The sequence below is a fragment of the Yersinia sp. SCPM-O-B-9106 (C-191) genome, from assembly GCF_026183365.1.
GTDB classification, from domain to species: Bacteria; Pseudomonadota; Gammaproteobacteria; order Enterobacterales; family Enterobacteriaceae; genus Yersinia; species Yersinia rochesterensis.
Genome location: NZ_CP110791.1, coordinates 3,456,424 through 3,514,094, shown reverse-complemented (window position 1 = coordinate 3,514,094; position 57,671 = coordinate 3,456,424). Strand labels below are relative to the sequence as shown.

The following is a 57,671-nucleotide window of genomic DNA, read 5'->3' as shown; positions in this document are numbered from 1 at the left end:
TCATTCGTTTAATAACTCAATGAGTGAAGATATTCTTTTAATATGATCATCAGCAATTGTTATAGCCCCAAAAGATAAGAATGGTTTTAATACTTCATGAAGTATTGCTTTTCTCTCTATAAATGGTTTGTGATATATCTGTATTTCTCGATTTTTTGCCATATTCTCCAGAGAGTAAAATTCTTTTATCGGTGGAAAATCATAAGATATCAGATCAAATATTTTTGAAAAGCTAATAGATGCTCCTACAGGAATGTTATCAATTTTTTCAATTAACCGGCTTACGAAAAAAACATGCCAAGAGTTAAACATCCATAAATATGAATAGGTTGTTTTTTTTAGTATATTTGGAATTGATGGGCCTTTTCCATTCTCTGCTGAAGTGAAGAGATTTTTATGTGTCATCCACTTTCGCCACTTCCAAAAATCTTTTTTAAAAAGAGAATCTCTAGATTGAAAGTGATTTTCAGCTAACGTATTTAGTTGGAGATAAATATTTAGTAGTTCTTGCTTGGAATCTGCATTTTTTTACATTCCTCAACGAATTCCTCATATTTAAGACGTTCTTTTTTTTCTAATGGCGGATACCTAAGCCATTCCCATAATGGGGTATCTTTATCTTCAGGGTACGACCTTATAATAATATTGGCATCGGAAAAGCTTGAGATGTCTGGTTTTTTATTTGAGATGGAATAGACTATCCAGATGTTGTATTTTTTGTGTTTATATTTATATACTCCTTCTAGTATATTTATATACTCCTTCTAGTATATAAATATCTTCTTCCTTTTTTATAAATTCAACACTATCTATGATTATGGTTTTTTGTTCTAATAAAATTAAATCCTTGAAGTGTTCATCATTATCATAAATATAACTCACTGGTTTTTTTATTTCTGGCAACAATAATTCTTTTGTTTTTATCTGCTTTAAAATTGTAGATTCTGTATTTTTTATTCTTCTTTGTTTTTTTAATTCAGCTTCTAAGATGAGTTCATTATCATGTTTAATAATTAAATCTTCTTTGCATTGATAATAAATCCACTCAACAGGGATAACATCGGTGGCTAAACGGTCAAGCCATTCCTCTGTATCAAAATGATCATAGTTATTAAATATATATTCTAGAGTATTAACTTTATTTTCTTTGTAGAAGTTGATTTTCTCCCCTTCACATTTATGTGTTACGCAAATCTCTATAATAAATTTACCAACATTTGTATCGATTAATATATCAGCAATATACTTATCAATTTGGACTTCCATTTGCGCTGACAATATAGTTGCTGCACTGCTTGGTATCTTAAAATTCTTGTCTTTATATTGAAACTCTACTTCAGGAATTAAGAATTTTTTTAGCGAAAGAAAATAATACTGTGCGGCTAAGTGAAGCTGGGTCATTAAACAAGAACGACTTTCGGCCATATTTTTATGGGCGAAGTGATGTTGTTGTATTTTTCCCCGATTTTTAGCAATGAGTTCATCATTACATTCTTTGCAGATGCAGTTGCACTTTATCCCGTTCGGGACTTCATCAATATGTACAATTTTAGCCGTATCCTTTTCAACAGCATATGCTAAAAGCAAAATTTAGCCTCCAGTATCCATTGGAAATTACAAACACTTTTAAACTAAATTTCATTTATTTTCAAGTGGTTAAATGATTGAGATGACTATATGCCGAGAGTGAGATTTAAATTTTGAGAGTTAATGCAACTTGATAACAAAAAAACGATTAACTATCATACAATTGTTAAATTGTTGTCTATGACAACAGCCAAAGCGACCATAACCTGAAAGGACGCGCTTTAGAGCGGTAATCCTCTTGAACTTTTAAAAGCGAATAGAGCAGTTTACGGCGATGAAGGTAAGTTTATCCAATATACCATAATTGGCTATATCTCTGAGGATCCATTAGCTAAGAGATATGCATCTATGCCGATATTTTATCTATATCAATCATTATTTCAGTAGGGCTGAATTATGGAATTCTTCGATATTACCTGTGAGAATATTGGGAAATATGACTGAGTAATGTACAGCGAATTATGTATGGTTTTGATATTAATAATAGGAGTTAAGAACCAATACTGTTGTCTGTGTATTAGAGAGTTTTATCGCTAATAATTGTTAAATCGATATTTTGATTTTACCTACCCATAAGGGATTTACTTCCCTATGGGGGTAAGTCCCTTTTTTATTTAGAGGACTTACCATGAAAATATCATCTCAAAAGGAAAAGATCTTTAGCGAAGGTAAGGCTGCAGAGCCAGCGGATTTGTTCACGGTCGTGACGAATAAAATTATCACAGCACTGGAGAAAGGTACCTCTCCCTGGAGAAAACCGTGGCAAACGTGCAATAAGGAACTGGCCCAAAATCATGGCCTGCCAGTTAATGCGATTACTGGAAGGGCTTACAGTGGGATTAATGTGATGCTGCTATGGATTGATACCTATAACAAAGGTTTTAATTCACATCAGTGGCTGACATTTAAGCAGGCTATTGATATCGGTGGTCATGTTCGTAAAGGGGAAAAATCAACACTAGTCACATTATTTAAGCCATATGAGAAGCCGGCTACTGATTCTCATGGGCAACCGGTATTCGACGCCAATGGCGAAATAATTATGTCGCGACGAAGCTTTATCACCAGCTTTCATTTATTCAATACCGAACAGTGTGATGGGCTTTCGGAGCAGCAACCTCACACAATTCCAATGATTTCTGATAGTGAATGTATGGCGCGAATAGAGCAAGTCGTGGCTTGTGGAGGGGTAAAAGTAACCCATAGTTACCAAGACAGGGCGTTCTATAGTTCAAGGGTTGATCGGATAACGATGCCGGAACGTATCCAGTTTAATAAAGTATCTGACTATTACAGTACTTTGTTGCATGAGCTTGTACATTCTACGGGCCATGCTTCTCGACTCGCCAGAGACGGGATCATATCTATGTCTAGGAGGTTCGGTAATCCGATTTATGCATTTGAGGAGCTAGTCGCAGAAATTGGTTCAGCGTTTTTGTGTGCTGAATTAGGCATCCAAGGTGAGGTACAGCATGACAGCTATATTGCATCCTGGTTAAAGGTACTGAAAGAGGATAACAGAGCCATCTTTCGTGCGGGTCGTTATGCGCGCGAGGCATTTGAATATTTGATCTTACGAGAGCAGACACTGGCCACAGTGTAATCCAATATAAGGGAAATAAGCTATGGGCAGTACTATTATTCATGAATATCAACAGATTGCTGAGTATCTGCTAGTAACACATTTTGGCCTGACATTATATGATACCGACTTATACGATGAAGCTATGATATCGCAATTGCTCGAATGCAATATTCCTGTTTACGAAGCGATTAACCAACTCGTAGAGAAGTACCATTTGACTAGAATAGATCAGAATTACTGGTCTACTAGTGCGCCATTACTGACATATGAAAATCATATAGTTGCTGTGTTTACAACGGTACCCAACAATTTCCAAATATTTAGCATAATTGAGGGATGAGCATTTCTTATTCAAGTAACTCACTCACCAGGGCTCCTTTCCCTGGTGAGATATTTTCTATTATCACCATTGTTATACTTTCGATTGTTAAAGATAACAATATCAGAAATCAGATTGCCGAATAAGTTGTATAGAGAGATTTAATGGCTTCTTCTGTTATATCAATTTTTTTAATATAAATTTTAGAACCAAAACCCTGACTTGAATGTACGACCATCACAACTTCGTACAGAGTACCTATTCCATTTGTATTTAATTCTATCCATTCACCAATTCTGGGATGAATTCTATAGTTTTTTTGACCTAGTCTATTTATAGATTGATTTGATATATCAATAGTAGTCAGTAAATGCATAAATCCCCTTATAATTTATTTTATAAATACACTTATTAGTTACATTGTATAAACTTAGAACTTCACTATTAATTGCGATCATTCTCTGATATTAATCATCGCAGTATGTTTATAACCTGCATTTCTCGCTACGATATGAACGTAACTAAATGACATCACTACCGTTCATTGATTTTATCATTTTAATGAAGCAACTAACGCAATGTAATTTGTTTAATTAACGTTCGGAATGTATTGGATTTTGAGTTTGAAATTATCACAAGGTGGTTGTTAATTGGCTTTTATTATATTTGGATGAGTGTTAATTACCTTTCTGATTTTTATTTTAATATTCAGTGTAATTATTTTTTCTAACACACCTGGAATGCTTTTGGGGGCGTTTTGTCACGTTCATATGGAAATAATATTAACAAAAAGGATGAATAATGAAATCATTTATATATAAAATTATTGCTACTTCTTTACTTACATCGTGTGTCACAGCATATTCCCCGCATCTTTCTGCAGATACCTCCATTGATAACTGTCTTGTTGGCTGTCCTACTGGCGGTGGTGATCAGACGCTTATCCGTAACGTGTATACACTCAACAATAACAGTAGTACCAAGTTTGCGAATTGGGTTGCATATAAAGTCACTAATGATAGTTACGCTAGCGGACGTAGCCGCAACTGGGCGCGAGATCCTGGTTTACCAGCATCAGATACGCTGGTTCCAGCAGCATATAATGGAGCTTATGGGCAATTAGATGTAGATCGCGGGCATCAAGCACCGCTGAGTTCTTTGGCAGGGCATGATGACTGGAGTGCACTGAATTATCTGTCTAATATTACTCCCCAAAAATCGGCTTTGAACCGGGGGGCTTGGGCACGGCTTGAGGCGCAGGAACGCCTACTAGCGAATCGCCCCGAAGTGGTGGCAGTTTATACGGTTACTGGCCCTTTATTTGAATATGATATAGCAACGCTGCCTGCAGCTGAGTCTATTCAGATCCCGAGCGGATATTGGAAAGTTATTTTTATCGGTACCAGCCCTGATGACGGACAATATGCTGCATTTTTGATGGATCAAGATATCGCTAGGTCAGCTAAATTTTGTGATTATCAAGTGACAGTTAATGACATCGAAGAAAAAACAACGCCAAAATTGAATATCTGGTCAGATTTGCCTGCCGACGTTGCAAATGCGATTAAGTCACAGAAAGGAACACTAACAAAGGAGATGGGGTGTAAATAGCTAGTTTCTTCAATGATACTAAACTGGAGAAGCATTCATATTGAAATTGTTTTTCAGATGGACAGAAAAAACTAAAATTGCCCTCTCTACGACATGGAGTAAGGGCAATACTGCTTTGGGATACCATCAGCCAAAAGATGCGGTAGAGTTATTAAAAACTACGGAGCGGCAGTTGTGGCTACAAACATTATGGAAATATTCCTCGTTACCCAAAGAGCTGCATCAACAATATTACTTACAGCCGCTAGAGCGTTGTGTGACGCTTATGCAGAAGTTTCCAGCTACTGAGAAGGGACATCATTCTTATTTGGGGGGAATGATAGATCACATGTTGGCTACGGTCGCATACTCTGTGCGACTGTCTAAGGGTTATCTATTGCCTATCGGAGCACCACCGGAGGACCAGGCATCACAAGGTGCGGCTTGGGAAGCGGTGATTGTATATGCTGCTTTGTTCTACTCACTTGAGGGAGTATGTCATCTCGAGATTGAGTTAAAGAGTGGTAAACGTTGGATGCCTGTCAAAAATGCGCCTAATAAACCCTACCGTTTTCGTTTTGCTTCCGAACCTTCATTGTTCGAAATACAAAATTATTGTGCCATGCTGGCATATCAAATCTTGCCGTATCAGGCAATAGAATGGTTGAGCGAGTGGCCAGAAGTATTGCATACATTGGTTACATATATAGCTGGATCTCGGCCAGCGACAGGCGTTATCCATACTCTAGTATCGGAAGCAATGAGAATATCTAGCGGTCAGTTCGTTGGAGAGATAGATACATTACCACCAGAACAGCAGGAACCGAAAAATATAGGTATCAGCACAGAAGAGTCTGATTCACTCACTGATGGTATTGGCGAGCATTTTTGGCAATGGTTAGTTGATGGCTGCCATTCAGGCTCATTGGCAATTAATACGCCAGAATCTCGCATCCATTTCATTGCTGGATTTGTTTTCCTACAATCCCCTGGTGTTTTTTATCAATATAAATCTGAAAACCCCTCAAAAACGATAGAGAAACCAAGTCTACAAAAGGCCTTTGAACGATTAGGCCGACATCGACGAGATAAAGGAACTCTTTATTGCTGCTATCTTTATAAAGAAAGAGCAGGGGAGGGGGAGTTTAAAAAGATGAGTGGTTATCTCATCGCGGCAACCAAACTCTTTCATCATGGGGCAATCCCACAAGATAACCCTAGACTAGTAATAAAACCTCACACAATAAAATAACTAGCCTTTATTTGTATTAGCTCAAACTCGACCTGACACTATTACATCACAGAGCTATACCTAATCTGACAGGCTTCTCTGTGCCAGGGGCGGACGTTGCTAACCTAAAGTTATGCACTTTAATGTGAGCGGTTCAAAGTCAAAAAATGCCGTTTTGCCAAAATATATGCCGGATTCTATAAGAAACATGTCTGCTATCTCTTTCGATAAAAAACAACCTTATTCATTTTATTTTTAATCTTTTTTGGCGTTCCCTCTCTAATAACCCCCTTAGTTTTTTACCTTCTTTCATATTTTGGGGTGGGATTGGACTGTTATGAAGCTGATATATTCTCGCGCGAACAATAAGTTGTGACATCCTAGGGGAAATTTCGAAATCGCTAATATGTTGTTTAAGTCTTTTTAGTGCCGCCCGTCCACGATCAGTTTTTAAATTTCTTTGAACCATCCATAAGAATACGTCAACTGCCTGCAAGGCAGGGTGCGATTCAGAACTCCTAAGATTAAACGTCCCTAAATTAAATTGAGCTTCTTCAAACAAAACCGGGCCACCAAATTCATCTTCGACATGAACTAATTTATGGAATATTCGATGATATTCACGCATTGTTCCACGAAATTCATCGCTTCTGTCATGTATTAGTTCTTCTACAGAAGATGAGTGTGCCTTACAGAATGTATGAGTTGCAGACATAAGGCTGGAAAACGCAACCATATTGGGAGTCTGGACCTTGTAAGCACTTTTACCTTGAGTACAAATCATCGTAAATTCATCAGGGTGGCTGATGGCATATTGTAATCCTCCCCGCATAACTTCATTCATTCTTGGGTCGGATATACGATCAATACGTGTAAGTAGCCTCTCCGCCATTTGCAGCATTACAGGCATTGAGTCACTAAGATACGCATCCCAAAATTCAATGCTTTCTTCTTTAGTCAAAAGATTAGTTACTGCCAAACACAGAGAATGTCTGAATAAATCACTGTTGTACCATAAAACAGGCACTCCGGGATTATCAAAACTATCAAAGAAAAGGTCTACAAACTTAGTTGGAGCCAGATAGGGTTTATCAATCATGCATATAGAAAATTGCCATGATATATTTCCCATGGCATCAATTAAGTCTTCACAGATAGCAGTAACAACATGTTCTTGGTGTTGGTTAGAATGAATTCGAGGAGTATTTAATTTTTCACAATGACGATTTACCACACCCGCAATAATAGGGTCAATATCACCAAGAGAAATAATTGCCCCCTGATAATATTTTTTTGCACTTTCGTCGAAGATATTTTTTCCAGAATGGCCTGATTCATCCGCATAAACATAAACTCCCATTACCTTTCTCCTTGTCATATTCTTACATTAATTTAACAATTTTCTGACTGACTTAATACCTGTAGTTTATGGCGTTTTCGAGTTTGTTGTCAGTCCATAATAATAAGCCAGTCTCGATCTTAGTCAATTATGTCTGCTCCTCGCTCACAACCGGCAGTCAGACTTGATTGTGTTCTTTCCGAGAAAACTGTCAGGTCGAGTTTGAATTAATACACTTTATTTTTATCTTTTAGTCTACGTTCTATTTCTGTTTTCATTGATGTCACTATAAATTGCGCTGTACTCTCATCAGCCTTCTTAACTGACTTCATTGCTTCAACAATGTCATGGGGTACGCGAGCATTTAGTGATTGAGATTTCGCATTCTTTGAACCCGTAGACATAACTAGTTTCCTATTTATTTAATATGTATTTTTTTTAAGAAAAAGAAAGCATAACAATATATTGACGTGCCATACACCTAGGAATAAGGTGTATGGCACCTTGTTGTATTCAAGGTACCAAGCTTAGCGAAGCCCAGTAGTGCTACAACACTTACCGGGCCTCTAACCATCACGTTAAAAGGACTAACGCTATGGCTGCACCAAAGTGTACTTATATCTTTGTAGCGATCAACCGTATTCAGATGAAAACAACCCCTGTTATGTTACGTGTAACGGCAACGGATGAGCAATCAGCACGTCAACGCTTTGTTTCTGATTATGTTTTATGTTTTGCTGGCCGTCTACCCGTATATAGGGGGCATCATGGAACTATATGAGCTTATCATGCCACCCACTCCCACTTGTATCGATGTTGAATGCCAATGTAGGGCTTTAGCTTACGCTGCCTATCACATTGACCATCCAGAAGTTCAACAGCTTCTCTTATTTACTCTTATTGAAAAACAGCACCAATTAACAGCAATGTTAGATGCTGAATATAAAGAGGCTAAGGGAAATAATATTGTTAATATGAATATATTGGGATTATAAAGCTTATTTATTAATGGTTGCCTTATGTCTATCTATATATTGTTATTTAACGTTATGATAGCCATGGGTAACCCATTAATATTGCTTGAACAAGGAAGTTAAGAGTGAGCCATATAACATTTGAATTACTCCTGGAAAAATATTTTTTCAGTAAATCTCTTCGCCCTACTACAGAATGGAGTTATCAGAAAGTTGTAAACTCGTTTGAACAATACACATCCAAACTTCCTCATGAAATTAGTGATCAAATTGTATTGGAATGGCGTCGATATGTATTGAACGATTTGAGACTGGAACCACGAACCTGGAATAATAAGGTAGCTCATCTTCGCGCATTATTTAATTTTGGCATGAAGAAAAAGCTATTAAAACATGAGGAAAATCCATTTAATGGCTCTGTGGTAAGAGCGGGGATTAAGAAAAAGAAAATTCTGACATTAGGGCAAATGAATAGCCTCTATCTATTGATGAAGCAATACTGTGAAAGAGAAAGGGATTTACCAGCGTCACATTGTTTTAATGTTCGTCATCACGCGTTTTATCCTTCATGGTTCTGGCTTACGCTATTAGATGTTTTACGTTATACCGGTGTGCGGCAAAACCAACTGCTGCATCTAAGATTATGTGACATCAATTTAGATGAACGCAGTATTGAGCTGAGGATCGCGGGTTCTAAGAATCATAAAGAGCACCATGTACCAATAGTATCCGCGTTGTTCCCACAGTTGGAACTACTGGTTAACAGAGCGCTAGATGCTGGTGCAGAACCACAAGATCAATTATTCAATGTTGGTCGATTTGATTTACGTCGTCGCGATAAATACCCGCTAGAAATGGATCAATATCCATTACGGGCATTTTTCCGGCGTCTGTCCAAAGAATGTCGCTTTACTGTAAGCCCACATCGTTTCAGGCACACTATTGCCACGCATATGATGAAATCCCCCGACAGAAACCTTCAGGCCGTCAAAAAGCTACTGGGGCATGTCAGCATCCAATCGACTCTTGAGTACATCGATGAGAATGTTGATAGCTTACGGGATATTTTGGAAAAAGAGTTGATGTAACGGCTTGAGGCAAGGGCTCAGTGAGCCTTGCTGATTTGACACTAGAGGAAACTCTGTGTAACCATAACGCATAACAAAGCCCACTTAATTTAACAAGTGAGCTAATTGATTGCTAACTACTTTTACAATTCAGATGGCGAAATTACGAGCGTATCGTATTCCTACCCAATCACCTGCTTGTTAAGACTGATGTTTAGTCACAATAACAAACAAGCTTAAATATGGTGCCCGGACTCGGAATCGAACCAAGGACACGGGGATTTTCAATCCCCTGCTCTACCGACTGAGCTATCCGGGCAACGGGGCGCATTAAACCGTATTGGCACCAAATCGTCAATGAGTTTCTCATATAAAGGCGATCGGTTGCTCTCTTTTCATGCAAAAGGTGGCTAATAAATGTTGGTGTGATATTTTTTCATCGTGATAGGCGGTTTTATCTGATTGATTTATAGATTTTTTATTTTTCAGTTTATTAGATAACAATGGCTTAGATATTCACTAAATATGAATTTTTATTGAACTTCAAGGGTTGAATCGCTCCCATAAACATGTAATTATTGCGCGAATTTAGCGTTACTATTCATTCCTCTAGTCCATATAATTTTGAGAATTTAAGCAGGGGGCGGTTATGGCAGTTTTACACTATCCAATGCATATTAAGCGCCTCACGTGCCACTTCCTCCGTTTCACTTCGGTTAAGTCTTTTACCTTTTTCATGCGGTAAGGCTATGTGTTGCTCACTGTTAGACATTATTAAAAATAGAGCTAATCCTCTGATTTTACTGATGTCTATTGGTCGATGCTGAGACCAGTTCACTCACTATTCTGGCTTTTATTTCTGCTGGGAAAAATGCGTTTAAAGATATCAATTTGCCGGTAATTCATATGATTCATCAATATGATGCCATCTATATGCCAAAGTGGCAGACTCATACCTGACCGTTTGAGAGTAAGTGACATGACACAGTTAAAAATAGCAACAAGTGCTCGTTTGGCTTCTTATGTAGAAAGTCAGCGGGGAGTGGTATACCTCAATCAGACCGATTTCACAGATGTTGCCGCCGTGGTGATGTCGGTGGAAGATGCGAGTGCCGGTATATTGTCGAAGCTCAATGATTTGGGTTTTGCTATTCCTACTTTTATTGCTGTTACGGCAGAACAGACGGTTTCTGCGGATTATTTGCCCCTTATTAAGGGTGTCATCACACTCGGTGAGGCAAATAAAGCATTTTACAATGCTCAGGTTGAGGCTGCTGCCAGCGAATATCAAAAAAATCTGTTACCGCCTTTTTTCTCAACATTAAAGAAATATGTCGAGATGAAAAATTCAACCTTTGCTTGCCCTGGGCACCAAGGTGGTGAGTTTTTCCGTAAACATCCTGCTGGCCGTCAGTTTTTTGAATTCTATGGTGAGACGATTTTCCGGTCAGATATGTGTAACGCCGATGTCAAATTGGGTGACTTGCTTATCCATGAAGGTGCGGCAAAAGATGCACAAAAATATGCAGCTAAGGTCTTTAATGCAGATAAAACCTATTTTGTACTGAATGGGACTTCATCGGCCAACAAAGTGGTTACTAATGCTTTATTGACCCGTGGTGATTTAGTGTTATTTGATAGAAATAACCATAAATCTAACCATCATGGCGCACTGATTCAAGCGGGGGCGACGCCAGTCTATTTAGAAACTGCTCGTAATTCATTTGGATTTATTGGTGGCATCGATGCGCACTGTTTCGATGAGCGTTATTTACGTCAGCAACTCGCTGAAGTGGCTCCTGAACATGTGAATGATACACGGCCATTCAGATTGGCAATCATTCAGTTAGGCACTTATGATGGCACTGTGTATAACGCTCGTCAGGTGGTTGATAGTATTGGTCATTTATGTGATTACATTTTGTTTGATTCTGCGTGGGTCGGTTATGAGCAATTTATTCCGATGATGAAGGATTTCTCGCCACTATTGCTAGAATTAAATGAAAATGACCCTGGGATTATTGTGACTCAGTCAGTGCATAAGCAGCAGGCTGGTTTCTCTCAGACTTCTCAAGTGCATAAAAAAGATAACCATATAAAAGGGCAAAAACGCCACTGTAACCATAAGCGTTTTAACAATGCGTTTATGCTGCATGCATCAACCAGCCCGTTTTACCCTTTATTCGCCGCGTTAGATGTGAATGCCAAAATACATTCCGGCGACAGTGGCCGCCGCATGTGGATGGATTGTGTAAAGCTCGGTATTGAGGCCCGTAAATTATTATTAGAGCGCTGCTCAATGTTACGGCCATTCATTCCACCCACTGTAGGGGGTAAGAATTGGCAGGATTACGATACAGATATTATTGCTAATGATGCTCGCTTCTTTAATTTTGTGCCTAATGAGCGTTGGCATGGATTTGAAGGTTATAATCAAGATCAATACCTAGTTGATCCTTGCAAATTATTGCTAACAACACCAGGTATTGATGCTAACAGCGGGCAATATACCCAATTTGGTGTGCCAGCAGCGATACTGGCAACTTTCCTACGTGAAAATGGTATTGTGCCGGAAAAATGCGATCTAAATTCGATCCTATTCCTGCTGACACCGGCTGAAAACCCGGCAAAAATGGCTCATCTGGTTGATATGTTAGCCCAATTTGAGCGCTATATTGAGCAAGATGCACTGTTGTGCGATGTATTACCGACGATATATCGTAAGAATGAAGAGCGCTATCGTGGCTATACTTTGCGCCAGTTATGCCAGGAGATGCATAACTTATATGTCAGTCATGATGTTAAACAGTTGCAAAAGGATATGTTCCGTAAAGCCAGTTTCCCACCTGTCGTGATGAACCCGCAGGATGCCAATATTCAGTTTATCCGCGATAATATTGAACTGATTCCTATTGCTGAAGCGGAAGGGCGAATTGCGGCTGAAGGGGCTTTGCCTTATCCACCAGGCGTGTTGTGTGTTGTGCCGGGTGAAATATGGGGTGGGGCGGTGCAGCGTTATTTCCTGGCGCTGGAAGAGGGCATCAATTTATTGCCGGGCTTCTCCCCGGAATTGCAGGGCGTTTATATCGAAAAAGGTGATGTAGAATGGCGGCGTATTTTTGGTTATGTCATTACTCAGTAATCTGAGGACAGATAGACAGCCAATGGGAATATTGGCTGTCACTTTATCCCACTTTGGATAGTCAGTAACCGAAATAGCGTACCAACAAAACAGTACCGGAAATCAGCAATAAGATATTTATTATTCTAATCAGTTGTTCGCGGCTGATCCCTAAGCTGATTTTATTGGCAATTGCTAATCCGACCAATATCCCCGGCACCAATAGCAATACCATCCATAATATCGACAAATCCATATAGACTCCGGCCAGAGCAAATAAAATTACTCGGGTTAAGGTGCTTAGGCCGATAAGTGTTGTCTGTGTAATCCGTAAATTATCTTTGTTGGTTATCCGCCCTGATAAATAAATAGCATATATAAACCCACCGCTACCAAATAATGCACTGAAAATACCGCCAATTAAGCCAAAAGGAATAGCGGCAGCGGATTTGAATTGCCCTTGCGGTTTACGCCGACTGAGGGCGTAAATTGCATATAAAATAACAAATATGCCTAATGCTAATAACAAAATATCGGGGCGGGTTCGCAGCAATATTGTCGCGCCTATTAGGCTCCCAAGAATCATCAATGGGACCAAGCGCTTAAGCTCTGCAATGTCTGCATGGCGGCTATGACGTGCTACGTTGGTGATTGCAGCAACCATATCAACAATAGCTAGCAATGGGACAATTTTTGCTACGGGGATAAATAGTGCTAAAACCGGACTGGCAATTAACGCGGAACCAAAGCCAGTAATACCAAAAATAATGTAGGCAATGACCATAGTGGAGAAAATTACCACCATTTCGAAAACGGTAAGTCCAACGTCCATTTGTTCAATCTGCCAGCTGTGGTTAAGAGAGTAATGATCAATACTATAAACACTTTATTGCGAATAGTTGTTATTCAAAATTGAACAGTTATCAGTTGGTCACAATTTTAGCCATAAAAAAGGGCACAGCGCACTGTGCCCTTTATACCCATGACAATTAGTGGCGGCGGTAGCTCTTCTGCGCACTATTTACTTTCACCAGATAGCGGCGAGATTCACCGGATGGGTGTTTGGTGGTTAGCGTTTGGAATACATCGCCCGGAGCCATACTATTAATAATATTAACCGCTTGGTTTTTGTCGCTAGAGAATACCCGTAACACACTGCCGGCACCGCCATTATAGGAGGTAATAACTGCATAACGCCGCGAGGTGGCATTTTGAATACCGCCCAAATAGGTATTTTGCAGAATAGATAGATAGGCTGTGCCAGCATCAATATTGTTAGCAGGATCAAACAGATAGCTGCGGCTCGGCTGACCACTTTTGCCTTTCAGTTTGTAGACGTCCCGCCCAGCAGTATGCTGAACAACCTGCATCAGGCCGAGTGCATCAGAGCCACTAACCGCATATGGGTTAAAGCTTGATTCAGTTTGCATAATAGCCAGAATTAATGACTCTTCTACGCCATATTTCTCAGCCGATTGCCGCACCAGTGGCAGATATTTATGCGCACGTTTATCCAGATGGTTCGGCACTAATTGCAAGGTTACCGACCAGATAACATGCAAACCAGAGGTACGCTTTTGCATTTTGTTTTGCAGTAAATAATCAGCAAAATGTGCAGCTCGCCATTCCCAACGAATAGGCTCGCCGTTGTTATCTAGTACCTGCCCATAGAGGAAAGGTTCTTTGCTGATCTGGATGTCATTAGCATCAGAATAGAGGTCGATCGAGCCAGGATCATCGCCCATTAATAACGTGGTAATAATCGCCTGACGTAAGTGAGCCGCCGGATCAGTCGTGGCAATAGTTTCAACTGTAATGGTACCAGCATCAAAGTTGATATGGCTGCGGGTTTGATATTGATCTGTATACTTAACGTAATCTTTTGGGCCCGCGATTAAGACTTCTTTTAATCCCCAAATATTTTCGATGTTATGGGCAAACTGGCCCATTAAAATTTCAAAACCGTTGGTGTCTTTGACAAAGGCTTCGTTTTCTGCCTGATTTTTATTGCCTGAACAAGACACTAACAATGGTGCAATAACCAACAAAGCTAAAATTTTCTTCATCTTACAAGCCATATCTTGATGAGGAATGTCCCCGTTAGGGAATAAATAACAGCGGGGCCAGCATAGGCCCCGTAATAGGTTACTGACTCGGCGGAGTATAACCTTCAATATGAACATCCTGCCCTTCGAACAGGAAATTGACCATTTCTTGTTCCAGCAATTTTCGGTCTTCTACATTCATCATGCTGAGCTTTTTCTCATTAATCAGCATGGTTTGTTTAGTTATCCATTGTGACCAAGCTTCTTTTGAGATTTCGTTATAGATACGTTTGCCGATTTCGCCTGGATACAGCTGAAAATCTTGCCCCTCAGCATCCTTTTTTAAAAACGTGCAAAAAATCGTTCTGCTCATGCTAAATCCTCTTTGATGACGATCGTCAAATACAGCTATTGGGGTAGACGGCGGTGCTGCCCATTATTGTTTTACTAACTTTTCTTTTGCTAATTCTTCTTTTGCTAACTGAAGTAATAAGCGCTCAACAGGGGCGGCCAATCCTACCGACGGCGGCTGTGCTAAGTTATACCAGAGACCCGCTCCATCATCCATGCATCCATGTCCTGATGCAGTATTCAGCCACATAGGGACAATATCCAGATGGAAGTGACTGAAGGTGTGACGAAAAGCAGTTAACTGCTGTAATTCGCTGGCGACCATGCCACGTTGTTGTAACCAACTATCCAGACTCTCTTGTTCCGCAAATTGCGGGAAACAAAACAATCCGCCCCATAATCCCACGGGAGGCCGCTGTTCGAGCCACACCTGAGAGCCGTTTTGCAGCAACAGAAAATAGGCTGTTTTTTCCGGTATTGTTTGTTTGGGTTTTTTACCCGGATAGCGCGCCCAGCTATGGTTGGCATAAGCGAGACACCCCATATTCAGTGGGCAAAGTTCGCATTTGGGTTTAGAACGGGTGCAAACAATTGCGCCTAAATCCATCATGGCCTGATTAAACTGACCCACTCCCTTGGCGGGGGTGACATCTTCACTGATTTGCCACAGTCGTCCTTCGACCTCTTTTTTACCCGGCCATCCCTCAACGGCATAGCAACGAGCTAGAACTCGCTTCACATTACCGTCTAAAATTGGGAAATGTTGCCCCAAAGAGAGTGATAAAATAGCACCCGCAGTGGAGCGGCCAATGCCGGGCAGTGCGAGTATGTCATCAAAAGTCGTGGGGAATTCGCCCTGATGGCTTTCAACAACAGTTTGGGCGGCTTTATGCAGGTTTCTGGCGCGGGCGTAATAACCCAACCCAGTCCACAAATGCAAAACTTCGTCCAGCGGAGCTGCCGCCAAAGCACGGATATCAGGGAAGCGCAGTATAAAACGTTGGAAATAAGGAATGACGGTCGCAACCTGCGTTTGTTGCAACATCACTTCTGATAGCCAGACTTGATAAGGTGTTTTATCCAATTGCCATGGCAATGTTTTGCGGCCAAAGCTTTGGTACCACTCAAGTACCACGTGCGCGAATTGTTGCGCTTGCATCATAAGCAGGTATCGATATCCGGCAGAGAAATAAATTAGGGTTGGATTGCAGCATAGACTCCCCAGACTGTAAACCCCCTTCATTCTTGACGCCACAGCGGCGTTAGCGGCATTCAATTAGCCAGTTTGGGCATTAATCTATTATTTACAGCTTAATTTTGTACTTATGACCGCCAGAGTTGATAAACTGGCGTATCTTTGCATAATGCGCGTTCGTATACGCAACCAACAGACAGAAAGCACCATGATAAATGACGTCATATCTCCGGAATTTGATGAAAACGGTCGCGCTATGCGCCGTATTCGTAGTTTTGTCCGCCGTCAGGGGCGCCTGACCAAAGGCCAACAACTGGCGCTTGATAACTACTGGCCGGTGATGGGCGTAGAATATCAGCCAACCCCTGTTGATTTTACAGCCTTATTTGGCCGTGAAGCGCCCGTGGTATTGGAAATTGGCTTTGGTATGGGAACCTCGCTGGTCACTATGGCGGCCAGTAATCCGCAGCAGAATTTCCTGGGGATAGAAGTACACTCTCCGGGCGTGGGTGCTTGCTTGGGCTCAGCTCATGACGCGGGTCTGAGTAACTTGCGGGTTATGTGCCATGATGCGGTCGAAGTGCTGGAAAATATGATCCCGGATGCTTCATTGGACATGGTTCAGTTGTTTTTCCCTGATCCATGGCACAAAGCACGCCATAATAAACGTCGTATCGTGCAGGCACCTTTTGTCGAATTGGTAAAAAGTAAATTAAAAGTGGGCGGCGTGTTCCATATGGCGACCGACTGGCAGCATTATGCGGAACATATGCTGGAGGTTATGTCAGGTGCGAACGGGTACCACAACCTGTCAGAGCAGAATGATTATGTGCCTCGTCCGGACTCGCGTCCGCTGACAAAATTTGAATTACGTGGCCAGCGCCTGGGACATGGCGTTTGGGATCTGATGTTTGAGAGGAAAGAATAATGGCTAATAATCGTAGTCGTCGTTTACGCAAAAAAATGCATATCGATGAGTTTCAAGAATTAGGTTTTTCTGTAAAGTGGACCTTCCCAGAAGGGACCAGTGTTGATGTTATTGACGAAACTGTCGATGCTTTCATTGATGAAGTTATTGAAGCAAACGGCTTGGCATTTGATGGCAGCGGCTATTTGCAGTGGGAAGGCCTGATTTGCCTGCAAGAAATTGGTCATTGCACGGATGAACACCGTGCGTTAGTGACTAAATGGCTGGAAGCGCGCAAATTGAAAGATGTAGAAACCAGTGAACTGTTTGATATCTGGTGGGATTGATCTTCCGTTTTAACGGTAGATAATCAATAAGGGCGCCTAAGCAGGCGCCTTTGTTTTTATCAGGCGTAGTTAGCGGAAACGGTTACCGGAGATTGATTGGGAGCATCATTGTGGCAGCAGCTTTAGGGGTGATAACAGGTTTAGATAATGCCTTGTTGGCGGATATCTTGCAGCAGGTACGCCCGCTGATTGGTCGGGGGAAAGTGGCGGATTATATCCCCGCCTTGGCTGAAGTCTCGGCTGACAACTTGGGTATCGCGGTCTGTACGTTGGATGGCACAATATTTCAGGCCGGGGATGCCGATGAGCGCTTCTCTATTCAATCGATTTCAAAAGTATTAAGTCTGACTCTGGCATTATCGCGTTACGGGGAACAGGAAGTATGGCAGCGGGTTGGCAAAGAACCCTCAGGTCAGCCATTTAACTCATTGGTGCAGTTAGAGTTAGAAAAAGGTAAACCGCGTAACCCATTTATTAATCCAGGGGCGCTGGTAGTCTGCGATATGTTGCAAAGCCGCCTTAGCGCACCGAAACAACGAATGTTGGAAGTGGTGCGCCAGCTAGTGAATGACGATAGCATTAGCTACGATACTCGCGTCGCGCGATCAGAATTTGAAAACTCCGATCGGAATGCGGCCATCGCCTATTTGATGAAGTCTTTCGGTAATTTCAACAATGATGTACTGACGGTGCTTCAGACCTATTTTCACTATTGCGCCATGCGCATGAGTTGTGTCGAACTGGCCCGCTGCTTTGTCTATCTGGCAAATCAGGGGCGCAGTACTAGTGGGCAAGACCCGCTGATTACACCGATGCAGGCGCGACAGATTAATGCTCTGATGATTACCAGTGGTATGTATGATGGAGCCGGTGAATTTGCCTTCCGCGTGGGTATGCCGGGTAAGTCCGGTGTTGGCGGTGGGATTATTGCCATTGTACCCGATGAGTTGTGTATTGCGGTTTGGTCACCCGAATTAGACCACGCAGGGAACTCTCTGGCCGGAACCGCTGCCTTAGAGCTACTGGCACAGCGGATTGGCCGCTCCATTTTTTAGGACAGCTCCCCTTCATGTCTAAAGTAAATTCTGGCAGGGTGGGGATTAGCACGTTATAAATAGCCATAGAAATACCGGATGGCACAGCTTCTCAGGAGTCTTATGTTAGTTAAAATGAAAGCATTACGAACGGCGGGGCTAGCGGTATTGATGCTGACGGCCTGGCAGGCACAAGCTGATTATCAGTGCAGTGTAAAGCCGCAGGATGATGTGATTATCAGCCCGCAATCTGTGCAGGTGGTGGGAGCCAGCGGTAATTTACAGATTTCGCCTGACGGTGATGTTACCCGTAATGGCAAGACATTAACTGTGACCGATGCACAACGCCAACAGGCTTTCCGCTATCAAACGGCATTGCGCAAAGATTTGCCGTGGATAGAAAATGGCGCGCAGCAACACCTGGAAAAAGCACGGGTTTCTCTGGATAAAGTGATTGTTCAGCAATTGGGAACCAGCAGCAATGTGCGTAACCGGCTGACAACCTTGAGTGACCAGCTTAAGCAACAAATGAGCCGAATTATTGAGAAGCGCAGCGACGGTTTAGCTTTCCACCATAAAGCTATTGATCAAGTCGAAAAAGATGGCCGCCAGTTGGTACAACAAAGCATGGGCGGTGTGTTGCAAGATAGCCTGAATGAGATGGGCGTTAAGCAGGCGACCAGTAGCAGTGGCGGTAATAATCCATTGCAGGCCATTATGGGTAATCTGGGTGGGTTGCAGCAGGCTATCCAAAACGAATGGAATAATCAGGAGCAGGATTTCCAACAGTTCGGGCACGAGGTGTGTGGGCGTGTGACGACATTGGAGCAGCAGCGTAAGGATTTACTCAAAGCATTAAACTAATATACCCGTCATACTTCAAGCTGCATGTGCGTTGGCTGCTTTCGCTCACCCGATGAACTTACCTAAGTAAGTTCATCGGGATTTGCTCAATTGCCGTCTTCCTGCAACTCGAATTATTTTGGGTATATACTCGCCGTCTTTCTAGGCGCAGGGTTGTTGGCCGCTATCACTTACCCAAGTCATTGAGTTATCTCAACTCCTTGGGTTCATTCTATTGCCGCCTACCTGCAACTCGAAATCTATTAGGTATAACGTGATTCTGGTTTGGCAGGTTCAGACTGAGAATGCCGTCTGAACCTGTTTTTCTCACTTATTTTTATAAAATCTCAATTAGCTTTACAAAAACAGTTCTAACAGCGAGTTAAGGAATAACTTTCCTTTCTCGGTGATCTGCCAGTATTCCTCTGTTTCGATTAAATATTCTTTCGCTAATGCTTCATCCAACTGCGGGCGAATGATGCTTTCAGCTAACCCGGTAAAATGGGTGAAATCTGCGCGCGGTGCAGCCTCTAGCAAACGGAAGCGGTTCATAAAGAACTCAAAAGGCCGGTCAGCGGCTTCGACTTCATATTGCTTATCCAGATATTTGCCCTGCATAAAGCCACGGGGATGCTTGGTTTTTATGGTGCGTAAGATCCGCCCATCACTAAAAGTGATTTTACCGTGAGCACCACAGCCAATCCCCAGATAATCGCCAAAACGCCAATAGTTGAGATTATGCTGACATTGATAGCCCGGTTTGGCATAGGCCGAGGTTTCATATTGCTGATATCCGGCGGCACTCAATAACTGATGGCCTTGCTGGAAAATATCCCATAGCGCATCGTCATCTGGCAGTGTCGGAGGGCGCGAACTGAAGCCGGTGTTTGGCTCAATGGTCAACTGATACCAAGACAGGTGTGGTGGATTTAAAGCAATGGCCTGGCGCAAATCATCCAGTGCTTCTTCCAGTGACTGATCCGGCAAACCGTGCATTAAGTCCAGATTAAAACTGCGCAGCTCCAGTGAGGTCGCCAGTTCTGCGGCCCGTTTTGCCTCATCCGGCCCGTGTATCCGCCCCAACCGCGTTAATTTCTCGGCACTGAAGCTTTGCACCCCAATGGAGATGCGATTGATACCCGCGCGCTGATAGCCGCTGAAACGCTCTGCTTCAACGGCACCGGGGTTGGCTTCCATGGTGATTTCAGCATCAATGGCGAGTGGCAATCTGGCACGAACGCCATCGAGCAACTGCTGCATAGCCTCGGCGCTGAGCAAGCTTGGTGTGCCGCCACCAATAAAAATGGTGCTAATCTCGCGGCCGCTGACCAGAGGCACATCTGCATCAAGGTCCGCTAGCAAGTGCTCTACATATTCCTGATGGGGGACATCGCCTTTCAGTGCATGGGAATTAAAGTCACAGTAAGGGCATTTCTGCACACACCAGGGAATGTGAATGTAGAGACTGAGCGGGGGTAATTTAAGCATTACGCAAGGCATCCAGCATCAGTTTCAGTGCTTGACCACGATGGGAAACAGCGTGTTTTTCTTCGCGCGTCAATTCCGCTGCGGTTTTACCCAGTTCTGGGACATAGAAAATGGGGTCATAACCAAATCCAGCAGCACCAGCAGGTTGGTGAGCAATCACACCCGGCCATTGACCATGGAATACCAATGGCGTTGGATCTTCCGCATGGCGCATATAAACCAGCACACAATGGAATTGAGCACCGCGCTGTTCATCAGGAATATCTTTCAATGCGACCAGCAGTTTCTCAAGGTTTTCTTGATCACTGGCCTCAGTGCCCGCATAGCGTGCGGAGTAAATCCCCGGCGCTCCGCCTAGAGCATCAACAGCTAAGCCGGAGTCATCTGCGATAGCCGGCAAACCTGTGGCTTGTGCGGCATGGCGTGCTTTTAATATAGCGTTTTCAATGAAAGTTAAGCCAGTTTCTTCGGCAGATTCGACACCCAGTTCGGTTTGCGCGATGACATCCAAACCAAAGTCGGCCAGCAAGTTTGCCAACTCACGCACTTTACCGGGGTTACCGGTGGCTAATACTATTTTTTGCATGGAAGAGTCCTGAATTTCATTCAATCGCCCAATTCTAGCGGGAAGTATTTATCATTCGAGCAGTGCTGCCACTTCGGGCGGGATCTGTTGCGGGTTAACGATTTTGATCTGTTTATGCCGCCCCAGTTCGCCCTTTTCGATAATCACCTGGCTTTTCGCTACGCGGAACTGTTTAGCGATAAATTTAACCAAATGAGCATTCGCTTGACCATCAACGGGTGGGGCGGTAATGGCGACTTTAAGTTCATCGCCATGTAAACCGACTATCTGATCACGGCTGGCTTTCGGCTGAATATATAGCTTGAGTGCCAGCCCGTCCAGCACCCGGGTGACGGCACTCACAGTATGAACCAAAGCTCGCCTAGCAGATCCGTACCTAAATAGTTGAACAGATACAGAATAAGAATCACCACCATCGCCGAGAAATCGATACCGCCCATGGCAGGTAAAATACGGCGAATTGGTGCCATTAGAGGTTCAGTTAACTGATAAAGCAGGTAATCCATTGGGCTGCGGCCCTGACTGACCCAGCTCATCAGCGCCCGAATAATCATCACCCAGAAAATGAGATAACCAACTGCTTTGACTAATGAAATAACACCGAACAACAAGTTATACGGGCTGAGTGACATTGAACCGCTCTGAATCAGCACCAACAGTGGGTACTTGATGGTCATCAGCAGAAATGCCAACAGCAAAGATGCACTGTCGATCGGCCCCAGAGAAGGGATAATCCGGCGCAACGGACCAACAATTGGCTGGGTGATTTTCACCACAAATTGTGAGAACGGGTTATAAAAATCGCTGTGAACCCACTGCATCCAGATGCGCAACAGCAGTACCATCACATACAGGTCAATGACCGTTTTTGCCAGAAAAGTCAGCGTTAGCATGAGTTGCCTTAATCCTTTATTCAATATGGTATGCAGGTAAATAGACCGTCTATTTACCTACTTTATAGGCCCCTATCTTAACGGGAAAGCATTAGGGCCAGTGTCGGGTTTTGTAAATTTTGCCGTGGTTAGAACAGCTTTTCCATTTCTTTTGCTCGCACAATGGCGGCTTGCATGGCATTGGAGACAATTTCTGGCAAATGCTGTTCGTTAAATACTCGAATTGCCTCAGCGGTCGTGCCCCCTTTCGACATTACCTGTTCACGCAGTGTTGAAAGCGGTAATTGCGGGTTAGCCTCCACTAATGCTGTCGCCCCGGACGCCGCTTGCTGTACCAGCATACGGGCAGTTTCACTGTCAAAACCTAATTTTTCAGCTTCTTGCTGCATTGCTTCCATAAATAAGAAGAAATAAGCGGGCGCACTGCCTGCGGCAGCAATAATGCTGTTGATGCCATTTTCATCATTCACCCAACAAACTTTACCCACTGAACTCATCAGTGAAGCCGTGAAATCACGGTCATCCTGCGAGACTTGCTCCGGTGCATAAAGGCCGCTCATCCCTTTCCCCACCAGCGATGGTGTGTTGGGCATAATTCGCACCAGATTGAGATTCTCGCCCAGTAGCGCATAAAAACGGGCCACCTGCACACCCGCAGCAATAGACAGCACCAGCTTGCCGGTGAAATTGATACTTTCCTGCAACGGCTGACATACTGCCGCCATTAATTGGGGCTTAACGGCTAAAACTACCACCTCGGCTTTTTTCGCTTCGGCAATGTTGTCGTCACTACTGATAACACCAAATTCAGCGGCCAAAGCATCTCGGTTTTTAGCGGAAGGCGCACAAACGCTGATCATTTTAGCGGGGTAACCACCGGCCACTAAACCCGCGATAATTGCCCGCGCCATATTGCCCGCGCCAATGAATGTAATGTTGCGATGTTTCATTAAATCAATTCTCCTCATCCACTGCGTATTTGAAGCCACAGCGGTGTTAGCATCTCTCACTCACCCGAATCACTTACTTGTGTAAGCTCATCGGGATTCGCTCTTTTGCTGCCTTGCCGCGACTCCAACTACTTTGGAGATCCCCTTTGTATTTGAAGCCGCCGGCGGTTAAGCGCGGGAGCCAAAAATGGCGGTACCAATGCGCACTAAAGTACTGCCCGCGGCAATAGCGGCAGCCATATCATCCGTCATCCCCATGGAAAGCGTATCCATCTGAGGGTGGCGGGTTTTTAAAGTCAAGAACGCCTGATTCATTTGCTCAAATACCGCCAATTGCCGCTGATAATCCGTTTCAGGGGCCGGAATAGCCATTAGCCCGCGTAAATGTAGGTTAGGCAGCTCATTGATACTGGCCGCTAAAGCAGGTAATTCCGCCAGTGCTATACCTGATTTACTCTGCTCATCACTGATATTGACCTGAATCAGGACGTTCAGCGCTGGCATGTCGGGCGGGCGTTGAGCACTTAAGCGCTGTGCAAGCTTGAGCCTATCCACGGCATGGCACCAGGCAAAATTTTCTGCCACTAATCTGCTTTTATTTGATTGCAGCGGGCCGATAAAGTGCCATTCAAGATTTGCTGTGGGGGCGTTATCTGCAAAATAGTGGATTTTATCCACCCCTTCCTGCACATAGTTTTCACCAAAGGCATATTGCCCTGCTGCGATGGCCTCTTCGATAGCGGTCACAGGCTTGGTTTTACTGACTGCAAGTAATGTCACTTCTTCTGGAGAGCGCCCGCAATTGCGTGCAGCGGTTGTGATTTGCGCTCTGACATCCTGTAGATTCTGCTCAATTGTGCTCATATGGACCCAGGAGTTTGATATGGATTTCACCCGTCTGGATAATAAAAACACAGACTTGGATAACCCCGTATTTAGTGGTGTTTTCACTGAATACATTGATTTAGAAAACCCTGAACATGCCGATGGTGACTTCAATGAACAGGATTTTGCCGATAAGGTGGCGGCTAGTGTAAATCATAATGCATCCGATCTGCACCTTTGTACCGGCGATCATCCGGTATTGCGTATTGATGGTGAATTGAAAACCTTCACTCATTGGCCACGCGTCAATGCCAATTGGCTGAGCGGCCTTAGCCGATATTTATTGAGCGAAGTGCAACAAAGGCAATTGCAGCAAAGTGGGCAAGTGGATTGTGCTTACACCACCAGTGCCGGGCAACGGTTGCGGGCGAATGTTTTCCAGCAACAGCAGGGGCGCTCGATAGCCTTTCGTGTCATTTCTGCAACTAGCCCATCACTGGATGAATTGGATGTTCCACCCATTATCAATCAACTCATCGAGCAAGAGAATGGATTAATTCTAATTACCGGCGCGACAGGCAGTGGCAAAACAACCACATTGAGCGCGATGATAAGTGCCATGAATCAAAAACAAGCGCGTCATATCATCACACTGGAAGATCCAATCGAATTTCTTCATAGCAGCAAAACATGTTTGATCCAGCAACGGGAATTGGGCCGTCATACTCATTCTTTCAGTAGCGCCTTAACTGGGGCATTGCGGCAAGATCCAGATATCATTTTGCTGGGTGAACTGCGGGATCAAGAGACAATTCGTTTAGCATTAACCGCTGCTGAAACCGGGCATTTGGTGTTAGCCACATTACATACCCGCACCGCGACCCAAGCAATTGATAGGCTGGTGGATGTTTTTCCCGCAGCAGAGAAAACGGCGATTCAGGCGCAATTGGCTGCCAGTTTACGTGCCGTTATTGCACAAAAATTGTGTCATAAAGTCGGCGGTGGGCGCATGGCTGTATTTGAAATTCTGACCCAAACCACGGCAGCCAGCCATTTAATTCGTGAAGGTAAAACCTACCAGCTTCCCTCAGTGATACAGACGGGTGGGCAATGGGGGATGCAAACTTTTGAACAAAGCATGGCGCAGCGGCAAAAACAGGGCATATTGGCCGAGCAGTATGTGAGTCAATTGAGATAGAGCCGCTAACACCGCTGCGGCTTCAATTAAAAAGAGGTTACCCAAAGTAATTGGTGTTGCAGCAAGGCAGCAAACGAAAGCATCCCGATGAGCTTACATTAGTAAGTGATTCGGGTAAGTGAGAGCCGTTAACACCGCAGCGGCTTCAATTAAAAAGAGGTTACCCAAAGTAATTGGTGTTGCAGCAAGGCAGCAAACGAAAGCATCCCGATGAGCTTACATTAGTAAGTGATTCGGGTAAGTGAGAGCCGCTAACACCGCTGCGGCTCCAATTAAAAAGGGTACTAGGCTGCGGGGATCTGCTGGGTAATACAATGAATATTACCGCCACCTAACAGGATCTCGCGGGCAGGGACGCCGACAATCGTATAGTCAGGGAATATCTGCTGCAATAGGCCATGCGCCAGCCCATCTGTGCGGCTGTCCAACAGTGGATAAATAATCTGTTGATTGCTGATTAGGAAGTTGACGTAAGACCCCGCTAACCGCTCACCAGCGGTACGTGGCACCGCATCACTGGACAGCACATCAAAAGTCTCGGCTTCAGTATTATACAGTGGGCCGGGTGCTGGTAGCTTCCAAATTTTCAGCTTACGGCCTTTGGCATCGACGGCATTGGATAAAACGTCAAAGGCAGCAACCGAACGCGCATATTGCGGGTCCTGTTGATCATCAGTCCAATGCAGGGCGACCTCGCCTGGACGGACAAAACAGCACATATTGTCGATATGACCATCAGTCTCATCGTTATAGACGCCGTCCTGTAACCAGATGAAATGCGTGACGCCAAGGTATTCATGCAACAACTGTTCAATCTGCGCCTGATTCAGATGCGGGTTGCGGTTTGGATTCAGCAAACATTCAGCGGTGGTCAGTAAAGTGCCTTCGCCATCAGTATGAATAGAGCCACCTTCCAGCACCAACGGTGCGCTGTAATGGGCATTATTCAAGAAGTCACTGACTTGGACGGCAATTTTCTCATCTTGCTGCCAATTGGCATACAAACCGCCGTTAAGACCGCCCCAGGCATTAAATTGCCAGTCAACAGCGCGGCGTTCACCGGCACCATTGATGACCATTGTCGGGCCGGTATCACGCATCCATGCATCATCGCTGGCCATTTCTATCAGGGTAACATTGGCCGGGAGGGTGGTTTTTGCCTGCGCCATAAACTCAGCCGGCACCCCCATAAAGACCGGTGTTGTGCGGCTGATGGCTTCCGCCACTTTGGCAAACGTCTGTTGAGCGGGAATACCTTTGCCACGCCAGTTGTCCTGACGATACGGCCACAGCATCCAGACAGCATCTTGCGGTGCCCATTCGGCGGGCATAAAGAAGCCATCTTGCTGCGGAGTACCCGGCAGTGCTTGAGATGCCGTATCGGGTAAAATCGGGTCTTTTACAGACATAAATTATCTCCGGGTTTTGCCGTCAGAAGTGGCGAGTGCCTGATACATTTCCGGGCGGCGATCGCGGAACAAGCCCCATGAAGCGCGTTGAGCGGCGATTTCTTGCAAATCGAACTCATGCACCAAAACAGCTTCGTCGGTTTTATTCGCCTGCGCCACCAGCGCACCAGTTTGGTCTGCAATAAATGAGGATCCGTAGAAAGTCATTTCCAGACCATCGATATATTTGCTTTTCTCAGTACCAATGCGGTTAGAAGCAATCACTGGCACCAGGTTTGCCGCGGCATGACCCTGCTGAACACGAGTCCAGTGCGGCTGGCTGTCGATGTCAGGATAAGCTGGCTCAGAACCAATGGCCGTTGGGTAGAAAATGATTTCCGCGCCCAGTAATGCCAGACTGCGGGCAGTTTCCGGGAACCACTGATCCCAACAGATACCTACACCGACTTTGGCGTAGCGGGTCTGCCAGACTTTAAAACCGGTATCACCGGGGATAAAGAATTGTTTTTCTTGATAAGCAGGGCCATTAGGAATGTGAGTTTTGCGATACACATCCAGCACTGAGCCGTCAGCATCAATCATGACCAGCGAGTTATAATATGCGTTGTTGGCTTTCTCAAAGAAACTCAGTGGCAATACCACTTCCAGCTCGGCCGCCAGCTTGGAAAAATGTTTGATAAGCGGGCTACTATCCAGCTCTTGGGCTAGTGCATAGTGCTCAGGGCTTTGGTCGATGCAGAAATAAGGAGCGGCAAATAGCTCCTGAATCAGGATGATTTGTGCGCCTTTGGCGTGCGCATCACGTACCAGTTTCTCGGCATTTTCAATGTTCTTAGGCAGGTCCCAGGAACAGGCCATTTGAGTCGCAGCAACAGTTACTTTTGTCATGAGAAAACCTCAATAAATGTAAAAAACACCCGCGAGGGTGTGCAATATTTTGAGCCGCTGATTGGCATCCATCCAGTATACAATTGTGCGGGGATGGGTGCCACGCTATACCAGATTTGTCGGGGTAGGCAGCGGGAATGGATAGTGGAAAACAGCAGGGGATAATGTCAAAAAACGTATTCAGCCTGCTTGCTCATCAAACCAACTTTCCAGGATGATCACCGCGGAGGCGGCGTCGACACTGCCTTTGTCCAGTGCGCGATAACCGCCACTGTCAAATAAATTGGCACGCGCCTCGACGGTGCTAAGGCGTTCATCCTGTAAGGCAATCTGGACACCAAAACGGCCATGTAGGCGGTTGGCAAACCTGCGCGCACGTGCCGTGAGTGGTTGTTCGGTGCCATCCATATTCAATGGCAGCCCGACGACGACTAAATCAGGTTGCCACTCTTTCAGCAGTTTTTCGACTTTTTGCCAGTCCGGTGTGCCGTCCTGAGCTTTAAAAGATGTCAGCGCTCTGGCGGTGCCAGTAACTTCCTGACCAATAGCAACGCCGATACTTTTAGTACCAAAATCAAAGGCGACAATTGTGCGATTAGCCATCAGGCGTGTCCTGCTTGCGGGGCAATATTAAAAATATTGATACCCAGTTTATTGGCCGCGGCTTGCCAGCGTTCAGAGATCGGAGTGTTAAACAGGATATTACTGTCTGCTTCAATGGTCAGCCAGGCATTGTCCAGCAGTTCTTGCTCCAACTGCCCCTGTTGCCAGCCCGCATAACCCAGTGCTACCAGCAGATTTTTAGGCTGTTCCGGTGTTCCAAATGTCGCCAGCACATCTTTAGAGGTGGTTATCATGGTATCTGGTGAGATAGGAATACTGGAGCCGAAACCTTCCTGCGGCGAATGCAGGATAAAACCGCGATCTTCCGCCAGTGGGCCACCCGCCAATACTGGTTTATCCAGCCGAATGGAGGGATCTCGTGGGGTTGGGTTGATCTTCAGTTTTTTCAGCACAGTTTCTACTGTGAATTGTTCAATCGGCTTGTTAATGACCAAGCCCATCGCACCCTCTTTATTATGTTCACAGATATAGATAACTGATCGCATAAATTGCGGGTCCTGAAGTGACGGCATAGCGATAAGAAAATGATGCTGTAAATTCATTATATTATATAGGGAGTTCGCTGAGTTAAGGGGAAAACTCCGCCAGTATGCGGATAAATGCGGATAAAGTCACGGGTCCCCTTTGTCCTTGAAGCCGCAGGGTTGTTGGCTACGCTCACGCACCCGAATCACTTACTCGAGTAAGTGATTCGGGGTTTGTTCTCTTGCCGCCTCCAATAACTTTGGGGAGAGGGCATCGGGTTTATTTATTCGCTAACCGAGCTTCGATTGCATCCATCAGCATGCCAGTAATCGAAACATCTGGGAAAGCGGCTTCAATTTCGCGAATGCAGGTCGGGCTGGTGACGTTAATTTCAGTTAGGCGGTCGCCGATGATATCTAACCCGACAAAAATTAAGCCTTTTTTCTTCAGCGTCGGTGCTACAGCACGGGCAATTGCCCAATCACTTTCACTCAGTGGGCGGGCTTCGCCACGGCCACCGGCCGCCAGATTTCCGCGAGTTTCACCTTGTGCTGGGATACGCGCCAGGCAGTAAGGCACCGGTTCGCCGTCCACGACTAACACCCGCTTATCACCATCTTTAATGGCAGGCAGGAAGTTTTGCGCCATACAGAATCTGCTACCCAGTTCGGTCAAAGTTTCAATGATAACCGACAGGTTCGGGTCATCTTGTTTCACGCGGAATATTGAAGTGCCGCCCATCCCATCCAAGGGTTTCAAAATGATATCGCCGTGTTCCTGATGGAACTTGCGGATATGCTCTTTGCTGCGGCTAACCAGTGTATCGGGGGTTAAATCCGGGAACCACGCGGTAAACAGCTTTTCGTTACAGTCGCGTAAACTCTGCGGTTTATTTACCACCAGAGTGCCTTTATCTTCCGCACGTTCCAAAATATAGGTGGCGTAGATGAATTCAGTATCAAACGGCGGGTCTTTACGCATCAGAATGACATCAAGGTCATGCAGCGGTAAGTCTTGCTCAGCACCAAAACTGAACCAGTCATCTTTATCCTGTTTCACACTTAGCAGGCGGGTGCGCGCGCGGCCATCACCACCACGCAGGTAAAGGTCGCCCATTTCCATGTAATGCAGTTCCCAACCACGGCGCTGTGCTTCCAACAGCATGGCGAAGCTGGAGTCTTTCTTGATATTAATGGACGAGATTGGGTCCATGACGATGCCGAGCTTGATCATTCTTCTCTCCTAATGGGAACTCATTTTATCCCAGGTCGCCAAACCGCACCTGTAAAGCAGTGATCGCGGTAAGGGCGGTAGTTTCGGTACGCAGCACTCGCGGCCCTAGCAGGATATCAGTAAATCCAAGGCGCGAGGTCATGGCAATTTCATCGGCAGAAAGGCCGCCTTCCGGGCCAATCAACAAACGCACTTTGTTGAGTGACGAGGGAAGGGTATTAATGCTGTTGCTAGCTCGCGGGTGCAGATTGAGTTTTAAACTGTCATCTTGTTCCGCGCACCAGTCGGTGAGCTGCATTGCCTCACGGATTTCTGGGATTTTATTGCGCCCGCATTGCTCGCAAGCCGCAATAGCAATTTTCTGCCACTGCTGAATTTTCTTCGCCAGACGTTCGCCATCCAGCTTAACGCCGCAGCGCTCAGAAAACAGCGGAGTAATCACGTCGACACCCAGTTCAATCGATTTCTGGACAGTAAATTCCATCTTTTCCCCACGGGAAATGACCTGTCCCAAATGCAGATTTAAGGGGGATTCGCGGTCTTCCAACTGCCCTTCGGCTAACCGGACAACCAGGTTTTTTTTATCCGCGCGGATAATTTCAGCTGCAAAAACCTGATTACTGCCATCAAATAATTGCAGACTTTGGCCTTCAGTCATCCGTAGCACGCGGCCAACATGATTGGCGGCTTCATCACTGAGCGCCAATTCGGTATTTGCCTGCAAAGGTTGCGGGTGATAAATGCGAGGTATGCGCATGAGTTGTTTGAGCCCTGAAACGAAAACTTTGACCAGTATACTAGATTAGCCTTTTTGCTGCTGGCAAGCCTGTTGTACATAAGGGTTATGATTCCCTTGTGCTTTTGCCACCCGCTCGTCACGCAGACATTCCCAGTTTGTCACCGGATATTGGCGATTCCACACCTCGAACAGCTTGCTTTGCTGACTGGAAAGCCGCAGTTGATAGTGGTCGCGCATATAAAAGTAAGTCCGCGCAATGGCACCGCGCGCGCGTACAGGGGGTTCAGCCAGCTTATTTTTGAAGTCGACTTTCATGTCACACTGGCCATATTGACCTTTGCCGCCATTCCATTGGGAATACATGAAGTTGTTGCGGTCGCCATTCACCTCGCCAATAGCGGGTTGCAGGTTATGCAAATCAGTTTCTATCTGGCGATAGACTGGATCTTTAGCGCAATTTTTGCGCCCGCCTTGCTGCCAGCACTGGCGTTGGTGGCCAAATTGCCAAGCTGGGACGACATGCTCCCATTCAATCCGTGCTGCGCGCTGGGCATTTTTCCGCGGTTGATAGCCGCAACTCTTCAGGTCTGGAACCCCTTTTTTGCCTTGCCAGTCAATTTTGCAGCCACAATAAAAACTGCCGGGCGCATCCTGGTTAATTTTTGCCGCAACCGCTTTGGCCTGAGAAAAGTTATTGATACTTTGGCTGTAGCCGGGGAGCGCAAGCAGTGGGGAGGATAAAACCAACAGGAATAGAAGTTTGCGAAACATATCTCAAAACAGCCTAATGATAAAAACAGGCAGATTATAGAGAATAGCTATGGATGGCAAGTTAACTTGCTGTTTTATAACAACTAACGTTAATTGCTAACAGCTTTTTTCGCGATAAATTGTAGTTTTTCACCACACTCTCGGCAGCGGTATTCGCTCTCACCGCGCTGTACTTTATTGTGGCGGCGAATGGTTAAAGCATGTTGTTGGCATTTGCACTGATAATTAAAAGTCTGACTGCGCACCGAGGTCACTTCAAACTGATGAGTGCGGCTAGCCGGGACTTGCAACACATGCTCCATCATCCAGCGCCATTCTTTACCATGGGGAGCCACCCGACCAAATTGGCGATAAACCAGTAAATGCGCCAGTTCGTGAGGTACCACTTCATCAATAAAAACCTGTTGATTTTCCAACAATAATACTGGATTTAAACGGATTTCGAAGGATTGTAGATAGGCGCTGCCCGCGCTAGTACCGCGTTGATGATAATTGATTTTAGGCTCCGGATAGTCGGTGCCAAGATGCTGATTCGCCAGCTGTAATTTATGGCGCAAACAGCGCATAACCGCTTGCTGTAGCGCGATGGGGATTCTTAATGAACTCATATTGCGGAAGAATAAAACGGCAGATAGTCAGATGCAAGCGGGTCAATGGGACTATTTTTAGTCGATCATTATGTAAAAACATATAATATAAAAATATATAATGATTCCAAAGTGCCAGAGATACATATGAATAACCATAAAACGATCAGTATGGATCTGATGAGGTACGCGGCAGGGCAAGCCTGTGACGTGCTGCGAATATTGGCGAATGAGGATCGGCTGCTATTGCTGTGCCAACTGAGTCAGGGGGAAAAGGCGGTCGGCGAACTGGAACAGGCCTTAGGTATTCACCAACCGACACTCTCACAACAGCTCGGTGTATTACGCAGTGATGGGTTGGTCAACACTCGCCGAGAGGGGAAGCGCATATTTTATTCAATCGCTGATAATAAGATATTGGCGCTGCTTGAGCTGCTGTATCAGCTTTATTGCCCACAAGATAAGGAGGGCGCATGACGATAGATTGGGCTAATTTCACCCCCTACAGCGCACTGGCGGGTGGGGCGCTATTAGGTATTGCCGTAATAATCCTATGGCTTTGCAATGGCCGCATTGCCGGTATTAGCGGCATTTTAGGCGGATTATTGCCGCCAAAAGCGGGGGATATTTCCTGGCGCGTTGCTTTCACCCTCGGCTTGATTGCTGCTCCGGTGATTTATTCTCTCTTTGCTGCTCTGCCGGTGATTCAGATTGATGCGGGCTTGCCGGTTCTGATCGTGGCCGGATTATTGGTCGGGATTGGCACTCGCTATGGTGCAGGTTGCACCAGCGGGCATGGTGTCTGCGGATTAGCGCGTTTTTCACCGCGTTCATTGCTGGCGACACTGAGTTTTATGTTTGCGGGTTTTGTCACTGTATGGCTTGTTCGTCATCTATTCATTTAGTCGATAGGAAGGGAATATGAATTTACTTTTCTCATTGCTTGCTGGGGTGGTTTTTGGCCTGGGGCTGATAGTTGCAGGTATGGCGAATCCAGCTAAGGTGCTGGGTTTTCTGGACATTGCTGGCTCATGGGACCCTTCGCTAGCACTGGTGATGGCCGCCGCAGTCGCTATCGCGACATTAGGTTTTGGTTGGGCTAAAAAACGTAAAACCAGTTTGCTGGGACAACCTCTCCAATTGCCAACATCTACGCGAATTGATCGCCGTTTAATCGGCGGTAGTGTGTTATTTGGTATTGGCTGGGGGCTGGCGGGGATATGCCCTGGGCCAGCTTTAGTTTTATTGGGGGCGGGCATATACAAAGGTGTTATTTTTGCCGCCGCGATGGTGGCAGGAATGGCGATATTCAGCTTGATTGAGCGTTACCGACAATCATAAAAATAAAGTATAAAAAAACCCCGCTTGGCGGGGTTTTTGCGATTGAGAACTGATCGGCCGAAACTTATTTCAGGCCAGCAGCATCACGCAACAACGCGGCTTTGTCAGTTTTTTCCCAAGGGAATTCTTCACGGCCAAAGTGACCATAAGCGGCAGTTTTGCGATAGATCGGGTGCAGCAGATCCAGCATTTGGATCAGGCCATAAGGGCGCAGTTCAAAGAACTCACGTACCAAAGTGACCAATTTATCTTCAGAGATCTTCCCGGTACCAAATGTTTCCACCATGATGGAAGTCGGCTCTGCCACACCGATAGCGTAAGAAACCTGAATCTCGCAACGGTCAGCCAAGCCAGCCGCGACGATATTTTTTGCCACATAACGAGCAGCATAAGCGGCAGAACGGTCAACTTTGGATGGGTCTTTACCCGAAAATGCACCGCCACCATGACGTGCCATACCGCCGTAGGTATCAACGATAATTTTACGGCCAGTCAGACCACAGTCACCCATTGGGCCACCGATAACAAAACGGCCTGTTGGGTTAATATGATATTTAGTGGCAGCATTGAGCCACTCGGCCGGCAGAATCGGCTTGATGATTTCTTCCATCACCGCTTCTTGTAAATCCGTCAGGCTAATATCTTCTGAATGCTGAGTTGACAGAACAACCGCATCAATACCGATAATTTTTCCATCGTCATATTGGAAGGTAATCTGGCTTTTCGCATCCGGGCGCAACCATGGCAAAGTACCATCTTTACGCACTGCAGCCTGGCGCTCGACCAAACGGTGAGCATAAGTAATGGGTGCTGGCATCAAGACACTGGTTTCGTTGGTGGCGTAGCCAAACATCAAACCTTGGTCACCCGCACCTTGCTCCAGTGGATCAGCACGGTCAACTCCCTGATTAATATCAGGAGATTGTTTACCGATTGCACTCAAGACAGCACAAGAATTAGCATCAAAACCCATCTCAGAATTGACATAACCGATTTCGCGCACAGTACGGCGGGTAATTTCTTCGATATCTACCCACGCGTTAGTGGTCACTTCCCCGCCAACTAATACCATACCCGTTTTGACATAGGTCTCGCAGGCAACACGTGCTTTTGGGTCTTGCTCCAGAATTGCGTCAAGTACAGCGTCTGAAATCTGGTCGGCAACTTTGTCAGGATGTCCTTCGGAAACTGATTCCGACGTAAATAGGTGTTTAGCCATTGTTTTTCTTTACCTTGAATACAAGTGAAATGTCACTGCATAGCATTGAAGTCAAGCAACTAGAGCCGCGGTTTGTATGGGCTTTTCGCTGTATTGCACTTTACAACGCCTCTTTAGGCAAAGCCTTTAGCAGTCTATCCCTTTAGAAGTCCGTCATAATTATAATGACACAGACATTCTAGCAATTAAAATGGATGGATGTATTAACATCTGGACGTCTATTTTAGGTCAGCTTTTGCTATTAACGCCAGCCCTTTTTGCATCAAGATATTTCTCACTTTGGTTGTTACTTGATTTATTTACCGCTTGATACAATTATGCCCGTCATACTTCAAGCTGCATGTGCGTTGGCTACACTCAATAACCCGAATCACTTACTACAGTAAGCTCGTCGGGATTATCTCGCTTGCCGCCTTCCTGCAACTCGAATTATTTAGGGCATGCAAGCCATTTTCATTTTGCATTTTGCTTCCGTTATAGGTATAAACTGCGCGCGCAGCTTATTCGATACGCAATGATGAAGATGGCAGAAGATGACATTAGCTCATTGTTAGATTCTTAGTGTTTCGCACTTAGTGAGAGGCGCTCAATCTTATGAGCGCATCATCGTGATGAGCACTAAAATGGCAGCGTCATTTTACTGTTACTTAATTTGTTTATTAATAAAGTCTTGTCCGTTCATTATGAGCGGCATGCGTGGAGGTGGTTGGATTAATGATCCATTGTCTACTGGTTGCTGCACATCAACAGCTGCGTCGTTCTGACGTTCAATCTCCCCTTGCAACCTCCCTTTCTTGTACACCATCAACCCGATGTTATACCCACATGGGTGCAACTCAGGATTCGCGGGCGGGTTAATTACCCCCTGAAGCACTGAATCCGGCTAGCCTGACGACTTTGCGGCTAATCCGATTCACAAAATCTCAATACGTTATTTACAGTCAAACGTATTTTACATTTAAACGTGATTTACCCTGTTTGGGGTAATGAATAGCCGAGATAAACTGCTAGTGGATTGCGCTTTATAGCGCAATATTCTGCCAATTTGGCATTCACGCGGGTTGTCCTTGCTGGTTGTAGCTGCGATAGTAGCTGACTTTATCGTCAGTATCGCAATAGAGGCGAATTATGTCTGATGATAACTTGATTGGCCGTCCGTCAGCTGCGGGCGCACATGTTTCTTTACGCTCCATGCAGGAGGTTGCCATGAATGATCGTAATGCTAGCAAGATGCTGAGCACGTATAACGTCGCCTACTGGGGTGGCAACTATTTTGACGTCAATGAACTAGGCCATATCAGCGTTTGCCCTGATCCGGATGTTCGCGAGGCGCGTGTCGATTTGGCGGAATTGGTCAAAAAAATGCAGCTTGAGCAAGGGCAACGCCTGCCTGCGTTATTCTGTTTCCCCCAGATTTTACAGCATCGCCTGCGCTCAATTAATAGTGCGTTTAAACGCGCGCGTGAGTCGTTTGGCTATGAAGGCGATTACTTCCTGGTTTATCCGATTAAAGTTAACCAGCATCGTCGGGTGATTGAATCACTGGTTAATTCCGGTGAGCCGTTAGGGCTGGAAGCGGGTTCTAAAGCTGAAATGATGGCGGTTTTGGCGCATGCGGGTATGACTCGCTCGGTCATCGTTTGTAATGGCTATAAAGACCGTGAATATATCCGTCTGGCATTGATTGGCGAAAAACTGGGCCATAAGGTGTATCTGGTCATCGAAAAGATGTCAGAAATCAAAATGGTACTGGAAGAAGCCGAGCGCCTGAATGTCGTCCCGCGCTTAGGTGTCCGCGCGCGTTTGGCATCACAAGGCTCCGGCAAATGGCAGGCTAGTGGTGGCGAGAAATCCAAATTTGGCTTGTCTGCGACTCAGGTATTGCAGTTGGTTGATATGCTGCGTGAAGCCAATAGCTTGGAAAGCCTGCAATTATTGCATTTCCATTTAGGTTCTCAGTTATCCAACATCCGTGATATCGCCACTGGTGTACGTGAATCTGCCCGCTTCTATGTGGAGCTACACAAACTGGGTGTCAATATCCAGTGTTTCGATGTGGGCGGTGGTCTGGGTGTGGATTACGAAGGGACGCGCTCCCAATCTGATTGCTCAGTAAACTATGGCCTGAATGAATATGCCAACAACGTTATCTGGGGTATCGGTGATGCTTGTAATGAGCACGGCTTGCCGCACCCCACGGTGATTACGGAATCGGGCCGCGCAGTGACCGCGCACCATACCGTGCTGGTTTCCAATGTTATCGGCGTGGAACGTAATGAGTTCAATGAGCCACAACCACCGGAAGAAGATGCACCTCGTGCGCTGATCAGCCTGTGGGATACTTGGTTGGAAATGCAAGAGCCGGAAAAACGCCGTTCTCTGCGCGAATGGCTGCACGACAGTCAAATGGACTTGCACGATGTCCATTCCCAGTATGCCCATGGGATATTGGATCTGACCCAACGTGCATGGGCTGAAGAACTGTATTTGAGCATTTGTAATGAGATCCAAAAGCAGTTGGATCCGAGCAACCGTGCGCATCGGCCAATCATTGATGAGCTGCAAGAGCGTATGGCCGACAAGCTGTATGTGAATTTCTCGCTGTTCCAGTCAATGCCGGATGCATGGGGTATTGATCAGCTCTTCCCTGTCTTGCCATTGGAAGGGTTAGATAAGCCACCAGAGCGCCGTGCGGTGTTGCTGGATATCACTTGTGATTCTGATGGCACCATCGACCATTATATTGATGGCGACGGAGTGGCAGCCACCATGCCAATGCCGCCGTATGATGTTGAGAATCCGCCGTTGCTGGGCTTCTTTATGGTCGGTGCCTATCAGGAAATTCTGGGCAATATGCACAATCTGTTCGGCGATACCGCCGCCGTAGATGTGTTTGTCTTCCCTGATGGTACGGTTGAGTTTGAACAGACCGATGAAGGCGATACTGTCGCGGATATGTTGGAATATGTTCAATTGAACCCAGAAAAATTGCTAAAACAGTTCTCTGATCAAGTGAAAGAAACGGATCTGGATACCGAGCTACAAGCTCAGTTTATGGAAGAGTTTGAAGCTGGTCTGTACGGTTATACATATCTTGAAGATGAGTAATCATTAGTAACTGATTAATATCACTTAAGGGCAAACTCAGGTTTGCCCTTTTTGTTTGCGCGACGACTGGTGATTGTCTGATTATCAACCACACTAATATTGTGATTTCTGACGATAATCTGCGAGGTGCTTTCATGGGATGGGTCAGTGTTTGTAAGGTCAATTACGTCAAACCGGACTTTCCTTTCTCAGCTCAGGTGAATGATAAAAGGATTGGCGTCTATGTCATTGATGGTGAGTATTTCGCAATGGAAGATGTTTGCCCTCACGCCAATGCATTGTTAAGCCAAGGTTTTATGGATGGCGAGACGGTCGAGTGCCCATTGCATGGCGCGCTGTTTGATATCCGAACCGGGCAATGCTTACGTGAACCAGGGGATCGGGATTTGAACACTTACCCGGTGCGGATCAATGGTGATCATCTTGAGGTTAATCTGGCGGTGGAATAAGTCATAACGCCCCTATTGTGGGGCGTTTGCATTGACAAGAGAGTGGCGGTAACTGTTATTTCTCGGCGGCGATGCGCTGGCGGATATGATCGGCGCGAGCCTGTGAGGACGGGTGATCATCAAACATGCTGCTACTGCGGCCGGCTTCCATGGTAGCCAGTTTTTCGAAGCTGGTGACCAAACCGTTAGGATCGATACCGCGCTTTTTCAGCAGGTCGAATGAGTAATCATCGGCCTCGCTTTCTTGTTTTTGTGAGAACTGGGCATTCACCAATTTCTGGCCAATATCGGCTAACTGAGACTGCGACAGTTGCCCGGCAATGCCACCGGCAGAGGCGGCGGCAGTGCGCAGGGCGGTAGTGCCATAGGCCACTTGCATCGCTTTACGCGTATGCCCCAATGCCACATGGCCCATCTCATGGCCGACGACCGCTTCCACTTCATTGTCGTTCATCATGTCCATCAAGCCGCTGTAAACACGAATACAGCCATTGGCCATCGCCCAAGCATTGACATCTTTTGTGACGTAAACCTTATAGTTAGCTGGTGTGCCATTGATATTATCACCCAATGCTGCTGAGATTTTTGCCAGGCGTTTGCCATAGGTGCTATCAGCAGAAGCTATCTGGGCTTTTTGATCCATTTCCACACAAGATTTTTCACTGAGGTTTTTGACATCAGCATCACTCAGGGTTGCAGCCTGGAAAGCCTGGGCACCGGATTGCATCAAACCATCGGTATTTATATTCTGGCAGCCGCTAAGTAATGCCGTCAGGCTCAGGGCAATCATTGAGGTACGCATTTTCATAACACTTTCTTCCTGTGGTTATGGGGCTTTTATTGTTACATTACATCAATTGCATTAATAGCTATTGCATCAGCGCAGCTTCTACTACTCTGGGCAGCACTGGTGAGATACCCAAGGTATGGCCTGATTGACAATGGATAGCGGAGATTAATGTGCTATTGGCGTCAGAGCTATAGATTTATTCTGAAAATCAGCAGACTCCATTCGTCATTAATATGGAAGTTATTGCTCATTGTGGTTTTAGTGGTTGCCGTTTCAATGTTGAGTCTGAGAAAATGGTAAACTTGAACGCTTTTTTTAATCCGACCTGGAGTAAAACATGTCCTCTCGTAAAGAGCTTGCCAACGCGATCCGCGCACTAAGCATGGACGCAGTGCAAAAAGCGAATTCCGGCCACCCCGGTGCCCCTATGGGTATGGCAGATATTGCCGAAGTTCTGTGGCGTGATTACCTGAACCATAATCCAACTAATCCACACTGGGCTGATCGCGACCGTTTCGTCTTGTCGAATGGTCACGGCTCCATGTTGATCTATAGCTTGTTGCACCTCACTGGCTATGATCTTCCGCTGGAAGAACTGAAAAACTTCCGCCAGTTGCACTCTAAAACGCCAGGTCACCCAGAATATGGCTACACCGCTGGCGTAGAAACTACTACTGGCCCATTGGGTCAGGGCATTGCCAACGCAGTTGGTTTTGCGATTGCAGAACGCACCCTGGGCGCGCAGTTTAACCGCCCGAACCATGAGATTGTTGATCACCACACCTACGCCTTTATGGGTGACGGTTGCATGATGGAAGGCATTTCTCACGAAGTTTGCTCTCTGGCGGGTACCATGAAGCTGGGCAAATTGACGGCTTTCTATGATGACAACGGCATCTCCATCGACGGTCATGTTGAAGGCTGGTTTACTGATGATACCGCCGCGCGTTTCGAAGCTTATGGTTGGCATGTCGTTCGTGGTGTTGATGGTCATAACGCTGATTCCATCAAAGCGGCCATCGAAGAAGCCCACAAAGTGACCGACAAACCATCATTGCTGATGTGCAAAACCATTATCGGTTTTGGTTCACCGAAGAAAGCCGGCACCCATGACTCACACGGCGCACCATTAGGTGTTGATGAAGTTGCCGCGACCCGTGAAGCATTGGGCTGGAAATACGCAGCATTCGAAATTCCACAGGATATCTATGCCGCGTGGGATGCTAAAAAAGCCGGTCAGGCCAAGGAAGCTGCTTGGAATGAGAAGTTTGCTGCATACGCTAAAGCGTATCCGGAACTGGCTGCTGAATTCAAACGCCGCATCAGTGGTGAGCTGCCAGCTAACTGGGCGACTGAATCCAAGAAATTCATCGAACAGCTGCAAGCTAACCCGGCAAATATTGCCAGCCGTAAAGCCTCACAAAACTCGCTGGAAGCTTTCGGTAAAGTGTTACCTGAATTCCTGGGCGGCTCTGCTGACCTGGCACCAAGTAACCTGACTATCTGGTCTGGCTCCAAATCTCTGAACGAAGATCTCGCGGGTAACTATATTCACTACGGTGTACGTGAGTTTGGTATGTCTGCCATCATGAACGGCATTGCTTTGCACGGCGGTTTCATCCCTTACGGCGCGACTTTCCTGATGTTTGTGGAATATGCCCGTAATGCAGTGCGCATGGCCGCGCTGATGAAAATTCGCAGCATCTTTGTTTACACCCATGACTCTATCGGCTTAGGTGAAGATGGCCCAACCCATCAGCCCGTTGAGCAGATGGCCAGCTTGCGTGTGACACCAAATATGAGCACTTGGCGCCCATGTGACCAGGTTGAATCTGCGGTGGCATGGCAGTATGCATTGGAACGTAAAGACGGCCCAAGCGCACTGATCTTCTCACGCCAAAACCTGGCACAACAGCCGCGCACTGCTGAGCAGTTAGCCAATATCTCTAAAGGCGCTTATGTGCTGAAAGATTGTGCTGGCCTTCCTGAACTGATCTTTATCGCGACCGGTTCTGAAGTTGAATTGGCGGTTGCTGCTGCTGATCAACTGACTGCCGCTGGCCGCAAAGTGCGTGTTGTGTCTATGCCATCGACTGATGCATTCGACAAACAAGATGCAGCTTACCGTGAATCTGTATTGCCATCTGCTGTTAGCGCGCGCGTTGCGGTTGAAGCCGGTATTGCTGATTACTGGTACAAATACGTCGGTCTGAATGGCGCAGTAGTGGGTATGCACACCTTTGGTGAGTCTGCTCCGGCTGAATTGCTGTTCAAAGAGTTCGGTTTCACCGTAGAAAACGTGGTGGCGAAAGCTCAGGCGTTGTTGAAGTAATTTTTTTTAAAACAGCATCACGTTATCAATGCTATAAATCACTGTAAAGGGTGATGAGAAGCTCGGTAATGCAGCTGTTAAAAGACCGCTTCGGCGGTCTTTTTTTTCGCCAATTGATGGATGAATTGTGCCCTTTATCAGGCAGATATTCCTTTTATGATTAGTTTGGTTTATTCTGGCTGAAGCGTTTCAGTCATAATTCACTTTCCATTTCAGCCAATTTCGCTGAGGAAAAAGCCGGAAGTATTCTGGCTGAATTGTGATAAGGCGATTAACATCTTAGGGTGCGCTGCAGTACGCTATGGGGTTGCATGATAATAACCAGAAACAGGGAGTAACATGACAATCCGTATAGCGATAAATGGCTTTGGCCGTATTGGCCGTAGCGTTTTACGCGCATTATATGAATCTGGTCGCCGGGCAGAGATTTCAGTCGTTGCAATTAATGAGTTGGCTAATGCAGAGGGGATGGCCCATCTGTTGAAGTATGACTCCAGCCATGGCCGGTTTGCCTGGGATGTTCGTCAGGAATGTGACAAATTATACGTCGGGGACGATACTATCCGGTTGATACATCAGCCAGAGATTGGGCAGTTACCCTGGGGTGAGTTAGGAATTGATGTAGTTCTGGATTGTAGCGGCGTTTATGGTAGCCGTGCAGATGGCGAGGCGCATTTAACCTCCGGTGCCAAAAAGGTGCTGTTTGCCCATCCCGGTGGACATGATTTGGATGCTACGGTGGTTTATGGTGTTAACCATCAAGATTTACGGGCAGATCACCGAATTGTTTCTAACGCGTCCTGTACCACGAACTGTATTATTCCTATTATTCAGTTGTTGGATATTGCTTATGGCATCGAATCCGGCACTGTCACCACCATTCATTCATCAATGAATGACCAGCCCGTTATTGATGCTTATCATCAAGATTTACGCCGTACCCGGGCAGCAAGTCAGTCAATTATCCCGGTAGATACCAAACTGGCAGCAGGGATTACCCGCATTTTTCCGAAGTTTTGTGACAGGTTTGAAGCTATCTCGGTGCGGGTGCCAACTATCAACGTAACGGCTATCGATTTAAGCGTCAGTGTAACAAGCCCGGTTGGTGTGACTGAGGTTAACCAGCTTTTGCAAAAGGCAGCAAGAGGCTCATTTCGTGGTATAGTTGACTATACGGAATTACCATTGGTGTCGACCGATTTTAACCATGATCCGCACAGTGCAATTGTCGATTGCACTCAAACGCGAGTCAGTGGGCAACACCTGATTAAGACGTTGGTATGGTGTGATAACGAATGGGGTTTCGCCAATAGAATGTTGGATACGACATTGGCGATGGCCAAAAGCGGTTTCTAGTATGGCATGTTAACGTGTTGTTTTTCCGTGATTTAATGCGGATATATCAACGTTAATGTGCAGCTTATGCAACTTTAAAGAGAATCAACAAGAGGATTCACCATGTCTGTAATTAAGATGACCGATCTGGATCTAGCTGGCAAACGCGTGCTGATCCGTGCGGACCTCAATGTTCCGGTAAAAGATGGCAAAGTGACTTCTGATGCGCGTATCCGTGCATCTCTGCCGACAATTGAAGCGGCACTGAAGCAAGGCGCTAAAGTAATGGTTACCTCTCACCTGGGTCGTCCGACCGAAGGCGAGTACAATGAAGAGTTCTCCTTGCTGCCAGTCGTTAACTACCTGAAAGACAAGTTGTCTGCTCCGGTACGTTTGGCGAAAGATTATCTGGACGGCGTTGAAATTGCAGCTGGCGAGTTGGTTGTTCTGGAAAACGTTCGCTTTAACAAAGGCGAGAAAAAAGACGACGAAACTCTGTCCAAAAAATATGCCGCACTGTGTGATGTGTATGTGATGGATGCTTTTGGTACCGCTCACCGTGCACAAGCTTCTACTCACGGTGTAGGTAAATTTGCACCTATCGCGTGTGCTGGCCCGCTGTTGTCAGCAGAGTTGGAAGCCTTGGGTAAAGCACTGGGTAACCCAGCGCGTCCAATGGTTGCTATCGTCGGCGGTTCAAAAGTTTCAACCAAACTGACCGTGCTGGGTGCGCTGTCTAAAATTGCCGACCAATTGATTGTTGGCGGCGGTATCGCGAATACCTTCGTGGCAGCTCAAGGTCACAATGTCGGTAAATCTCTGTACGAAGCAGATCTGATTCCAGAAGCTAAACGCCTGCTGGAAACCTGCGATATCCCAGTTCCTACTGATGTTCGTGTTGCCACTGAATTCTCTGAAACTGCGGCTGCAACACTGAAGCCAGCAGATCAGATCAAAGATGATGAGCAAATTCTGGATCTGGGCGACGTATCAGCTGAACGTCTGGCAGAGATCTTGAAAAACGCCAAAACCATTCTGTGGAATGGCCCGGTTGGTGTGTTCGAATTCCCTAACTTCCGTAAAGGGACCGAAATCGTGGCTCGCGCCATCGCAGAGAGCGAAGCATTCTCAATCGCGGGCGGCGGTGACACTCTGGCAGCCATCGATCTGTTCGGTATTGCTGACCAAATCTCTTATATCTCCACTGGCGGCGGTGCTTTCCTTGAGTTCGTAGAAGGGAAAAAACTGCCAGCGGTTGTGATGTTGGAAGAGCGCGCTAAGCAGTAATTTAGATAACGGGAGGCGAGAGCCGCCCGTTTCGCTTTTAGCTAATGAAGCTTGCGGGCTTTGGGCTGGCGAAAACCGATTTACATTTAGGGCCTATCCTCCCGGATAGCTGCTATCTTCAGTCGACGAAACAGGACAACGTACATGTCTAAAATTTTTGATTTCGTAAAACCAGGTGTCATCACAGGTGATGACGTTCAGAAAGTGTTCGCAATAGCAAAAGAAAACAACTTTGCTCTGCCAGCAGTAAACTGTGTCGGCACCGACTCTATCAACGCAGTGCTGGAAACAGCAGCCAAAGTGCGTGCGCCGGTTATCGTTCAGTTCTCTAACGGTGGTGCAGCATTTATCGCAGGTAAAGGCGTGAAGACTGACGTGCCACAAGGTGCTGCAATCTTGGGCGCTATCTCTGGTGCGCACCATGTGCATCAGATGGCTGAACACTACGGTGTTCCGGTTATTCTGCATACCGACCATTGTGCTAAGAAGTTGTTGCCATGGTTAGACGGTTTGTTGGATGCAGGCGAGAAACACTTCGCGGCAACGGGCAAACCACTGTTCTCTTCTCACATGATTGACCTGTCTGAAGAGTCCCTGGAAGAAAACATCGAAATCTGTAGCAAGTACCTGACTCGTATGTCAAAACTGGGTATGACGCTGGAAATCGAACTGGGTTGCACCGGTGGTGAAGAAGATGGCGTGGACAACAGCCATATGGATGCATCTTCTCTGTACACTCAGCCAGAAGACGTTGATTACGCTTACGAAAAACTGAACGCAATCAGCCCACGTTTCACCATCGCAGCTTCTTTTGGTAACGTGCACGGTGTTTACAAACCAGGTAACGTGAAACTGACCCCAACTATTCTGCGTGATTCTCAGAATTATGTTTCTAAGAAACACAATCTGCCGCACAACAGCCTGGACTTCGTGTTCCACGGCGGTTCAGGTTCTACTGCAGCTGAAATTAAAGAAGCAGTAAGCTACGGCGTAGTGAAAATGAATATCGACACCGATACCCAATGGGCAACATGGGAAGGTATTCTGGATTACTACAAAAAGAATGAAGGCTATCTGCAAGGCCAACTGGGTAACCCAGAAGGTGCTGATAAACCTAACAAAAAATACTACGATCCGCGCGTATGGCTGCGCTCAGCGCAGGTTTCAATGATTGCCCGTCTGGAACTGGCATTCAAAGAACTGAACGCAATCGACGTATTATAATTCAGTCTCATTCTGACTGTTTTAAAAGGCCCTTAGGGGCCTTTTTTCGTTGTTGGCGAGTATCACTTTAGCTGTTGCTGATTCTATAGTCTGTATTGTTGGCTTAACGGGACTGTCAAAATTGGCAACATTCTCCATTGTTGGTTACCCTAAACAAGCTGTCTGCTATGTCAGCTAGCATTTTGAGGTGATTTTTTTGCGTAATCTCTCCCGCAGGGAGCTTTTTGTAGGATGGTTTAAATGGAAGAGTTAAACGTAGTTGATGGTATCAATGAAGCGAGCACTTGGTTGGTGAATAATCAGGAATTACTGATTCAATACGCGGTCAATATTGTCGCGGCGTTACTGACTCTAATTATCGGTTCGATTATTGCCAAAGTGGTTTCCGGCATGCTCAGCCGGGTCATGAAGTTACGGGGTATTGATCTCACCGTAGCAGATTTTCTGGCGGCAATGGCGCGCTACAGTATTCTGGCTTTTACTATCGTCGCGGTGTTGGGCCGCCTTGGAGTACAAACAGCCTCGGTGATTGCGGTTATTGGTGCTGCCGGTTTAGCGATCGGTTTGGCGCTGCAAGGCTCACTGTCCAACTTTGCCGCTGGCGTGTTACTGGTGGCCTTCCGACCATTTAAAGCGGGTGAATATGTCGATCTGGGTGGCATAGCCGGTACCGTGGTGCAGGTGCAGATTTTCTCAACCACATTGCGCACCGTCGACGACAAAATTATTGTTGTGCCAAATGGTAAAATTATCGCCAACAACATCATCAACACCAGCCGTGAACCCAATCGCCGTACTGATATGGTTATTGGCGTGGCCTATGATGCTGATATTGATGTGGTGAAGAAAGTGCTGGGTGACATCATTGCAGCCGACCCCCGCATTATGCATGACAAAGGGGTTACCGTGCGTTTGAATGAGATGGCGGCTTCGTCATTAAACTTTACCGTGCGCGTCTGGACCACCAACGGCGATGCCATGGAGGTTTATTGGGATCTGATGGAGAACTTCAAACGCGCGCTGGATGCCCACAAAATTGGCATTCCTTACCCGCAGATGGATGTGCATTTGCATCAGGTGGATAAAGCAGAATCTGCTCCAACAGCATAAAATCTGATAGCAATAAACTCAGTCAAAACGGGCTATTATTAGTCCGTTTTTCTTCCGTTTTTCTTCCGTTTTTCTCACTCGCGAGTTTCTGTTTATACCCTAAATAATTCAAATTGCAGGAAAGCAGCTAACACACATGCAGCTTGAAGTATGACAGATATATTCATTATTAGTTTTACTTATAGTAGATAAGAAATATCAATTTCCTCTGATGATTATCTCCCCGTAATATGCTGCTAATTCTTCAACAATTCTCTCAGTTTGTTTTGAGTATTATTTAAAGGTAACAGTATGTTAGCTGTCTATTTGCAAGGCTTTGCCCTGAGTGCGGCCATGATCCTTCCCCTTGGGCCACAAAATGCCTTTGTGATGAATCAGGGCATTAAGCGGCAGCACCATTTGATGAGTGCCGCGTTGTGCGCCTTCAGTGACATCATATTGATTTGTGCAGGTATTTTTGGTGGCAGTGCTCTGCTGAATAGTTCTCCATTGTTACTGGCTCTGGTGACTTGGGGTGGCGTGGCATTTCTGTTGTGGTATGGCTGGGGGGCATTAACGGCTGCATGGCGTGGCGATAGCTCGTCATCAACTGTTGCTGCAGGTGCGCAAGGGCGCTGGCGCATTCTGGTTACGCTATTGGCGGTAACCTGGCTTAACCCGCATGTTTATCTGGATACTTTTGTGGTGCTGGGAAGCTTAGGGGGCCAGTTATTACCGGATGTTCGGCCGTGGTTTGCTTTTGGTGCCGTAAGCGCCTCTGTAGTTTGGTTTTTTGCTCTGGCGTTGCTGGCTGCGTGGTTATCACCGTGGCTCAACCGTCCAACTTCACAGCGAGTCATCAATCTGCTGGTGGGGAGCGTGATGTGGTTTATTGCTTTTCAGTTAGCGCGGCAGGGATTAAGCCTGTGAATTTTTATCATTAATCCGAATCCCTAATTGAGTTAGATATGCTACGGTTGTCTTAGTTTTATTATGATTATCTTAGGAGGCTCCGTGAAGTTGAAGACATTGGCTTTGGCCGCAATGATGGGTTTAGGGACGTTACCTTTGGCGCTGCAAGTTCAGGCGGCGGAGCTACCAGAAGGGCCGCATGTTGTCACCTCGGGCACTGCCAGTGTTGATGCGGCTCCGGATATTGCCACCATTACCATCGAAGTGAGTGTCTCTGCCAAAGATGCCGCCGATGCTAAGAAACAGGCAGATACCCGAGTCGCACAATATTTTGATTTCCTGCGTAAGAGTGGCATTGAGAAAAAAGATATCAATGCGGCTAATATCCGGACTCAAGCTGAATATGATTATCAGAAGACCGGTGAAGCGGTATTGAAAGGCTACCGTGCGGTACGCCAGGTTCAAGTGACACTGCGCCAGTTGGATAAGTTGAATGAGTTACTGGATGGCGCACTCAAATCGGGTCTTAATGAAATTCACTCCGTCGAGCTGGGTGTTGCCAACCCGGACACTTATCGTGAACAGGTTCGTCAAAAAGCCATCGAGAATGCCATTAGTCAGGCTGGCGCTTTGGCTGACGGATTTAAGGTTAAATTAGGGCCGGTATACAGCATTCGTTACCGTGCTGCTAACTACCAGCCTATGCCGGTAGCGCGTATGTTCAAGAGTGCTGACGCCGCACCAGCCAATGGTGCAGCCCAAACTTATGAGCAACAAACCATCCATTTTGATGATCAAGTTGATGTCGTGTTTGAGCTGAAAACCAGCACCAACACGCCCGCAGCTGCCGCCAAATAAGCTAATCTTGCCGTAATACCTGATGCCCGTGAGATAACAGGGCATCAGTTACCTTTCTCATTGTCCGGCTTTCTGGTGCAAATCGATGCCAGTACAGCATCCGTCGTTGCAATAACCCCGGGGTTAGATCAATTAATTCACCGGATGCCAACTCTTTTTCGATTTGCAAATGCGGGATCATACAGCAGGTAGTACCTTGCCTTGCTAACTGTACAAAGGCTTCCGACGAGTTAACGATATGGCACGGCACACTGCCGGGTGACAAATCGAAATTCTGCTGTAAAAATGCCTGATGCATATCATCCAAATGGTCAAAGGCCACGGCGGGGGCTTTCAGCAATGCCGAGCGGGTCACGCCATTGGGAAAGTAGCGGTCGGCAAAGGGTTTTGACGCCACAAACAGATAATCCAGTGCGCCGAGCTGATCAACCAGACAGCTTGGCAACGGTTGAGGCTGGATACTGACCGCGCCCACCACCTCGCCACGGCGTAACCGCTCTTGAGTGCGGGTTTCATCTTCGACTTGTAAATTCAGCCGAATAGGAGAGTCCGCCAACACCGGTTTTAGCGCCGGTAGCAGCCAGGTTGCCAGACTGTCGGCATTAACCGCCAATGACAGCAATAGCGGGGTATCGCCGCCGTTATCATTGCCGAGCCACTCTTCTTCCAGCAGTTCAACCTGATGCAGTAAGGCAAGCAATTTCTGCCCTTGTTCAGTTGGACGCGGGGGCACAGTGCGCACCAATAGCGGCTGACCGAACAGGTTTTCCAACTGCTTAATGCGTTGAGATACCGCCGATTGGGTGATGCAGAGTTTTTGTGCCGCGCGTTCAAAACCGCGTTCACGGATCACCGCGTCCAGCGCTTGTAGCGTACGGTAGTCTGGGCGTTTCATCGGAGTCATCTCTCCAAATATTTAAGTTAATACCGCACTATGCCACATTTTGTTCATTTTTCTATGTTGGAATACCGGATGGCTCGCCATAAATAAACCGACGTAACTGTGATCTAGCTAGAATTACCGCCTATATGAGCCGGCTTTATTGCGATGTTTTATCATATATATGCTCTATAATGACGTCAGGTTTTCTTTCACATCAAGGCGTGAACTTACCATGACTCAGGATGAACTTAAAAAAGCAGTGGGCTGGGCAGCATTAGATTATGTCAAACCCGGCACTATCGTTGGGGTCGGCACCGGCTCTACGGCGGCACATTTTATTGATGCTCTTGCCTCCATCAAAGGCCAGATTGAAGGAGCGGTTTCCAGCTCTGATGCCTCTACCGCCAAGCTGAAAAGCTATGGCATTCAGGTGTTTGATTGCAATGAAGTCGATGTGCTGGATATTTATGTTGATGGCGCTGATGAAATTAACAGCCAAATGCAGATGATTAAAGGCGGTGGCGCAGCACTGACCCGCGAGAAAATCATTGCGGCCATTTCCCGTAAATTCATCTGTATTGCAGATGCTTCCAAGCAGGTTGATGTTTTGGGTAAGTTCCCACTGCCGGTCGAAGTTATCCCGATGGCGCGTTCTTATGTCGCCCGCGAGCTGGTGAAATTGGGCGGGTTACCTGAATATCGCCAAAATGTTCTGACGGATAATGGCAATGTTATTTTGGATGTGCACAACCTGACTATATTGGATGCCATTGCGCTCGAAAATAAAATTAATGGCATCGCCGGTGTTGTCACCGTGGGGTTATTTGCCAACCGAGGTGCTGATGTGGCGCTGATTGGTACTGCCGATGGTGTTAAGACGGTCGTGCTCAAGTAGTTGAATGAATATTATTTAGGGTGAGGTTTTTGGCTTCACCCTGATAAATTGTGCCTTTAAATATCTTTTCTTAAAATCATTAAATTTGGTGATATATATCACATTTAATCATTTCATTTTCTTAACCTGCCATTAACTCACTCCCTGCCAGTTTTTTATTCCATAAATTAACATTTGCACTGCTTGTTATGCTGACGGGTGGGCAATCGTTTGTATTGCCGCCCGCGAAATATTTGTTATGTTGACTGGGTGCTGACCGGATTCATTCGATATCGTCAGCCACATCTGAAGTCTGAAAATAGGGTCGGGGACATGGCAAAAGTATCACTGGAGAAAGACAGAATTAAGTTTCTGTTAGTGGAAGGGGTGCACCAGAGCACGGTTGATAATCTGCGTGCAGCCGGTTATAGCAATATTGAATATCATAAAGGTGCCTTAGACACCGAATCACTGAAAGAATCTATTCGTGATGCTCACTTCGTTGGGATTCGATCGCGTACACATCTGTCCGAAGAAGTCTTTGCTGCAGCAGAAAAGTTGGTTGCAGTAGGTTGTTTCTGTATCGGTACTAATCAGGTTGATTTAAAAGCGGCGACTAAACGTGGTGTGCCGGTATTCAATGCGCCTTTCTCCAATACCCGTTCGGTCGCTGAAATGGTACTGGGCGAGTTACTGCTAATGTTCCGCGGTATTCCATCTGCTAACGCCAAAGCGCACCGTGGCGAGTGGAATAAGCTGGCTGTTGGCTCCTATGAAGCCCGTGGCAAAAAGCTGGGGATTATCGGCTATGGTCATATCGGGACTCAGCTCGGTATTCTGGCTGAAAGTGTCGGGATGAAAGTGTTCTTCTACGATATTGAAAATAAACTGTCTTTGGGGAATGCGCAGCAGGTTCGCCACCTGTCTGATTTGCTGAATATGAGTGATGTGATTAGCTTGCATGTGCCAGAAAATCACTCGACTAAAAATATGATTGGCCCTGAGCAGTTGGCTCTGATGAAACCGGGCGCGATGCTGATTAATGCTTCTCGTGGGACTGTCGTTGATATCCCGGCACTCTGTGATGCATTGGCCAGTAATCATCTGGCAGGGGCGGCAATCGACGTTTTCCCTGAAGAGCCAGCAACCAATAAAGACCCGTTCAATTCACCATTGTGCGAGTTTGATAATGTGTTATTGACTCCGCATATTGGTGGTTCCACTCAGGAAGCACAGGAAAATATTGGTGATGAAGTAGCCGGTAAACTGGCGAAGTATTCCGATAACGGCTCAACGCTGTCTGCGGTTAACTTCCCAGAGGTTTCTCTGCCAGCCCATGGTGATAACACTCGCCGTCTGCTGCATATTCATGAGAACCGCCCTGGTATTCTGACCAGCATTAACAAAATTTTTGCTGAGCAGAACGTCAACATTGCGGCGCAGTATTTGCAAACCAGCGCTGATATCGGTTATGTCGTTATTGATGTTGAAACGGATAATGCAGAGAATGCAGAGAATGCATTGCAGGCTATGAAGGCGATTCCAGGGACTATCCGTTCGCGTTTGCTTTACTAGTCAATGTGGTACTGATATGACTAAACACCCGCTATGTATAATATCGGGTGTTTTTTTATGTTGAACGCCCTGGCTCACCAGCGCCATATTTTGGTCGGTGTCACAATCTCTGGCAACGGCACATCCCAATGTTCATTCGGCAAATGCTCGACTCGCTGGCAATCATGAGCCAGACCAATAGGATAGGGGCCACCTTGCTGCCAGTTTTGCAGTGTTCTGTCATAGAAGCCACCACCCATACCTAAACGCTGCCCGTGGCTATCAAATGCCACCAGCGGGGTTATCACCACGTCTAATTGGTTTAAGGGCAGCACATCGCGTACATCTAATTGGGGTTCCAAGATTTTCAAACGATTACGAATGAGCTGGCTATCAGGGTGATAGTGGAGAAACAGTAAATGACCGGGGCTGAAAGGATGAAGAACTGGGAGATAAACTTGTTTTTTCTGCTGCCACAATAGTTCGATAACTGGGGCGGTATCTAACTCGCCATCAAAAGACAGAAATAGGGCAATAGTATGGGCTTGTTGGATTTTGTCGTGGGAAGCGATTTGTTGAGCGGCGAGATTGGCGGATTGCTGCTGTTGTTCGGGAGTCAAAAGACGCCGACGTTCACGAATTTCACTGCGGATTTTTTTTCGCTCAATGGCATGCAGTTGATTTGAAAGCATATTATTGACTTAAAAAACATACGATTGAGGTAAATGAATAGAAAGTTGTCTGTATCAAAATGAACGTGATAACCGAAATGCGTGTTACACGATAAGAAAGGGATCTCCGAGATGCCGCCGCAGGCTGTAACCCTTGAACCCATGGTTCAAGGTGAACGCAGCGTCGCAACCTTAAGGCTTCTCGGCGAACCGAGCATGCGCACCAGTTACGGAGTCGCTACATTCTGTTGGTATTAATTATCGGCTCAGGGGACGGGCCCGCTGGCAAACATCTCAGAGAAATTCTTTACTCACTGCTGAATCTATCATTCAACAGAGATTTATTCAAACTGTGCATCCTGACGTTCAGAGATGCGACCCTGTTCAAGCAACGCTTGTTCAATGGTCTGTTGTAACATCCGAATACGTTGCTCCATATTGGATGCATAGTCACGGGTTTTCAACCTTTCCTGAGCTAATTCGTGACATACGTTCAACGCCGCGATGAAAACTAACTGCTCAGTATTGGTGACTCTAGTGCGAACTTTCAGATCTTGCAACCGTTGGTTAAGATCTTCTGCTGCCATGTTCAACGCATCTTGTTGTTCTGGCGGGCAGTTCACTCTTAACGATCGACCAAAAATTTGAATATCTACCGGTTGTGCAGACATGCGACCTTCCTGACTAATTTCGCGCCAGCCCTGAAAACCAGAGGCAAAATGCTCGTAGCGGCAAAGCGGGCGTCACTATATATACCTCGATACCAAGATTCAACCCCTTTTGGGTGTTGCGTTTTCTGGTATAGCGACCTTTCTTGGTGGTAGCATAACACGAACTTATCCTGCCAACGATGACCAATACGCATGTCTATAGAGAATACATTACCGACTTACCAATCACTTGCCCTGGCATTGAACCAGCAAGCAGTGGCATTAACCCCTGCTGAAATGCATGGCCTGATCAGCGGCATGCTGTGTGGGGGCAGTAAAAACGAGGGTTGGCGTGCACTGGTGCATGACCTGACCAATGAGGGTGTCGCCTTTTCGCAAGCCCTTGCTTTACCGTTACAACAGTTACATCAAGCAACACAAGAAGCGCTGGAAAATGAAGGTTTTATGTTCCAGTTGCTGATCCCCGAAGGTGAAGAAATCACTGTTTTTGACCGTGCTGATGCATTATCAGGCTGGGTAAACCATTTCCTGTTAGGTCTTGGGATGCTGCAACCGAAGTTGGCGCAAGTGAAAGATGAAGTGGGCGAAGCCATTGATGATTTGCGTAATATCGCTCAGTTAGGATATGACGACGATGAAGATCAGGAAGAACTGGCTCAATCATTGGAAGAAGTCATTGAGTATGTCCGTGTCGCGGCTATCTTGTGTCATATTGAATTTACGCAAGAAAAACCGACGGCCCCGGAAGTACGCAAACCGACCTTACACTAAGCTGGCCTGTGTCGTGTGTTGAATGATGGAAACCGGATATTTCAGGAGGGTGTAATGACTCAGCAAGAATACCAGAACCGCCGTCAGGCGCTGTTGGCGAAGATGGCCTCAGGCAGTGCTGCCATTATTTTTTCCGCACCAGAGGCCACGCGCAGTGCGGATTCTGAATATCCTTATCGGCAGAATAGTGATTTTAGCTATCTGACTGGCTTTAATGAGCCGGAAGCGGTGCTGATTCTGGTGAAAAGCGATGAAACTCACAACCACAGCGTGCTGTTTAACCGAGTGCGAGATTTAACTGCTGAAATCTGGTTTGGCCGCCGTTTAGGGCAAGAGGCCGCGCCCGAGAAGTTGGGTATCGATCGCGCATTACCTTTCGATGAAATCGACGAGCATCTCTATTTACTGCTTAATCGCCTTGATGTGATTTATCACGCGCAAGGGCAATATGATTATGCGGATAAAATTGTATTCGCCGCGCTGGAAAAATTGCGTAACGGTTTTCGTAAAAACTTGCGCGCACCCGCGACCTTAACTGACTGGCGGCCATGGTTGCATGAAATGCGCCTGTTTAAGTCAGAAGAAGAGCTCGCTGTGATGCGCCGTGCCGGTGAAATTAGCGCTTTGGCCCATACCCGCGCGATGGAAAAATGCCGCCCAGGGATGTTTGAATACCAATTGGAGGGGGAGATTCTGCATGAATTTACTCGCCATGGTGCGCGTTATCCGGCATATAACACGATTGTCGGCGGCGGTGAAAATGGCTGCATTTTGCATTACACCGAAAATGAGTGCGAACTGCGAGATGGCGATTTAGTGCTGATTGACGCCGGTTGCGAATATCAGGGCTATGCCGGTGATATCACCCGAACTTTCCCGGTAAACGGTAAATTTACCCCAGCCCAGCGGGAGATTTATGACATCGTGCTGGCCTCCATCAACAAATCTTTAGAATTGTACCGGCCAGGAACCAGTATCCGTGAAGTCACGGGGAAGGTGGTGCGGATTATGATTACCGGTTTGGTGAATTTGGGCATCCTCAAAGGGGATGTCGAGCAACTGATTATTGAACAAGCGCACCGTCCCTTCTTTATGCACGGCTTGAGCCACTGGCTGGGGTTGGATGTGCATGATGTCGGCGATTACAGCAACAGTGACCGCGAGCGCCCTCTTGAGCCGGGTATGGTGCTGACCATCGAGCCGGGCTTGTATATCGCGCCAGATGCCGATGTTCCGCCACAATATCGCGGTATTGGTATTCGGATTGAAGATGATATCGTGATTACTGCGGATGGTAATGAAAATCTGACCGCCAGTGTGGTAAAAGATCCCGATGACATTGAAGCCCTGATGGCGGCAGCGAGATAACTGATGAGTGTGATAATTGTTGGTGGCGGTATGGCTGGCGCGACACTGGCGCTGGCTATTTCATCCCTCACTAAAGGGGCGGTACCGGTGGCGCTGATTGAAGCGCATCTTCCTGACAGCCGCCAACATCCAGGTTTTGATGCCAGAGCCATTGCATTGGCGCAGGGAACCTGTCAGCAATTGGATAGCATTGGCCTCTGGTCAGCATTGGCAGACTGTGCCACCGCCATTGAACATGTTCACGTCAGTGATAGTGGACATTCCGGCTTTGTGAATCTTCGGGCGCAAGATTATCGTGTTCCGGCTCTGGGTCAGGTCATTGAGCTGTTTGATGCCGGTAATCGGCTATTCGCCTTGTTACAGAAAGCGCCGGGTGTGACCTTACATTGCCCGGCAAAAGTGGTTGATGTGGTGCGCACGACAGAATCTGCCACGGTGACATTGGATAATGGCCAACAACTTAGCGCTAAATTATTGGTGGCGGCGGATGGCTCCCATTCCGCACTGGCTCAAGCTTGTAACATTCAGTGGCAGCAGCAGGATTACCAACAAATCGCGGTGATCGCCAATGTCACGACCTCCGAACTGCCCAATGGGCGTGCTTTTGAGCGCTTTACCCGCAATGGGCCATTGGCGCTACTGCCAATGTCTCAAGGGCGCAGTTCATTAGTTTGGTGCCATGCCAAACAAGATAGACAGCAGGTGGATAGCTGGGATGACACCCGTTTTCTGGCCGAGCTACAGCAGGCTTTCGGTTGGCGGCTAGGGAAAATGCTGCATGCCGGCAAGCGCCACAGTTACCCCCTGCAATTGCTCACCGCCTCGCGCCATGTCAGTCATCGGCTGGCATTAGTCGGCAATGCAGCTCAAACCTTGCATCCGATTGCCGGTCAGGGCTTTAATTTAGGGCTGCGCGATGTGATGTCACTGGCGGAAACTGTTGCACAAGCCGCCCTTGCAGGAAGAGATCCCGGCGATTATGCGGTACTCAGTCAATACCAACAGCGGCGGCAACATGATCAACAGGCAACCATCGGCGTCACCGATGGATTAATCCGCCTGTTTGCCAACCGCTATGGGCCGTTGGTGGTGGGGCGTAATCTGGCTTTAATGTCGATGGAACAGATACCTGCAATCCGTGATACTTTCGCCCGGCGGACATTGGGATGGGTTGAGCGCTAAAAATCCATAGGGTAAATAAAGTTCATATTTTCATGGGATATATCTCGGTATGCAATCATATGACGTAGTAATCGCCGGTGGTGGAATGGTCGGCTTGGCACTGGCCTGTGGTTTACAAGGCAGTGGCCTGCGCATTGCCGTTCTGGAACACCAACCCGCGCCCGAGCCGCTACCTGCGCCGGTGACCGGTGAGTTGGCGCTTCGGGTTTCGGCGATCAATGCGGCCAGTGAGCGATTACTGCAAAAAATTGGTGTGTGGGAAAACATCTTAGCGCTGCGCGCCAGCCCTTATAGCGGCATGGAAGTGTGGGACCAGGACAGTTTTGGGAAAATTGCTTTCCACGCCGATGAATATGGTTTTAGCCATCTCGGGCATATCATTGAAAACCAAGTGATTCAGCAGGCGCTATGGCAGCGAGCCAGCCAATTGGTTGATGTGACTTTGCTGGCGCCCGCCAGTATCAAACAGGTGGCTTGGGGCGAAAGTGAAGCATTTATCACTCTGACGGATGACCGGATGCTCAGCGCCCGGTTGGTGATTGGGGCTGATGGTGCGAACTCTTGGTTACGCCAACATGCTGATATCCCACTGACATTTTGGGATTATGCCCATCACGCGCTGGTGGCCACTATCCGCACTGAAGAAGCGCATCTGGCCACGGCACGGCAGGTATTTCACGGCGACGGCATTCTGGCATTCCTGCCATTTAGTGACCCACACCTTAGCTCGATTGTCTGGTCATTACCCCCGGAACGCGCTGCCGAATTAGCCACACTGCCCGCGGAGCAGTTTAATCGCGAGCTGGGAATGGCATTTGATATGCGGCTGGGGCAATGTCAGCTTGAAAGTGAGCGCCAAACTTTCCCACTAATGGGGCGTTATGCACGCAGTTTCGCGGCACACCGACTGGCTCTGGTTGGCGACGCCGCCCATACCGTGCATCCGTTGGCCGGGCAGGGCGTGAATCTGGGCTTTATGGATGCCGCCGAACTGGTGTCTGAACTCCGGCGCTTGCAGCGTCAGGGTAAAGATATCGGCCAGCATCTTTATCTGCGCCGCTATGAACGCCGCCGTAAGCACAGCGCCGCAATGATGCTTGCCAGCATGCAGGGTTTCCGCTCACTGTTTGCGGGTGATAACCCGGCTAAAAAACTGTTACGCGATATTGGTTTGACATTGGCGGATAATTTGCCGGGGGTAAAACCGCAGCTAGTGCGCCAGGCGATGGGGTTAAATGATTTGCCCGATTGGCTGGATGAATAAATAATCCTCTATCCCGCTAAATCCGCCTCAGTTGAAATAATCTAATTCCAACCTGCTTTTCGCATTAGTTTTTCTCACACACAACCAAAACCTGATAAGTTGATTCTGACAGGGTTTTGGTTGTTTCGTTATATAACATCGCAATTTTTACGTTTTAATTGTTAATTATGTGCCTCCGTGCGCAGTTTTACAGTGGAAAACTCTGCACAATACCCCTGCCTTTTGTTGTTTTAATCTGTGCTATTGCCTATTTTACCTTATGGTTACCTGATGAATTCGGTGATAACGTTGGGCAAAA

59 protein-coding genes, 1 tRNA gene and 1 other RNA gene are annotated in these 57,671 nt (G+C 46.4%); 31 read left to right on the top strand and 30 right to left on the bottom strand.

Annotated elements, in window-relative coordinates:
* Together OP863_RS16090 and OP863_RS16085 are read right to left on the bottom strand one after the other, a co-directional pair.
* On the bottom strand, positions 1-405 hold the full coding sequence (locus OP863_RS16090; RefSeq protein WP_265525545.1) for a hypothetical protein: 405 nt from the start codon (positions 403-405) through the stop codon (positions 1-3).
* Between the two features lie 324 nt (positions 406-729).
* Entirely contained in the window at positions 730-1,587 is an 858-nt protein-coding gene (locus tag OP863_RS16085; RefSeq protein WP_265525544.1) for a hypothetical protein, read from the bottom strand.
* Between the two features lie 628 nt (positions 1,588-2,215).
* Between OP863_RS16085 and OP863_RS16080 the strand changes: the two genes are divergently transcribed.
* Positions 2,216-3,190, top strand: coding sequence for an ArdC family protein (locus OP863_RS16080; RefSeq protein WP_265525543.1), 975 nt, complete (start codon positions 2,216-2,218; stop codon positions 3,188-3,190).
* A gap of 22 nt (positions 3,191-3,212) precedes the next feature.
* Complete coding sequence (locus tag OP863_RS20020; protein ID WP_416222813.1) at positions 3,213-3,512, top strand: TA system toxin CbtA family protein; 300 nt, start codon at positions 3,213-3,215, stop codon at positions 3,510-3,512.
* Between the two features lie 109 nt (positions 3,513-3,621).
* Here the strand turns inward: OP863_RS20020 and OP863_RS16075 are convergent, their stop codons facing one another.
* Positions 3,622-3,867 (bottom strand): hypothetical protein, encoded by a 246-nt coding sequence (locus OP863_RS16075; protein ID WP_265525542.1) that lies wholly within the window; start codon positions 3,865-3,867, stop codon positions 3,622-3,624.
* A 425-nt stretch (positions 3,868-4,292) separates the two neighbouring features.
* On the opposite strand from OP863_RS16075, the gene OP863_RS16070 reads away from it, so the two are divergent.
* Positions 4,293-5,102, top strand: coding sequence for a DNA/RNA non-specific endonuclease (locus tag OP863_RS16070; protein WP_265525541.1), 810 nt, complete (start codon positions 4,293-4,295; stop codon positions 5,100-5,102).
* A gap of 40 nt (positions 5,103-5,142) precedes the next feature.
* Positions 5,143-6,333, top strand: a complete 1,191-nt coding sequence (locus tag OP863_RS16065; protein WP_265525540.1) for a TraI domain-containing protein — start codon at positions 5,143-5,145, stop codon at positions 6,331-6,333.
* Between the two features lie 223 nt (positions 6,334-6,556).
* Here OP863_RS16065 and OP863_RS16060 read toward each other — a convergent pair whose 3' ends face one another.
* Together OP863_RS16060 and OP863_RS16055 are read right to left on the bottom strand one after the other, a co-directional pair.
* The gene (locus tag OP863_RS16060) at positions 6,557-7,672 is read right to left on the bottom strand and encodes a DUF3800 domain-containing protein (RefSeq protein WP_265525539.1); all 1,116 of its coding nucleotides are present in this window, start codon (positions 7,670-7,672) and stop codon (positions 6,557-6,559) included.
* A 206-nt stretch (positions 7,673-7,878) separates the two neighbouring features.
* Positions 7,879-8,055, bottom strand: a complete 177-nt coding sequence (locus OP863_RS16055) for a YlcI/YnfO family protein (RefSeq protein ID WP_042562585.1) — start codon at positions 8,053-8,055, stop codon at positions 7,879-7,881.
* Between the two features lie 191 nt (positions 8,056-8,246).
* Between OP863_RS16055 and OP863_RS16050 the strand changes: the two genes are divergently transcribed.
* From OP863_RS16050 to OP863_RS16040, 3 genes are all read left to right on the top strand, one after another.
* Positions 8,247-8,432, top strand: coding sequence for a host cell division inhibitor Icd-like protein (locus tag OP863_RS16050; RefSeq protein WP_071841747.1), 186 nt, complete (start codon positions 8,247-8,249; stop codon positions 8,430-8,432).
* The gene (locus OP863_RS16045) at positions 8,419-8,646 is read left to right on the top strand and encodes a hypothetical protein (RefSeq protein ID WP_145587630.1); all 228 of its coding nucleotides are present in this window, start codon (positions 8,419-8,421) and stop codon (positions 8,644-8,646) included. Before OP863_RS16050 ends, OP863_RS16045 begins: the two co-directional genes overlap by 14 nt.
* A 104-nt stretch (positions 8,647-8,750) precedes the next feature.
* Entirely contained in the window at positions 8,751-9,713 is a 963-nt protein-coding gene (locus OP863_RS16040; protein WP_265525538.1) for a tyrosine-type recombinase/integrase, read from the top strand.
* A gap of 222 nt (positions 9,714-9,935) precedes the next feature.
* Here OP863_RS16040 and OP863_RS16035 read toward each other — a convergent pair.
* Positions 9,936-10,011 (bottom strand) — tRNA-Phe (locus OP863_RS16035).
* 660 nt (positions 10,012-10,671) lie between these two features.
* On the opposite strand from OP863_RS16035, the gene speF reads away from it, so the two are divergent.
* Positions 10,672-12,834, top strand: coding sequence for an ornithine decarboxylase SpeF (gene speF / locus OP863_RS16030; protein WP_145589630.1), 2,163 nt, complete (start codon positions 10,672-10,674; stop codon positions 12,832-12,834).
* Positions 12,835-12,895: 61 nt separating this feature from the next.
* Here speF and OP863_RS16025 read toward each other — a convergent pair whose 3' ends face one another.
* From OP863_RS16025 to mutY, 4 genes are all read right to left on the bottom strand, one after another.
* A complete protein-coding gene (locus OP863_RS16025; protein WP_265525537.1) occupies positions 12,896-13,645 on the bottom strand; it encodes a sulfite exporter TauE/SafE family protein in 750 nt (249 codons plus the stop codon).
* 157 nt (positions 13,646-13,802) lie between these two features.
* Complete coding sequence (gene mltC, locus OP863_RS16020; protein ID WP_038630978.1) at positions 13,803-14,879, bottom strand: membrane-bound lytic murein transglycosylase MltC; 1,077 nt, start codon at positions 14,877-14,879, stop codon at positions 13,803-13,805.
* Positions 14,880-14,958: 79 nt separating this feature from the next.
* Positions 14,959-15,231: an oxidative damage protection protein gene (locus OP863_RS16015; protein WP_004391023.1), complete on the bottom strand. Its 273-nt coding sequence runs from the start codon at positions 15,229-15,231 to the stop codon at positions 14,959-14,961.
* A gap of 63 nt (positions 15,232-15,294) precedes the next feature.
* A complete protein-coding gene (gene mutY, locus OP863_RS16010; RefSeq protein ID WP_265525536.1) occupies positions 15,295-16,371 on the bottom strand; it encodes an A/G-specific adenine glycosylase in 1,077 nt (358 codons plus the stop codon).
* 241 nt (positions 16,372-16,612) lie between these two features.
* On the opposite strand from mutY, the gene trmB reads away from it, so the two are divergent.
* The 4 genes from trmB (at position 16,613) to OP863_RS15990 (ending at position 19,556) form a co-directional block, all read left to right on the top strand.
* Positions 16,613-17,332 carry a tRNA (guanosine(46)-N7)-methyltransferase TrmB gene (gene trmB / locus OP863_RS16005; protein WP_265526275.1) on the top strand — a complete coding sequence of 240 codons (720 nt, stop codon included), beginning with the start codon at positions 16,613-16,615 and terminating at the stop codon, positions 17,330-17,332.
* Complete coding sequence (locus OP863_RS16000) at positions 17,332-17,658, top strand: YggL family protein (protein WP_038630982.1); 327 nt, start codon at positions 17,332-17,334, stop codon at positions 17,656-17,658. The genes trmB and OP863_RS16000 overlap by 1 nt, the downstream gene beginning before the upstream one ends.
* 128 nt (positions 17,659-17,786) lie before the next feature.
* Complete coding sequence (gene glsB, locus OP863_RS15995) at positions 17,787-18,713, top strand: glutaminase B (RefSeq protein ID WP_265526273.1); 927 nt, start codon at positions 17,787-17,789, stop codon at positions 18,711-18,713.
* A 102-nt stretch (positions 18,714-18,815) separates the two neighbouring features.
* Complete coding sequence (locus tag OP863_RS15990; RefSeq protein ID WP_038630984.1) at positions 18,816-19,556, top strand: DUF2884 domain-containing protein; 741 nt, start codon at positions 18,816-18,818, stop codon at positions 19,554-19,556.
* 336 nt (positions 19,557-19,892) lie between these two features.
* Here the strand turns inward: OP863_RS15990 and hemW are convergent, their stop codons facing one another.
* The 6 genes from hemW to OP863_RS15960 form a co-directional block, all read right to left on the bottom strand.
* Positions 19,893-21,023 carry a radical SAM family heme chaperone HemW gene (gene hemW, locus OP863_RS15985; RefSeq protein ID WP_050292360.1) on the bottom strand — a complete coding sequence of 377 codons (1,131 nt, stop codon included), beginning with the start codon at positions 21,021-21,023 and terminating at the stop codon, positions 19,893-19,895.
* Entirely contained in the window at positions 21,016-21,609 is a 594-nt protein-coding gene (locus tag OP863_RS15980) for an XTP/dITP diphosphatase (RefSeq protein WP_145589627.1), read from the bottom strand. The genes hemW and OP863_RS15980 overlap by 8 nt, the downstream gene beginning before the upstream one ends.
* Positions 21,610-21,660: 51 nt before the next feature.
* Positions 21,661-21,951 (bottom strand): DUF167 family protein YggU, encoded by a 291-nt coding sequence (yggU, locus tag OP863_RS15975; protein ID WP_145589626.1) that lies wholly within the window; start codon positions 21,949-21,951, stop codon positions 21,661-21,663.
* Positions 21,948-22,502, bottom strand: coding sequence for a YggT family protein (locus OP863_RS15970; protein ID WP_004391013.1), 555 nt, complete (start codon positions 22,500-22,502; stop codon positions 21,948-21,950). The genes yggU and OP863_RS15970 overlap by 4 nt, the downstream gene beginning before the upstream one ends.
* 128 nt (positions 22,503-22,630) lie before the next feature.
* Positions 22,631-23,452, bottom strand: coding sequence for a pyrroline-5-carboxylate reductase (gene proC / locus OP863_RS15965; protein ID WP_265525535.1), 822 nt, complete (start codon positions 23,450-23,452; stop codon positions 22,631-22,633).
* 168 nt (positions 23,453-23,620) lie between these two features.
* The gene (locus tag OP863_RS15960; RefSeq protein ID WP_265525534.1) at positions 23,621-24,316 is read right to left on the bottom strand and encodes a YggS family pyridoxal phosphate-dependent enzyme; all 696 of its coding nucleotides are present in this window, start codon (positions 24,314-24,316) and stop codon (positions 23,621-23,623) included.
* Between the two features lie 19 nt (positions 24,317-24,335).
* On the opposite strand from OP863_RS15960, the gene OP863_RS15955 reads away from it, so the two are divergent.
* Positions 24,336-25,475 (top strand): type IV pilus twitching motility protein PilT, encoded by a 1,140-nt coding sequence (locus OP863_RS15955; protein WP_265525533.1) that lies wholly within the window; start codon positions 24,336-24,338, stop codon positions 25,473-25,475.
* A 284-nt stretch (positions 25,476-25,759) separates the two neighbouring features.
* On the opposite strand, the gene aguA is transcribed toward OP863_RS15955, so the two are convergent.
* The 8 genes from aguA to OP863_RS15915 form a co-directional block, all read right to left on the bottom strand.
* On the bottom strand, positions 25,760-26,884 hold the full coding sequence (gene aguA, locus OP863_RS15950; RefSeq protein WP_265525532.1) for an agmatine deiminase: 1,125 nt from the start codon (positions 26,882-26,884) through the stop codon (positions 25,760-25,762).
* Positions 26,885-26,887: 3 nt separating this feature from the next.
* Entirely contained in the window at positions 26,888-27,772 is an 885-nt protein-coding gene (gene aguB, locus OP863_RS15945) for an N-carbamoylputrescine amidase (RefSeq protein WP_038631004.1), read from the bottom strand.
* A 180-nt stretch (positions 27,773-27,952) separates the two neighbouring features.
* On the bottom strand, positions 27,953-28,375 hold the full coding sequence (gene ruvX / locus OP863_RS15940) for a Holliday junction resolvase RuvX (RefSeq protein ID WP_005157116.1): 423 nt from the start codon (positions 28,373-28,375) through the stop codon (positions 27,953-27,955).
* Positions 28,375-28,938 carry a YqgE/AlgH family protein gene (locus OP863_RS15935; protein WP_004391007.1) on the bottom strand — a complete coding sequence of 188 codons (564 nt, stop codon included), beginning with the start codon at positions 28,936-28,938 and terminating at the stop codon, positions 28,375-28,377. The genes ruvX and OP863_RS15935 overlap by 1 nt, the downstream gene beginning before the upstream one ends.
* Before the next feature lie 202 nt (positions 28,939-29,140).
* Positions 29,141-30,094, bottom strand: coding sequence for a glutathione synthase (gene gshB, locus OP863_RS15930; RefSeq protein ID WP_038631007.1), 954 nt, complete (start codon positions 30,092-30,094; stop codon positions 29,141-29,143).
* Between the two features lie 25 nt (positions 30,095-30,119).
* Complete coding sequence (rsmE, locus tag OP863_RS15925) at positions 30,120-30,851, bottom strand: 16S rRNA (uracil(1498)-N(3))-methyltransferase (RefSeq protein ID WP_038631009.1); 732 nt, start codon at positions 30,849-30,851, stop codon at positions 30,120-30,122.
* 45 nt (positions 30,852-30,896) lie between these two features.
* Positions 30,897-31,604 (bottom strand): deoxyribonuclease I, encoded by a 708-nt coding sequence (endA, locus tag OP863_RS15920; RefSeq protein WP_145589623.1) that lies wholly within the window; start codon positions 31,602-31,604, stop codon positions 30,897-30,899.
* 89 nt (positions 31,605-31,693) lie between these two features.
* Positions 31,694-32,212, bottom strand: a complete 519-nt coding sequence (locus tag OP863_RS15915) for a SprT family zinc-dependent metalloprotease (protein ID WP_145589622.1) — start codon at positions 32,210-32,212, stop codon at positions 31,694-31,696.
* Positions 32,213-32,338: 126 nt separating this feature from the next.
* Here OP863_RS15915 and OP863_RS15910 point away from each other — a divergent pair, with 126 nt between their 5' ends.
* From OP863_RS15910 to OP863_RS15900, 3 genes are read left to right on the top strand one after another with little or no spacing between them, the layout of a single operon-like run.
* Positions 32,339-32,668 carry an ArsR/SmtB family transcription factor gene (locus OP863_RS15910; protein WP_038631014.1) on the top strand — a complete coding sequence of 110 codons (330 nt, stop codon included), beginning with the start codon at positions 32,339-32,341 and terminating at the stop codon, positions 32,666-32,668.
* A complete protein-coding gene (locus tag OP863_RS15905) occupies positions 32,665-33,096 on the top strand; it encodes a YeeE/YedE family protein (protein WP_265525531.1) in 432 nt (143 codons plus the stop codon). Before OP863_RS15910 ends, OP863_RS15905 begins: the two co-directional genes overlap by 4 nt.
* A gap of 16 nt (positions 33,097-33,112) precedes the next feature.
* Positions 33,113-33,532 (top strand): DUF6691 family protein, encoded by a 420-nt coding sequence (locus OP863_RS15900; RefSeq protein WP_145589620.1) that lies wholly within the window; start codon positions 33,113-33,115, stop codon positions 33,530-33,532.
* A gap of 64 nt (positions 33,533-33,596) precedes the next feature.
* Here the strand turns inward: OP863_RS15900 and metK are convergent, their stop codons facing one another.
* Entirely contained in the window at positions 33,597-34,751 is a 1,155-nt protein-coding gene (gene metK, locus OP863_RS15895; RefSeq protein ID WP_038631020.1) for a methionine adenosyltransferase, read from the bottom strand.
* Between the two features lie 1,128 nt (positions 34,752-35,879).
* On the opposite strand from metK, the gene speA reads away from it, so the two are divergent.
* Positions 35,880-37,859, top strand: coding sequence for a biosynthetic arginine decarboxylase (speA, locus tag OP863_RS15890; protein WP_145591717.1), 1,980 nt, complete (start codon positions 35,880-35,882; stop codon positions 37,857-37,859).
* Positions 37,860-37,993: 134 nt separating this feature from the next.
* Entirely contained in the window at positions 37,994-38,308 is a 315-nt protein-coding gene (locus OP863_RS15885) for a non-heme iron oxygenase ferredoxin subunit (protein WP_145589619.1), read from the top strand.
* Positions 38,309-38,363: 55 nt separating this feature from the next.
* On the opposite strand, the gene OP863_RS15880 is transcribed toward OP863_RS15885, so the two are convergent.
* Entirely contained in the window at positions 38,364-39,116 is a 753-nt protein-coding gene (locus OP863_RS15880) for a M48 family metallopeptidase (protein WP_265525530.1), read from the bottom strand.
* 319 nt (positions 39,117-39,435) lie between these two features.
* Between OP863_RS15880 and tkt the strand changes: the two genes are divergently transcribed.
* The 7 genes from tkt to OP863_RS15845 all read left to right on the top strand — a co-directional run bounded on the left by tkt (position 39,436) and on the right by OP863_RS15845 (position 48,135).
* A complete protein-coding gene (gene tkt, locus OP863_RS15875) occupies positions 39,436-41,430 on the top strand; it encodes a transketolase (protein ID WP_032819983.1) in 1,995 nt (664 codons plus the stop codon).
* Positions 41,431-41,769: 339 nt separating this feature from the next.
* Positions 41,770-42,786: an erythrose-4-phosphate dehydrogenase gene (gene epd / locus OP863_RS15870; protein WP_038631029.1), complete on the top strand. Its 1,017-nt coding sequence runs from the start codon at positions 41,770-41,772 to the stop codon at positions 42,784-42,786.
* Positions 42,787-42,888: 102 nt separating this feature from the next.
* On the top strand, positions 42,889-44,052 hold the full coding sequence (gene pgk, locus OP863_RS15865; protein ID WP_032815224.1) for a phosphoglycerate kinase: 1,164 nt from the start codon (positions 42,889-42,891) through the stop codon (positions 44,050-44,052).
* Positions 44,053-44,196: 144 nt separating this feature from the next.
* Positions 44,197-45,276: a class II fructose-bisphosphate aldolase gene (gene fbaA, locus OP863_RS15860; RefSeq protein WP_038631031.1), complete on the top strand. Its 1,080-nt coding sequence runs from the start codon at positions 44,197-44,199 to the stop codon at positions 45,274-45,276.
* Between the two features lie 240 nt (positions 45,277-45,516).
* Positions 45,517-46,386: a small-conductance mechanosensitive channel MscS gene (gene mscS, locus OP863_RS15855; RefSeq protein WP_038631035.1), complete on the top strand. Its 870-nt coding sequence runs from the start codon at positions 45,517-45,519 to the stop codon at positions 46,384-46,386.
* Between the two features lie 291 nt (positions 46,387-46,677).
* Positions 46,678-47,295, top strand: coding sequence for an arginine exporter ArgO (gene argO, locus OP863_RS15850; RefSeq protein WP_265525529.1), 618 nt, complete (start codon positions 46,678-46,680; stop codon positions 47,293-47,295).
* 84 nt (positions 47,296-47,379) lie between these two features.
* A complete protein-coding gene (locus OP863_RS15845) occupies positions 47,380-48,135 on the top strand; it encodes an oxidative stress defense protein (protein ID WP_038631039.1) in 756 nt (251 codons plus the stop codon).
* A gap of 1 nt (position 48,136) precedes the next feature.
* Here the strand turns inward: OP863_RS15845 and OP863_RS15840 are convergent, their stop codons facing one another.
* Positions 48,137-49,030 carry a LysR family transcriptional regulator ArgP gene (locus OP863_RS15840; RefSeq protein ID WP_038631041.1) on the bottom strand — a complete coding sequence of 298 codons (894 nt, stop codon included), beginning with the start codon at positions 49,028-49,030 and terminating at the stop codon, positions 48,137-48,139.
* Positions 49,031-49,250: 220 nt separating this feature from the next.
* Here OP863_RS15840 and rpiA point away from each other — a divergent pair, with 220 nt between their 5' ends.
* Positions 49,251-49,913, top strand: a complete 663-nt coding sequence (gene rpiA, locus OP863_RS15835; protein ID WP_038631043.1) for a ribose-5-phosphate isomerase RpiA — start codon at positions 49,251-49,253, stop codon at positions 49,911-49,913.
* A 312-nt stretch (positions 49,914-50,225) separates the two neighbouring features.
* Positions 50,226-51,467 (top strand): phosphoglycerate dehydrogenase, encoded by a 1,242-nt coding sequence (gene serA / locus OP863_RS15830; protein WP_265525528.1) that lies wholly within the window; start codon positions 50,226-50,228, stop codon positions 51,465-51,467.
* Between the two features lie 74 nt (positions 51,468-51,541).
* On the opposite strand, the gene OP863_RS15825 is transcribed toward serA, so the two are convergent.
* From OP863_RS15825 to zapA, 3 genes are all read right to left on the bottom strand, one after another.
* Positions 51,542-52,138 carry a 5-formyltetrahydrofolate cyclo-ligase gene (locus tag OP863_RS15825; protein WP_120011455.1) on the bottom strand — a complete coding sequence of 199 codons (597 nt, stop codon included), beginning with the start codon at positions 52,136-52,138 and terminating at the stop codon, positions 51,542-51,544.
* 99 nt (positions 52,139-52,237) lie between these two features.
* Positions 52,238-52,421: non-coding RNA, 6S RNA (gene ssrS, locus OP863_RS15820), on the bottom strand.
* A gap of 37 nt (positions 52,422-52,458) precedes the next feature.
* The gene (gene zapA / locus OP863_RS15815) at positions 52,459-52,788 is read right to left on the bottom strand and encodes a cell division protein ZapA (protein WP_004706812.1); all 330 of its coding nucleotides are present in this window, start codon (positions 52,786-52,788) and stop codon (positions 52,459-52,461) included.
* Positions 52,789-52,980: 192 nt separating this feature from the next.
* Between zapA and OP863_RS15810 the strand changes: the two genes are divergently transcribed.
* Genes OP863_RS15810 through ubiI form a run of 4 tightly spaced genes read left to right on the top strand, consistent with a single transcriptional unit; the run spans position 52,981 to position 57,373 of the window.
* Positions 52,981-53,559 carry a YecA family protein gene (locus OP863_RS15810; protein WP_145589615.1) on the top strand — a complete coding sequence of 193 codons (579 nt, stop codon included), beginning with the start codon at positions 52,981-52,983 and terminating at the stop codon, positions 53,557-53,559.
* A gap of 54 nt (positions 53,560-53,613) precedes the next feature.
* Positions 53,614-54,927 (top strand): Xaa-Pro aminopeptidase, encoded by a 1,314-nt coding sequence (gene pepP, locus OP863_RS15805; RefSeq protein WP_145591721.1) that lies wholly within the window; start codon positions 53,614-53,616, stop codon positions 54,925-54,927.
* 3 nt (positions 54,928-54,930) lie between these two features.
* Positions 54,931-56,109: a 2-octaprenyl-6-methoxyphenyl hydroxylase gene (gene ubiH, locus OP863_RS15800; protein ID WP_265525527.1), complete on the top strand. Its 1,179-nt coding sequence runs from the start codon at positions 54,931-54,933 to the stop codon at positions 56,107-56,109.
* A 49-nt stretch (positions 56,110-56,158) separates the two neighbouring features.
* A complete protein-coding gene (gene ubiI / locus OP863_RS15795; protein WP_145589612.1) occupies positions 56,159-57,373 on the top strand; it encodes an FAD-dependent 2-octaprenylphenol hydroxylase in 1,215 nt (404 codons plus the stop codon).
* Positions 57,374-57,671 lie beyond the last annotated feature (298 nt).

Coding starts and splice junctions, on each gene's coding strand:
- OP863_RS16090 (WP_265525545.1), bottom strand. CDS start 405: ATGACACATAAAAATCTCTTCACTTCAGCAGAGAATGGAAAAGGCCCA.
- OP863_RS16080 (WP_265525543.1), top strand. CDS start 2,216: ATGAAAATATCATCTCAAAAGGAAAAGATCTTTAGCGAAGGTAAGGCT.
- OP863_RS20020 (WP_416222813.1), top strand. CDS start 3,213: ATGGGCAGTACTATTATTCATGAATATCAACAGATTGCTGAGTATCTG.
- OP863_RS16075 (WP_265525542.1), bottom strand. CDS start 3,867: ATGCATTTACTGACTACTATTGATATATCAAATCAATCTATAAATAGA.
- OP863_RS16070 (WP_265525541.1), top strand. CDS start 4,293: ATGAAATCATTTATATATAAAATTATTGCTACTTCTTTACTTACATCG.
- OP863_RS16060 (WP_265525539.1), bottom strand. CDS start 7,672: ATGGGAGTTTATGTTTATGCGGATGAATCAGGCCATTCTGGAAAAAAT.
- OP863_RS16055 (WP_042562585.1), bottom strand. CDS start 8,055: ATGTCTACGGGTTCAAAGAATGCGAAATCTCAATCACTAAATGCTCGC.
- OP863_RS16050 (WP_071841747.1), top strand. CDS start 8,247: ATGGCTGCACCAAAGTGTACTTATATCTTTGTAGCGATCAACCGTATT.
- OP863_RS16045 (WP_145587630.1), top strand. CDS start 8,419: ATGGAACTATATGAGCTTATCATGCCACCCACTCCCACTTGTATCGAT.
- speF (WP_145589630.1), top strand. CDS start 10,672: ATGACACAGTTAAAAATAGCAACAAGTGCTCGTTTGGCTTCTTATGTA.
- OP863_RS16025 (WP_265525537.1), bottom strand. CDS start 13,645: ATGGACGTTGGACTTACCGTTTTCGAAATGGTGGTAATTTTCTCCACT.
- mltC (WP_038630978.1), bottom strand. CDS start 14,879: ATGAAGAAAATTTTAGCTTTGTTGGTTATTGCACCATTGTTAGTGTCT.
- OP863_RS16015 (WP_004391023.1), bottom strand. CDS start 15,231: ATGAGCAGAACGATTTTTTGCACGTTTTTAAAAAAGGATGCTGAGGGG.
- mutY (WP_265525536.1), bottom strand. CDS start 16,371: ATGATGCAAGCGCAACAATTCGCGCACGTGGTACTTGAGTGGTACCAA.
- trmB (WP_265526275.1), top strand. CDS start 16,613: ATGATAAATGACGTCATATCTCCGGAATTTGATGAAAACGGTCGCGCT.
- OP863_RS16000 (WP_038630982.1), top strand. CDS start 17,332: ATGGCTAATAATCGTAGTCGTCGTTTACGCAAAAAAATGCATATCGAT.
- OP863_RS15990 (WP_038630984.1), top strand. CDS start 18,816: ATGTTAGTTAAAATGAAAGCATTACGAACGGCGGGGCTAGCGGTATTG.
- hemW (WP_050292360.1), bottom strand. CDS start 21,023: ATGCTTAAATTACCCCCGCTCAGTCTCTACATTCACATTCCCTGGTGT.
- OP863_RS15980 (WP_145589627.1), bottom strand. CDS start 21,609: ATGCAAAAAATAGTATTAGCCACCGGTAACCCCGGTAAAGTGCGTGAG.
- OP863_RS15970 (WP_004391013.1), bottom strand. CDS start 22,502: ATGCTAACGCTGACTTTTCTGGCAAAAACGGTCATTGACCTGTATGTG.
- proC (WP_265525535.1), bottom strand. CDS start 23,452: ATGAAACATCGCAACATTACATTCATTGGCGCGGGCAATATGGCGCGG.
- OP863_RS15960 (WP_265525534.1), bottom strand. CDS start 24,316: ATGAGCACAATTGAGCAGAATCTACAGGATGTCAGAGCGCAAATCACA.
- OP863_RS15955 (WP_265525533.1), top strand. CDS start 24,336: ATGGATTTCACCCGTCTGGATAATAAAAACACAGACTTGGATAACCCC.
- aguA (WP_265525532.1), bottom strand. CDS start 26,884: ATGTCTGTAAAAGACCCGATTTTACCCGATACGGCATCTCAAGCACTG.
- aguB (WP_038631004.1), bottom strand. CDS start 27,772: ATGACAAAAGTAACTGTTGCTGCGACTCAAATGGCCTGTTCCTGGGAC.
- ruvX (WP_005157116.1), bottom strand. CDS start 28,375: ATGGCTAATCGCACAATTGTCGCCTTTGATTTTGGTACTAAAAGTATC.
- OP863_RS15935 (WP_004391007.1), bottom strand. CDS start 28,938: ATGAATTTACAGCATCATTTTCTTATCGCTATGCCGTCACTTCAGGAC.
- gshB (WP_038631007.1), bottom strand. CDS start 30,094: ATGATCAAGCTCGGCATCGTCATGGACCCAATCTCGTCCATTAATATC.
- rsmE (WP_038631009.1), bottom strand. CDS start 30,851: ATGCGCATACCTCGCATTTATCACCCGCAACCTTTGCAGGCAAATACC.
- endA (WP_145589623.1), bottom strand. CDS start 31,604: ATGTTTCGCAAACTTCTATTCCTGTTGGTTTTATCCTCCCCACTGCTT.
- OP863_RS15915 (WP_145589622.1), bottom strand. CDS start 32,212: ATGAGTTCATTAAGAATCCCCATCGCGCTACAGCAAGCGGTTATGCGC.
- OP863_RS15910 (WP_038631014.1), top strand. CDS start 32,339: ATGAATAACCATAAAACGATCAGTATGGATCTGATGAGGTACGCGGCA.
- OP863_RS15905 (WP_265525531.1), top strand. CDS start 32,665: ATGACGATAGATTGGGCTAATTTCACCCCCTACAGCGCACTGGCGGGT.
- OP863_RS15900 (WP_145589620.1), top strand. CDS start 33,113: ATGAATTTACTTTTCTCATTGCTTGCTGGGGTGGTTTTTGGCCTGGGG.
- metK (WP_038631020.1), bottom strand. CDS start 34,751: ATGGCTAAACACCTATTTACGTCGGAATCAGTTTCCGAAGGACATCCT.
- speA (WP_145591717.1), top strand. CDS start 35,880: ATGTCTGATGATAACTTGATTGGCCGTCCGTCAGCTGCGGGCGCACAT.
- OP863_RS15885 (WP_145589619.1), top strand. CDS start 37,994: ATGGGATGGGTCAGTGTTTGTAAGGTCAATTACGTCAAACCGGACTTT.
- OP863_RS15880 (WP_265525530.1), bottom strand. CDS start 39,116: ATGAAAATGCGTACCTCAATGATTGCCCTGAGCCTGACGGCATTACTT.
- tkt (WP_032819983.1), top strand. CDS start 39,436: ATGTCCTCTCGTAAAGAGCTTGCCAACGCGATCCGCGCACTAAGCATG.
- epd (WP_038631029.1), top strand. CDS start 41,770: ATGACAATCCGTATAGCGATAAATGGCTTTGGCCGTATTGGCCGTAGC.
- pgk (WP_032815224.1), top strand. CDS start 42,889: ATGTCTGTAATTAAGATGACCGATCTGGATCTAGCTGGCAAACGCGTG.
- fbaA (WP_038631031.1), top strand. CDS start 44,197: ATGTCTAAAATTTTTGATTTCGTAAAACCAGGTGTCATCACAGGTGAT.
- mscS (WP_038631035.1), top strand. CDS start 45,517: ATGGAAGAGTTAAACGTAGTTGATGGTATCAATGAAGCGAGCACTTGG.
- argO (WP_265525529.1), top strand. CDS start 46,678: ATGTTAGCTGTCTATTTGCAAGGCTTTGCCCTGAGTGCGGCCATGATC.
- OP863_RS15840 (WP_038631041.1), bottom strand. CDS start 49,030: ATGAAACGCCCAGACTACCGTACGCTACAAGCGCTGGACGCGGTGATC.
- rpiA (WP_038631043.1), top strand. CDS start 49,251: ATGACTCAGGATGAACTTAAAAAAGCAGTGGGCTGGGCAGCATTAGAT.
- serA (WP_265525528.1), top strand. CDS start 50,226: ATGGCAAAAGTATCACTGGAGAAAGACAGAATTAAGTTTCTGTTAGTG.
- OP863_RS15825 (WP_120011455.1), bottom strand. CDS start 52,138: ATGCTTTCAAATCAACTGCATGCCATTGAGCGAAAAAAAATCCGCAGT.
- zapA (WP_004706812.1), bottom strand. CDS start 52,788: ATGTCTGCACAACCGGTAGATATTCAAATTTTTGGTCGATCGTTAAGA.
- OP863_RS15810 (WP_145589615.1), top strand. CDS start 52,981: ATGTCTATAGAGAATACATTACCGACTTACCAATCACTTGCCCTGGCA.
- pepP (WP_145591721.1), top strand. CDS start 53,614: ATGACTCAGCAAGAATACCAGAACCGCCGTCAGGCGCTGTTGGCGAAG.
- ubiH (WP_265525527.1), top strand. CDS start 54,931: ATGAGTGTGATAATTGTTGGTGGCGGTATGGCTGGCGCGACACTGGCG.
- ubiI (WP_145589612.1), top strand. CDS start 56,159: ATGCAATCATATGACGTAGTAATCGCCGGTGGTGGAATGGTCGGCTTG.